Source organism: uncultured Shewanella sp., assembly GCF_947501225.1.
Classification (GTDB): domain Bacteria; phylum Pseudomonadota; class Gammaproteobacteria; order Enterobacterales; family Shewanellaceae; genus Shewanella.
Window position 1 is genome coordinate 1 of sequence record NZ_CANMUW010000011.1, and the last position, 57,671, is coordinate 57,671.

At 50.5% G+C, this 57,671-nt stretch carries 43 protein-coding genes (1 of these 43 running past the window's edge); 24 read left to right on the top strand and 19 right to left on the bottom strand.

The annotated features are described in order from the left end of the window. Nucleotides 1–167: 167 nt before the first annotated feature. The 6 genes from Q1B47_RS15100 to Q1B47_RS15125 all read right to left on the bottom strand — a co-directional run bounded on the left by Q1B47_RS15100 (nt 168) and on the right by Q1B47_RS15125 (nt 6,127). Nucleotides 168–1,001: an FAD:protein FMN transferase gene (locus Q1B47_RS15100; protein ID WP_299795518.1), complete on the bottom strand. Its 834-nt coding sequence runs from the start codon at nt 999–1,001 to the stop codon at nt 168–170. Between the two features lie 98 nt (nt 1,002–1,099). Further along, nucleotides 1,100–2,398 (bottom strand): DUF3570 domain-containing protein, encoded by a 1,299-nt coding sequence (locus Q1B47_RS15105; protein ID WP_299795265.1) that lies wholly within the window; start codon nt 2,396–2,398, stop codon nt 1,100–1,102. Beyond that, nucleotides 2,389–2,601: a DUF4266 domain-containing protein gene (locus tag Q1B47_RS15110; RefSeq protein WP_299795267.1), complete on the bottom strand. Its 213-nt coding sequence runs from the start codon at nt 2,599–2,601 to the stop codon at nt 2,389–2,391. The genes Q1B47_RS15105 and Q1B47_RS15110 overlap by 10 nt, the downstream gene beginning before the upstream one ends. Before the next feature lie 3 nt (nt 2,602–2,604). Next, entirely contained in the window at nt 2,605–3,072 is a 468-nt protein-coding gene (locus Q1B47_RS15115) for a TlpA disulfide reductase family protein (protein ID WP_299795270.1), read from the bottom strand. A gap of 55 nt (nt 3,073–3,127) precedes the next feature. Next, complete coding sequence (gene fliB, locus Q1B47_RS15120) at nt 3,128–4,309, bottom strand: flagellin lysine-N-methylase (protein ID WP_299795271.1); 1,182 nt, start codon at nt 4,307–4,309, stop codon at nt 3,128–3,130. A gap of 93 nt (nt 4,310–4,402) precedes the next feature. Then, nucleotides 4,403–6,127, bottom strand: a complete 1,725-nt coding sequence (locus Q1B47_RS15125) for a potassium/proton antiporter (RefSeq protein ID WP_299795273.1) — start codon at nt 6,125–6,127, stop codon at nt 4,403–4,405. A 575-nt stretch (nt 6,128–6,702) separates the two neighbouring features. Between Q1B47_RS15125 and Q1B47_RS15130 the strand changes: the two genes are divergently transcribed. From Q1B47_RS15130 to Q1B47_RS15155, 6 genes are all read left to right on the top strand, one after another. Beyond that, a complete protein-coding gene (locus tag Q1B47_RS15130) occupies nt 6,703–8,988 on the top strand; it encodes a nitric-oxide reductase large subunit (RefSeq protein ID WP_299795275.1) in 2,286 nt (761 codons plus the stop codon). Between the two features lie 219 nt (nt 8,989–9,207). Next, a complete protein-coding gene (norR, locus tag Q1B47_RS15135) occupies nt 9,208–10,758 on the top strand; it encodes a nitric oxide reductase transcriptional regulator NorR (protein ID WP_299795277.1) in 1,551 nt (516 codons plus the stop codon). Nucleotides 10,759–10,893: 135 nt separating this feature from the next. After that, the gene (locus Q1B47_RS15140; protein ID WP_299795520.1) at nt 10,894–12,330 is read left to right on the top strand and encodes a pitrilysin family protein; all 1,437 of its coding nucleotides are present in this window, start codon (nt 10,894–10,896) and stop codon (nt 12,328–12,330) included. Then, nucleotides 12,327–13,799, top strand: a complete 1,473-nt coding sequence (locus Q1B47_RS15145; RefSeq protein ID WP_299795279.1) for an insulinase family protein — start codon at nt 12,327–12,329, stop codon at nt 13,797–13,799. Before Q1B47_RS15140 ends, Q1B47_RS15145 begins: the two co-directional genes overlap by 4 nt. 154 nt (nt 13,800–13,953) lie before the next feature. Further along, nucleotides 13,954–16,041, top strand: a complete 2,088-nt coding sequence (locus Q1B47_RS15150; RefSeq protein WP_299795281.1) for a methyl-accepting chemotaxis protein — start codon at nt 13,954–13,956, stop codon at nt 16,039–16,041. A gap of 177 nt (nt 16,042–16,218) precedes the next feature. Then, on the top strand, nt 16,219–18,459 hold the full coding sequence (locus Q1B47_RS15155; protein ID WP_299795283.1) for a DUF6351 family protein: 2,241 nt from the start codon (nt 16,219–16,221) through the stop codon (nt 18,457–18,459). Between the two features lie 15 nt (nt 18,460–18,474). On the opposite strand, the gene Q1B47_RS15160 is transcribed toward Q1B47_RS15155, so the two are convergent. Further along, on the bottom strand, nt 18,475–18,621 hold the full coding sequence (locus Q1B47_RS15160; protein ID WP_299795285.1) for a hypothetical protein: 147 nt from the start codon (nt 18,619–18,621) through the stop codon (nt 18,475–18,477). Between the two features lie 40 nt (nt 18,622–18,661). Here Q1B47_RS15160 and Q1B47_RS15165 point away from each other — a divergent pair, with 40 nt between their 5' ends. Next, nucleotides 18,662–19,453 (top strand): ABC transporter permease, encoded by a 792-nt coding sequence (locus Q1B47_RS15165; RefSeq protein WP_299795287.1) that lies wholly within the window; start codon nt 18,662–18,664, stop codon nt 19,451–19,453. A gap of 40 nt (nt 19,454–19,493) precedes the next feature. Here Q1B47_RS15165 and Q1B47_RS15170 read toward each other — a convergent pair whose 3' ends face one another. From Q1B47_RS15170 to glnE, 4 genes are all read right to left on the bottom strand, one after another. Continuing rightward, a complete protein-coding gene (locus Q1B47_RS15170) occupies nt 19,494–20,261 on the bottom strand; it encodes a transporter substrate-binding domain-containing protein (RefSeq protein ID WP_299795289.1) in 768 nt (255 codons plus the stop codon). A 279-nt stretch (nt 20,262–20,540) separates the two neighbouring features. Continuing rightward, nucleotides 20,541–20,852, bottom strand: coding sequence for a hypothetical protein (locus tag Q1B47_RS15175; protein ID WP_299795291.1), 312 nt, complete (start codon nt 20,850–20,852; stop codon nt 20,541–20,543). 99 nt (nt 20,853–20,951) lie between these two features. Then, nucleotides 20,952–21,731 (bottom strand): outer membrane beta-barrel protein, encoded by a 780-nt coding sequence (locus tag Q1B47_RS15180; RefSeq protein WP_299795294.1) that lies wholly within the window; start codon nt 21,729–21,731, stop codon nt 20,952–20,954. A gap of 177 nt (nt 21,732–21,908) precedes the next feature. Then, the gene (gene glnE / locus Q1B47_RS15185; RefSeq protein ID WP_299795522.1) at nt 21,909–24,779 is read right to left on the bottom strand and encodes a bifunctional [glutamate--ammonia ligase]-adenylyl-L-tyrosine phosphorylase/[glutamate--ammonia-ligase] adenylyltransferase; all 2,871 of its coding nucleotides are present in this window, start codon (nt 24,777–24,779) and stop codon (nt 21,909–21,911) included. Between the two features lie 218 nt (nt 24,780–24,997). On the opposite strand from glnE, the gene Q1B47_RS15190 reads away from it, so the two are divergent. From Q1B47_RS15190 to Q1B47_RS15225, 8 genes are all read left to right on the top strand, one after another. Further along, nucleotides 24,998–25,957 (top strand): hypothetical protein, encoded by a 960-nt coding sequence (locus Q1B47_RS15190; RefSeq protein ID WP_299795296.1) that lies wholly within the window; start codon nt 24,998–25,000, stop codon nt 25,955–25,957. Between the two features lie 13 nt (nt 25,958–25,970). After that, on the top strand, nt 25,971–26,870 hold the full coding sequence (locus tag Q1B47_RS15195) for a DUF350 domain-containing protein (RefSeq protein ID WP_299795298.1): 900 nt from the start codon (nt 25,971–25,973) through the stop codon (nt 26,868–26,870). A gap of 94 nt (nt 26,871–26,964) precedes the next feature. Next, nucleotides 26,965–28,746 carry a polyamine aminopropyltransferase gene (locus tag Q1B47_RS15200; RefSeq protein ID WP_299795300.1) on the top strand — a complete coding sequence of 594 codons (1,782 nt, stop codon included), beginning with the start codon at nt 26,965–26,967 and terminating at the stop codon, nt 28,744–28,746. A 311-nt stretch (nt 28,747–29,057) separates the two neighbouring features. Continuing rightward, complete coding sequence (locus Q1B47_RS15205) at nt 29,058–29,471, top strand: DUF2170 family protein (RefSeq protein ID WP_299795302.1); 414 nt, start codon at nt 29,058–29,060, stop codon at nt 29,469–29,471. A 61-nt stretch (nt 29,472–29,532) separates the two neighbouring features. Beyond that, nucleotides 29,533–30,219 carry a PspA/IM30 family protein gene (locus Q1B47_RS15210; protein ID WP_299795304.1) on the top strand — a complete coding sequence of 229 codons (687 nt, stop codon included), beginning with the start codon at nt 29,533–29,535 and terminating at the stop codon, nt 30,217–30,219. Nucleotides 30,220–30,360: 141 nt separating this feature from the next. Continuing rightward, entirely contained in the window at nt 30,361–31,014 is a 654-nt protein-coding gene (locus tag Q1B47_RS15215) for a hypothetical protein (protein WP_299795306.1), read from the top strand. Between the two features lie 77 nt (nt 31,015–31,091). Then, nucleotides 31,092–31,421, top strand: coding sequence for a hypothetical protein (locus Q1B47_RS15220; RefSeq protein WP_299795308.1), 330 nt, complete (start codon nt 31,092–31,094; stop codon nt 31,419–31,421). Between the two features lie 71 nt (nt 31,422–31,492). Continuing rightward, complete coding sequence (locus Q1B47_RS15225) at nt 31,493–32,320, top strand: ion transporter (protein WP_299795310.1); 828 nt, start codon at nt 31,493–31,495, stop codon at nt 32,318–32,320. A 60-nt stretch (nt 32,321–32,380) separates the two neighbouring features. Here the strand turns inward: Q1B47_RS15225 and Q1B47_RS15230 are convergent, their stop codons facing one another. Then, a complete protein-coding gene (locus tag Q1B47_RS15230) occupies nt 32,381–33,883 on the bottom strand; it encodes a CYTH and CHAD domain-containing protein (RefSeq protein WP_299795524.1) in 1,503 nt (500 codons plus the stop codon). Nucleotides 33,884–34,170: 287 nt separating this feature from the next. On the opposite strand from Q1B47_RS15230, the gene Q1B47_RS15235 reads away from it, so the two are divergent. The 5 genes from Q1B47_RS15235 to Q1B47_RS15255 all read left to right on the top strand — a co-directional run bounded on the left by Q1B47_RS15235 (nt 34,171) and on the right by Q1B47_RS15255 (nt 40,990). Next, nucleotides 34,171–34,851 (top strand): TIGR00153 family protein, encoded by a 681-nt coding sequence (locus tag Q1B47_RS15235; protein ID WP_299795311.1) that lies wholly within the window; start codon nt 34,171–34,173, stop codon nt 34,849–34,851. A 24-nt stretch (nt 34,852–34,875) separates the two neighbouring features. Further along, nucleotides 34,876–36,144 (top strand): inorganic phosphate transporter, encoded by a 1,269-nt coding sequence (locus Q1B47_RS15240; RefSeq protein ID WP_299795312.1) that lies wholly within the window; start codon nt 34,876–34,878, stop codon nt 36,142–36,144. Nucleotides 36,145–36,336: 192 nt separating this feature from the next. Next, nucleotides 36,337–36,912, top strand: a complete 576-nt coding sequence (locus Q1B47_RS15245; RefSeq protein ID WP_299795314.1) for a TIGR04211 family SH3 domain-containing protein — start codon at nt 36,337–36,339, stop codon at nt 36,910–36,912. 301 nt (nt 36,913–37,213) lie between these two features. After that, complete coding sequence (gene putA, locus Q1B47_RS15250; protein WP_299795316.1) at nt 37,214–40,408, top strand: bifunctional proline dehydrogenase/L-glutamate gamma-semialdehyde dehydrogenase PutA; 3,195 nt, start codon at nt 37,214–37,216, stop codon at nt 40,406–40,408. Nucleotides 40,409–40,813: 405 nt separating this feature from the next. Further along, complete coding sequence (locus tag Q1B47_RS15255; protein WP_299795318.1) at nt 40,814–40,990, top strand: helix-turn-helix domain-containing protein; 177 nt, start codon at nt 40,814–40,816, stop codon at nt 40,988–40,990. A 351-nt stretch (nt 40,991–41,341) separates the two neighbouring features. Here the strand turns inward: Q1B47_RS15255 and cydC are convergent, their stop codons facing one another. The 3 genes from cydC to Q1B47_RS15270 all read right to left on the bottom strand — a co-directional run bounded on the left by cydC (nt 41,342) and on the right by Q1B47_RS15270 (nt 45,667). Beyond that, entirely contained in the window at nt 41,342–43,156 is a 1,815-nt protein-coding gene (gene cydC, locus Q1B47_RS15260) for a cysteine/glutathione ABC transporter ATP-binding protein/permease CydC (RefSeq protein WP_299795320.1), read from the bottom strand. Further along, entirely contained in the window at nt 43,156–44,982 is a 1,827-nt protein-coding gene (gene cydD / locus Q1B47_RS15265; RefSeq protein WP_299795322.1) for a cysteine/glutathione ABC transporter permease/ATP-binding protein CydD, read from the bottom strand. Before cydD ends, cydC begins: the two co-directional genes overlap by 1 nt. 340 nt (nt 44,983–45,322) lie before the next feature. Beyond that, entirely contained in the window at nt 45,323–45,667 is a 345-nt protein-coding gene (locus tag Q1B47_RS15270; RefSeq protein WP_299795324.1) for a DUF3622 domain-containing protein, read from the bottom strand. A gap of 823 nt (nt 45,668–46,490) precedes the next feature. Between Q1B47_RS15270 and Q1B47_RS15275 the strand changes: the two genes are divergently transcribed. Further along, entirely contained in the window at nt 46,491–47,987 is a 1,497-nt protein-coding gene (locus Q1B47_RS15275) for a DEAD/DEAH box helicase (RefSeq protein WP_299795326.1), read from the top strand. A 404-nt stretch (nt 47,988–48,391) separates the two neighbouring features. Here the strand turns inward: Q1B47_RS15275 and Q1B47_RS15280 are convergent, their stop codons facing one another. Further along, the gene (locus tag Q1B47_RS15280; protein WP_299795328.1) at nt 48,392–49,774 is read right to left on the bottom strand and encodes a Na+/H+ antiporter NhaC family protein; all 1,383 of its coding nucleotides are present in this window, start codon (nt 49,772–49,774) and stop codon (nt 48,392–48,394) included. Between the two features lie 597 nt (nt 49,775–50,371). Here Q1B47_RS15280 and Q1B47_RS15285 point away from each other — a divergent pair. Further along, entirely contained in the window at nt 50,372–50,764 is a 393-nt protein-coding gene (locus Q1B47_RS15285; RefSeq protein ID WP_299795526.1) for a GFA family protein, read from the top strand. Nucleotides 50,765–51,714: 950 nt separating this feature from the next. Here the strand turns inward: Q1B47_RS15285 and dbpA are convergent. The 3 genes from dbpA to Q1B47_RS15300 all read right to left on the bottom strand — a co-directional run bounded on the left by dbpA (nt 51,715) and on the right by Q1B47_RS15300 (nt 55,886). Next, nucleotides 51,715–53,139, bottom strand: coding sequence for an ATP-dependent RNA helicase DbpA (gene dbpA / locus Q1B47_RS15290; protein WP_299795330.1), 1,425 nt, complete (start codon nt 53,137–53,139; stop codon nt 51,715–51,717). Nucleotides 53,140–53,587: 448 nt separating this feature from the next. Beyond that, nucleotides 53,588–54,283 carry a DUF3313 domain-containing protein gene (locus Q1B47_RS15295; RefSeq protein WP_299795332.1) on the bottom strand — a complete coding sequence of 232 codons (696 nt, stop codon included), beginning with the start codon at nt 54,281–54,283 and terminating at the stop codon, nt 53,588–53,590. Nucleotides 54,284–54,476: 193 nt separating this feature from the next. Next, complete coding sequence (locus tag Q1B47_RS15300; protein ID WP_299795334.1) at nt 54,477–55,886, bottom strand: MFS transporter; 1,410 nt, start codon at nt 55,884–55,886, stop codon at nt 54,477–54,479. A gap of 521 nt (nt 55,887–56,407) precedes the next feature. On the opposite strand from Q1B47_RS15300, the gene Q1B47_RS15305 reads away from it, so the two are divergent. Continuing rightward, nucleotides 56,408–56,719, top strand: a complete 312-nt coding sequence (locus Q1B47_RS15305) for a hypothetical protein (RefSeq protein ID WP_299795336.1) — start codon at nt 56,408–56,410, stop codon at nt 56,717–56,719. Between the two features lie 175 nt (nt 56,720–56,894). Beyond that, nucleotides 56,895–57,671, top strand: the 5' end (the start) of a protein-coding gene (locus tag Q1B47_RS15310) for a methyl-accepting chemotaxis protein (RefSeq protein ID WP_299795338.1). Its footprint extends 1,146 nt past the window's final position; the window shows 777 of its 1,923 coding nt (coding positions 1–777); it begins with the start codon at nt 56,895–56,897; the stop codon falls past the right edge of the window.

The following is a 57,671-nucleotide window of genomic DNA, read 5'->3' on the forward strand; positions in this document are numbered from 1 at the left end:
TGCAGCTAAAGCCTGGGTCTCACATTACCCGAAACTGGAAACTATTTGTAAATCAGGTGAGTTTATTATCCATACAATTTGCTTAAGACTGATTCGTAAACGCGTGCCATTCAATCTCGAACTAAATGCCTACAAAATCATAGTGATAGCAAAGTTAGGTCGATTCTCTACCTGAAACACTTAAACGCTACCTCCTGCTGCCTGAGGAAGGCTTCGGCGTGTTCGCCTTCCAGCATGGCCATGGTGGCCAGCATGCCGGCGGTGACGCAGTTGGGTGCCAGGACGGTGACCGAGCGTGGTGCCTTGACTACCGGGTAACCGGTTTGGGGATCTATGATATGGCCGAATCGCTGGCCATCTCTTTCGATGAATCGCCGGGTATCGCCGCTGGTGGCTAATGCCCCCTGGCGGATCTCCAGCAGGGCGGCCGCACTGTCGAGTCGCTGCGGGTTTTCGATACCCACCTGCCAGGGAGGACTATCTTCCCCTTTAGCTACCGGACAGGCGATATCACCGCCGAAGTTTACCAGCACCGAAGTTTCGGGCCATTGCTCTGCAAGCAGATAAGCCACCCTATCGACGGCGTACTCTTTCGCTATTCCGCCAAAATCCAGGGACATTCCTGCTGGAAGCTGCAGTTGATGCTCGTTAAAGTTCACCCTGGAAAAGTCGACTAATGCCATGACCCGTTCGATAGCGCCTGCAGCAGGGACCTCGCCTCCATCGAAACGCCATAGCGCCATCAAGGGGCCGGCGCTGATATCGAATCGACCATCACTGAACTGATAACACTGACGGGCAAACTGCAAAAGATTCGCAGTTTCGCCATCTATGCCTGAGGCCTTCCCCCCGGTGTGATTGAGCCGCCAAAGGAGATTGCCTTCGATGAAGCGACTGAATTTCAGCTCTATGCGCGCCGCCTCGCCGCTCGCCAGCTTCATCATGGAACTGGCCATTTTTTCATCCCGGGTAGCGATCAATAGCTCACAGGGGCTCGCCATCGCGCGAAAGCTGCCAAGATATCCCCAATCACGCTGGCTCAAGACAAAGCCTGATGATTCCCTATCCTCTTGAATACTCACTCAACCTCTTCCTACCTTTAAAAGGAGTAACTCACCTGCGCAATGACCGCCTTCACCTCGGGAAACAGCTCATGCTCCTTAAGCTGCCCGACTAACTCGAAGCCACTGTTTTCAGGGTTTTGTTGGTAATACTCCAGCCGGTAGCTCAGTTCATGACCATCACTCAAACGCTGGCCCAACTTCAGCCCCAAGGTATAGCTTGTCATCTCACCGATTCGATAATCGGCGCTGGCATAGTCGGGAACAGGCTCATCAACCGAGATGAAGGGGCGATAAAAGTTGGCGGCTTGCTGCCGGTAATATCTCAGATGCAGCTGACCATAGAAGCGCCCGCCGAAGTAGTAGCGATAGTGGGTCTCCAGTGTATGTGAGTTCAGATCCCAGTCATCGGTACTGTAACGGTAGGAAAAGTCGACCACGCCGGACTCCAACGCTCCTTTCGTCATCATGTAGAAGCTGTGCTTGAGCCGGGAATCCGGACGCTTCTCATACAGGTAACGCTGAGTCGTCCCTGTGTTGTCGACCTCACTGAGAAGCTTGTAGGGATCTGTCATATAACCCGATACATCTGACAGACCATAATTCGCCTGAAGCAGCCACCTTCGGCTGAGTACCTGGGTGATACTGAGCATCAAATCCAGTGTCTGCTTCTCATCTGTTCCCGCCATACGAGTTCGTTCGAAGGCCGAACGAAACTCCTGTTCACTGTCGTAATCCTCCCTGAGCGCCATGGCAGAAAGCCCCACAGGCCTGCCGCCCACCGGATCGACATTGTCTAAGGTATAGGCCCCCGACAGCGCCAGTGTTGTATTATCCTTATTGAAGCTGCGCTCCACTCCACCATTGAGGCCTAAGGAGAAGTAATCGAACTCTTTAGAGAGGTTTAACCCCAGATCTGTCTTCAGTACCGGTGAGTGTATTTCCGACCAATTAGCGCTTATCTGCGCCCGGGTATCATGAAAGGTATCATCGAGAGGTGTTTCACCGGCCGGAGTCTGGTATTCACCGTCACCGGAGGGACGGGTGAAGGTTTGCCCCTCATTCTGGGCGACGGCACCGGAGGCCGAAGCGCCGGTCAGACTATCTACCACCAGCTTCACATCGAGCAGAGACTCATCACCGAATGCCTTCTGCACATTACCGATAGCTTCAATGGCTCTAACCCTCTCCTGCTCACCGTAATACATGATGGCGGCGTCGACCTTCCAGTCATCCGCTTTATCTTCACTGGCAGCGGCCTGAACGCTATGACCAAGCAGGCTACAGCTGGCGAGCGCCAATGCCTTAGATATATTCGGCCTGTTTTTTAGTTGCATCCGCAGCCTCCGCCGGCTAACGAACGCCCCCCACTACTGCCCTCTTTACTGAAATAGATATGATCATCGAGTGCCAGGTCCAGCTTCTCACTGTCCAGCGCCATATCGGCCCTGGCCAGCTGATCTTTTTCCCACGGCTCGACACCAAGGCTAGAGCAGGCGGATAAACCGAGAACAACGGCAATTGTGATGACTTGCTTCATGGTTCACTCCTTGAGCAGTTCGATGAGCTCATTCTCGTAACCCACAGATCTTTCTTTAAAAAATCCCTGATGTTTATGTACTAACTCACCCTGGCGGTTGAAAATATAACTGCTTGGCATCCCCAACAGGTCAAACTGGCTGGCGACATCAGCCTTAGGATCGAAACGGATATGAAAGTCGGCGGGAAAACTGGAGAGAAACTTATCGGCCGATGCCCTATCGGCATCTAAGTTGATGGCTACAATAGCCAGCCCCTGTTGCTGATACTTTTGATGCATGGCGTTCATCCAGGGAAAGGATTTACGGCAGGGCCCGCACCAGGAGGCCCAAAAATCCAGATAGACAACCCTCCCCTTAAACTCAGTGAGGCTGACCTTCTCACCCTGAAGGTTGATAACCTCATAATTCAGAGAAGGCGCAGCACTTATGCTCAGCGTCATAAAGCTCAGTAACAGCAATAGCTTTTTCATGCTCCCCCCTGAGTAATTGCTACTATCTACTCGTTAACCCGAATCAACAGATAAGCTAACCCTCGGTTTTCAACAGACTGATGATACCGGCAACATTGGAAAAGCTAAACTTCTCCATGATATCTGTGGCTCCCTTAATAAAGGTAGACTGATGCTGGCGAACGACATGGTAGACCTGAAAACAGAGAACAATATCACTTTCAGATAACCCATTATTCTTACTAGCAATAACAGCGAGATAACAGCGCATCATAAAGCAATCCAACGCAATCAACCTGAAAGCCGATTGAGGTTTATCATCAAGTGTCGACGGGAAATACTCGTGATACATGTAATACAGGAGGTAGCGCTTGAAGATATCCCCATGTTCCTCCAGTGCCGGAGCTGCGATATCGTTCCATGCCCGGTTGATTCTATCGATATCGAGGACTCTATCTTCATCTAACACCTCGGTGATGGCATCATCGATTATCCCGAACCTCTCCCCGTCGCGTCTGGGATGCGCATCGATAACCATGCCGTGAATAGAGGCGAATGCCTGCATCTGGTGTTCACACACATAAGGTAAGCTCTGATATTGCTCCTGCAAAACACCTTGCTCCACCAGTAGAGACAGCTGCTCGAAGCGACTATCCAGAGCGCTGGAGGGAGCCTCTTTCAGCCACACCTTGTCGGCAGAGTTAATCAGGAAACCTATCGAGAGCAGCGCTTGTTGCCAATTAAGCTGTTCACTCAATAGTAACTCGATGCTGTAGTCATAGGTCTTAGAGAGCCAATCCGGGCTGCTCTGGGGTGTCAGCCTTAAACCGGACTGCTTACGTTCGAATATAAAGGCATCGGAGCCAAACAGTATCAGTCTGGCCGCCTCAGGACATGAGAGGGAGAGCGTTTCATACTTATCACTCTCTCTGATATGACTCGTTCTGGGAAAGGTTCTGCAGGTTTCACCTAAGGTCTCTTCACCGGCCAGGGAGTGGATCTTACACAGCTTCTTACTGTCTAAAAACAGGCAGGCGCCCTTGGCATCGGTTCGTATCATTGCCCACTGTGCATCACTGCGTTTAATCTTCTTCATGGCCGACTTAGCCAACCCTTTCAGCTTAGGGTGGGCCATCGTCTTCTTGTAGCTTTTTTTATCGATATAGATGTTCCAGCCGATACAGCAGCTGTCTTCGCAATCCGGGCCTATACAGCTAAAATTACTGACATACTTAGGTGTAACAATGGCACTATCCATACAGACTCTCTTAAACATAAGAATGAATTATAAGATAACAAAGTCGGCCAGCGAGTCAAATGGATAAAAGCTTACAACCCCTCAATTAAATTCTTATGAGTCAACGGGTAAACGTATGCCTATCTTAGTGACCTCTCCCTGAGTCAGCTCTGAGACAATCCAATCTATTGATTGCCAGCAGAACTGATCGCCGAGTACCAGTTCATCTCCCAACTCTCTAACCAACAGCTCCCCTACAGAGATAGATTGAAACTCTTCATCGAGTATCAGACCGTATATCGGTGCCAGACTCGACAACTGAATATCGACATCGAGAAAGAAGTCACCGAAAAAGCGTGGTAACCCCTCCTGCATCGGCGCCTCACTGAAAAGGGTACCAAGGGCATCGAGATCATTTTCATGAGCCAATACACAGAGTATATCTCCGGTTTGCAGCTTAGTGCTGCCCGAAGGGTGCAGCATCTCATTGCCACGGTATAGAGCCGCTATGTGAGTCCCGACCGGCATATTAAGTCTGCGAATCGGCTCTCCGACACACCATTTATGTTCGCTGAGATGATAGACGAATAACTCCCAGTCACTCTTGGGATAGATAGCGACACCGGATCTGGAGATGGGGCTGGGCTTTATCGGCAGCTCGACCTTTGCGAGCCTCGCAGCCTTGCCTAAAGAGCATCCCTGAACCAACAGAGAGACCAAGACCACGAAGAAGGCAACATTGAAATAGAGCTGAGCATTAGGCAAGCCCGCCATCATAGGAAATACCGCTAAAATGATCGGTACCGCGCCTCGTAAGCCTACCCAGGAGATAAACCAACGATCCCGGCCAGAGAAACTCCTGAATGGCAACAGACTCAACCAAACGGAGATCGGCCTCGCAAACACTATCATACCAAATGCCAGTAACAGCGCCGGGATAGCGACCTCGGCCAGATCCGATGGGGTCAACAGCAAGCCCAAAACCAGGAACATGCCAATCTGGCTCAGCCAGGTCATACCATCGAGTACACTCAAAATAGTGTGCCTTGCCTGTATGGCACGATTACCCAGCAGTAATCCCAACAGGTAGATAGACAAGATGCCACTACCTCCAAGACTGTTGGATACGGCAAACACGATTAGGCCACCACTGAGTACCAGAACGGGGTATAGGCCGTCGGCTAACTCAATCCGGTTAATCAGTTGCCATAGCAACCAGCCCCCGGCTAAGCCCAGACACGCCCCTAAACCAAACTGTTTGATAAAGCTCATCACCATGAAGCTTGCAGACATCCCCTCTCCCGCACTCGCGAGTATGGCGATTAGGGTCACAGTCAGAAAGACAGCCATAGGGTCGTTACTGCCGGATTCGATCTCCAGGGTGGCACCCACGCGCTCGTTCAGGCGCTTACCTTTAAGCAATGAAAATACGGCTGCGGCATCGGTTGACCCCACAATAGCCCCTACCAATAGTCCCTGCAGCATATTGAGGTCGAAAAGATATGCCGCCATCATCCCGGTCAGACCGGTGGTGATGGCTACACCGAATGTGGCCATAGAGAGCGCCGGCCACAGAGCAACCCGAAAGCTGGCCACGCGGGTACGCATACCACCATCGAGCAGGATAACCGCCAGGGCCAGGTTACTGACCAGATAGGCCACGGAGTAGTCATCGAAGTGAATTCCCCCCGGGCCATCCTCTCCCGCCATAATGCCCACACCGAGAAATACCAACAGGATAGGAATACCGATACGGGAGGAGACCGCACTCAATAGCACGCTAGCTGCAATTAACATCGCACCGATTAGAAAAAAATGATTAATTGTTTCGGCGCTCACCGCAGCCCCCCTTGAAATACCCAAACCATTCTACGATACCGGCTTCTTATGCGAACTTTATCAAATCAGCATTTAATCCTGCGGACCTGAGCAGTCCGGCATAGAGCTGCCTGTAGCATCCAACTGTCAGGCACAGGATTATACAGTACCAAGCCGTATTGAAGAAATTAATTTTCATCAATAACAAGACAAAGCACAGCAAAATCACACACAGCAAATAAAAACACAAAACAAACAACAACAACCCATAAAAACCAAAGACTTAAAAAAAGAAAAAAACAAAACACCATAACAAAAAAACGCCATAACCCGCAGTAAAAGCAAGGTTAAACACATGCAATACAAAAAAAACAATCAAAGGCTTTGTTTTATAACTTAAGAGCAAATCAAGTGCACACACAATTAGTGTCAAATTAACACTGGCAGTCATTTAGACACTAACAAACAATGTCCAAATGACATCACAAGATTAATCAAAGAGCAAGTAAACAGCGCAAATACAACAACTTAAACAGTTGGCACAGCAAGTGCTATATCTCAGATGCCTGATATCAATGACCGCGCTAAGAGGAAATATGAGCAAACTAAAATTAACAGCAATTGCACTGATCGCCGTGCTAATTGCCTCATTCACTGTGCTGCTAAGTTTAGGCAGTGATATTTATCGAGAAAAACCCCCAATCCCTACGGCTTTCGTTGCCACCAGCGGAGAGACCATTTTCAGTAAGGACGATGTCGAACAGGGGCAGCTGGTCTGGCGCTCCATGGGCGGACACCAGCTGGGGTCTATCTGGGGACACGGTTCATACGTCGCGCCCGACTGGACTGCCGATTGGCTGCACCGTGAGGCGAGCAGCTGGCTTAACATCACCGCACAGTTACGTTTTCAGCAAACGTTTGACTCTCTCAGCAGCGACAAACAGGCAGGTTTAGAACAACTACTGCGTGAAGATGTCCGCCATAACACGGTTATCAGCAATGCCGACAATACGACACAGGTAACCCTATCCGCCACACGCATCGAAGCCATAGAGGAGGTAAGCCGGCACTACCTGTCACTCTTTGGTGATGACCCTGAACTGTCATCGCTCAGAGAGCAGTACGCCATGAAAGAGGGAACCGTGCCGAGTCTTGAACGTCGTCAACAGCTAAATGCATTCCTCTTCTGGGGAGCATGGGCAGCGATAACCGAACGCCCCGGCCTGGATTACACCTATACCAATAACTGGCCATTCGATCCTCAATTGGGGAACACACCGACCTCCAGCAACATAGTGTGGTCAATTCTGAGTATCGTCACCCTGATCGCAGGCATCGGTGGACTGGTTTGGTACCATGCAAGTGGTAAGCATGAGCCGCTACCGCAACCAGCCACTCAAGACCCGCTATTCTTCAAGAAGCCCACCCCCTCTCAAAGAGCTGTGGGTAAATACTTTATCACGGCCATCGGCCTCTTCCTGTTACAGATATTCCTTGGTGGGATCACGGCTCACTATGCGGTGGAGGGTCAGGAGTTTTATGGCTTACCACTGGCCGAAATTCTTCCCTATTCTGTCACCCGAACCTGGCACACCCAACTCGCGGTATTCTGGATAGCGACGACCTGGTTAGGCACGGGCCTCTATATCGCCTCGGCACTGTCCGGCCACGAACCTAAGTATCAACGCCTGGGAGTCAATGTACTCTGGGCCGCACTGGTTGTCGTGGTACTGGGCTCCATGGCCGGTGAATGGGTCGGTGTTCAGCAATACTTCGATCTGGAGATGAACTTCCTGTTCGGCCACCAGGGCTATGAATATATCGACCTCGGCCGGGTTTGGCAGGTTCTGCTTCTTGGCGGTCTATTGATATGGCTTGGACTCGTCACCGCGGCTATCCGTCCGGCGCTGAAGAATCAGGGAGAGATGGGTCCGGTTATCTGGGTACTCTACTCCTCCTGTATCGCTATCGGTCTGTTCTACGGTGCCGGTCTGTTCATGGGTAAACATACCAATCTGGCAGTCGCAGAGTACTGGCGCTGGTGGGTGGTTCACCTTTGGGTAGAAGGCTTCTTCGAGACCTTCGCCACCTCGGTTATTGCGCTCATGTTGGTTCGCCTGGGATTAATTCGCAACCGAAGCGCCAACGCAGCAGTACTCTTCACCACCTTGATCTTCCTCACAGGTGGCCTGATAGGTACCCTGCACCACCTCTACTTCACCGGTGCACCCACCTCTGTGGTTGCCTGGGGCGCCATCTTCTCGGCATTAGAGGTTGTACCGCTGGCTCTCATAGGCTACGAGGCGGTTGAGAGTTTTCGTATGCGCCAGGCCGCGCCATGGATGATCCGTTACAGATGGGCCATCATGTTCTTCGTGGCAACCGCATTCTGGAACTTAGTCGGTGCAGGTGTCCTCGGCTTCCTGATCAATCCACCTATCGCGCTGTACTTTATCCAGGGACTGAATACCACAGCCACCCATGCCCATGCCGCCTTCATGGGCGTCTACGGCATGTTAGGCATAGGCTTGATGCTGTTCTGCACCCGAGGCCTGACGGGTCAGATGCAGTGGAATGAGAAACTGCTCAAGGGCGCTTTCTGGAGTCTGAATATCGGCTTAGCCGCCATGGTGTTCATGTCTCTGCTCCCTGTCGGTATCACTCAGTTCTTCGCCGTTATCGAAAATGGCTACTGGTTTGCCCGCTCACCAGAGGTGATCCACAGCCCACTCGTCGAGACCTTGGTCTGGATGCGTGTTCCCGGCGATGTGATATTCGGCATCGGCGGCCTGTTTATGGGTCTGTTCTTCTTCGACATCATAAAGAAGGCGCTAAGCGCTAAAGCTAGTCCCGTTGAGGAGGTGGTCACAGCAGAGGTTTAAGTTGAAACGATTTGCTCACTTTTAAGGGCCGCTCGCGGCCCTCTTTTTTGATGTATTTATGACAACAGACCAAATGTCAAAATGACAACCACGTCCTACTCGGGTATCTTACCCTTTCAGAGCCAATCCAAGGCTGATTGGCCCGATGGAAAGACAAGCATTGAGTGAACGGCGTGATGCCGATTGGTAAAATAGACAATACTCACCGGAGACCTAAAGATGGCCTTGAGTCAAACAGAGCTAACCCGTATCGCACTCGATATCACCTCAGGCCTGTCTAACCGGGATCGCTTCTCTCGTCTGCTCGATATCATACGGCAAAACCTTAATTGCGACGCCGCAGCCCTGCTCGCCTTCCAGGGCCAACAGTTTATCCCTCTGGCGATAGATGGCCTCAACGCCGATGTGCTCGGGCGTCGCTTTCGACTCGATGAACACCCCAGACTCGAGGCGATCGCCCGCGCCGGTGATATCGTCAGGTTCCCCGCCGATAGCGACCTTGCCGATCCCTATGATGGCTTGATCCCAAATCAGGGAGATGAGCTTAAGGTTCACGCCTGTATCGGCCTGCCCCTGTTTGCCAGCGAACGCTTAATCGGGGCCGTCACCATAGATGGCTTCGATCCCGATCAGTTCCGAAACTTCACCAATAACGAATTGAGAAGCCTGAGTGCAATCGCCGCAGTTTCACTTAACAATGCGCTGATGATAGACAGACTCGAAAAAGCGGCGCTGCAATCACAGGATTCGGGCACTGTGATCAGTGTCGACAGCGATGTGGAGATGATCGGCCAATCGCGGACTATGCAGTCGCTCAACAAGGAGATTAAAGTTGTCGCCTCCACCGATCTTAATGTGCTCATCTTAGGTGAAACCGGTACGGGTAAAGAGCTTATCGCCAAGGCGGTGCATCAGGGCTCTAATCGCAACGCCTCCCCCTTGGTGTATCTCAACTGCGCCGCACTCCCCGAGTCGGTAGCCGAAAGCGAACTCTTTGGCCATGTAAAGGGAGCTTTTACCGGCGCTATCAGTAACCGCAGCGGTAAATTTGAGCTCGCCGACAAAGGCACCCTGTTCCTCGATGAGATAGGCGAACTCCCGCTCACGTTGCAGGCCAAACTGCTAAGGGTGCTCCAGTATGGTGATATTCAAAAGATCGGTGATGATCGCAGCCGCAAGGTCGATGTGAGGATCATCGCAGCGACCAATAAGGACCTGAAGCAGGAGATCCTGGCGGGCCGTTTCCGTGCCGATCTTTACCACAGACTCAGCGTCTTTCCGCTCATGGTGCCACCGCTGCGTGAGCGAGACGATGATATCACCCTCCTGTGCGGATATTTTGTCGAGCGATGCAGACAAAAACTGGGCATAAAGAACTTGAGCCTCAGCCCCGCAAGCCTGGGCCTGATGAAGCAGTATGATTGGCCGGGAAACATCCGCGAACTGGAGCATGCCCTGCACCGGGCCGCCGTTTTTGCTAAGGCACAAGCTAATGATGATCTGCCGCAGATCTTACCTCAACACTTTGACATGGCGGGACAAACGAATAGCAAGCAAACATCCCATACTCATGACGCTACACCCAGTTATCGGCTGCCATCCGCCGCCAGCCTTAAAGAGGCCACCGAGCAGTTTCAATCACAATATATCAACCAGATATTGGCGGAAAATAACGGTAAATGGGCGGCAACGGCGCGCCAGCTTAAGGTCGACTCGGGAAATTTACACCGCCTTGCCAAGCGGTTAGGCCTAAAAAAGCAAAACCCTTAGCGATAATTCCATTGCTCAGGTAAAACTGTTATAAAAATAGCTACCAGACCTCTGATTAAGCCACAAATGAAAAAGGAAGTTTTCTCGGTCGCCGAATCGCTCTGCGCTGCGACAGGTCGCAGGTTTTATCGCGTCATCAGAAGCCTGTTAATGCCGAACATAATCGCCTCTGCTGCACTCGCCGCAGCTCTGCCGGCAAGCTGCACGGCCCGGGCCGATGAATCAGAGTTGCGGCAGATGGCTGCGCCTCTCTATGCCACCGAGAAGCAGATAGTATTTCACCGATTAGACAATGGGTTACAACTCAGGTTACTTCCTTTGTCCGGATCGCGACTCGTCTCTGTCGCGAGTCAATTCAGTGTCGGATCCAGAGATGAAACCCAGGGACAGACCGGCTATGCCCACCTGTTCGAACATATGCTGTTTAAGGGTAGTGAAAATGCACCGGGAGACAGCTATGCCCAAACTATGAGTTCCATGAGCGGACAGTTTAACGCCTCCACCTTTTTCGATTTCACCAACTACTACCTCACCATCCCGTCCCAGGCGCTGAGACTGGGGCTCTGGCTGGAGGCCGATAGGTTTATTCGACCGGCTCTGACAGATCAAACCGTCAAAAATCAGCAGGACACAGTACTCGAGGAGATGGCGACCAGCATAGATAATCAACCCTATGTGCGTAAGGCGATGGAGTTTCTGCTGACCCAGGCTCAGGGGACCCCCTATGGTCACGCCGTGATAGGAAGCCGGAAGGACATTCAGAGTGCAACCAAGGCGTCGCTCAAGCAGTTTCATCAGACTCACTACCGTCCCGATGCCATGCAACTCACTATCGTCGGAGACATACCGCAAAACACATTGCAATGGGTAGAAGAGGAGTTTGGCGAGTGGAAAAATCCAGCTCAGGTAACGTCTCCTCCGATGCAGGTACAGTTTGAAAATAAGCCGGTACATGGGGAGGTTGTCGATAAGAGAGGTCCCTGGCCGGCACTGTTACTCGCCTGGCATACGGTAGGACAGACACACGAGGATGCCGCCGCGGTCTCCCTGCTGGAGGCACACCTGTTCCAAAACCGTTCCAGCCTGATCAGGCAGAGCGGCTTAAGCGATCCAGAGCAGCTACTCACCTATTCGGTTCCGTTATCCATGGAGCAGATGGGGGTCACCAACCTGGTTATGGTCCCCAGAGCAAAAACCTCTCTGGACAGACTGGCTGCGAATGTTGAGCAGATGATAGAGAAGATAGCCTCAGATGGGATAAGTGAAGGTGAGCTGTCTCAACTCAAGGCAAACTGGCTTAATAAAAGATTACGGCTCCTCGACAGCCCGTCACTACTTGCAAGAAGCCTCTCAGCAAGCTTAAAACAGGATAGCCTGACACCACTGACCGGCCCCTGGGAGCGCATCTATGCCGTCAGCCCGCCCCAACTACAAGCCGTGGCCCAGTCCTACTTCTCTCAAGGTTATGTCAGGCTGGATCTGCTTCCCCCCTGGTATATCAGATGGACGAAAACAGTGCTCGAGTGGTTTCCGCAGGGGCTGAGTGACACCCTGGAGGATCTCGTTCTATGATAAGGTTGAAATCGATATTGCTTCCTCTCACGCTGTTAATGCCGATGCTCGGCTGCCAGCAGACCAAGTTAGTATTCACCGACACACAAGCGCCTGTCATATCTCAGTTCGAATCCATCGAAGGCGCGCCTGAATTCAGCCCTTTTGCTGAATCATCGACAGAGGATGGAAGCGGCTCTGGCGGAGCTCAAGCCGAAGTCACGCCGCTGGCATCCAATTTCACCCTACATACGTTTCCCGCCAGCCACTCCGGACTGCACTATATCAGCTTAGTGTTAATTAATTCCCAGCGCCCCTTCAAGGATATCGATGTTCTCAACACCGCGCTCTATCACAGGGCAAACTGGTTATCGGCAATACAGCCGCTGTCATGTATCGAAAGCCTGAAGGTAAGAGCCGGGATGCACAGCATAGCGCTGCAGATGGCCTGTCCACCCGATGAACTTGAACCGGCGCTCTCGCTCTTGGCGGCAAGTTGGCAGGATAGCGCCTTCGATGAACTGGATATAGACACGGTACGCAGACAGCTAAAACTGAACAAACATATTAACGCCTATACCGGCTCTGAGATAGAGAAGGTATGGGCCAGACAGATATTAGGCAATAGCCACCCCTACAACTTAGCCCTCAACAACAAGGCGCTACAGCAAGCGCTCACGCAATCCGACTTAAACCAGATACAAGATACGATATTGCCCGGCTCCGGTTGGCACCTGCTAATCTCAGGACAGGCTTCGGAGGGGAGTGGGCGTCTCGAGGCGCTCGCTGTGCGTCTGGCACAGCGGCTCCCACACAGCCGCTCAACGCGAGCACAAACCACTATCGGCAGCGATACTGCCAGCACAGATGCAGTATCGAAGAGGCGGCTCTTTCTCATCGATGCACCGGGTGCCGTCCAGACTCAGGTCAGAGTCGGGTATCGCTTGCCGTTAGCCGATGACCCCCTCAACTGTCACACCTTGGCAAACTGGTTGGGCCGAAGCTTCTCGGGTCGATTGTACTTCGACCTGAGAGAGATGCGTGGTTTAACCTACGGCATTTACGGCCGCTGTTATGATAACCCTCAGGCGCGCACACTGAAATTTTATGGCAGTACTCAGCTTCAACATACCGGTGCCTTCGTCTCCGGCATACTGGATCACCTTAAGCTTGCGATGGATGAACCGGTACAAGAGAGAGAGCTAGGTGCAATTAAGCGCTTCGAAAAGAGTAAATATCTGCTGACCAAGCGTTCCATGGCGGCGATGCAGGCGAATTACATCAAGCGGCTGACGTTAGCGCAGGGCAGTGATGAGGTGATGCGTCAGCAACAGGCAATTGCGACCCTCTCCCCCTCGAAGTTACAGCAGATGGCTCATGGCGTCTTCAATGTCCCCCCCATGATTCTTCTGCGTGGCGATGCCGATCTCATTGTCGAAGATCTTGAAAGCAAACTTCCCGATTGGCAGATAATATTGCTCACCCCCTGACGATAAGCCTGGTCTTCACAGGCTTCTTCTCTGCACCGGCATATCAGGAGCCCCCTCTGAGCGCCGAAGTAAAGCGGTATACTCCCCGTGATCCTGCCCCCAACTGAAGATAGTGAACTAATATTGAAGATGAAGTTTATCTATAGGGGGCACTATGATTCAATTTTCCAGCATAAGGCACCAGATATTACTCTTTGCAACAACAAGCTTGCTTGCTGTCACCTTAGCCATCATCGGCTATGGCTACGTCTCAAACCAGTCTCTGCGCCATGAGGTCCATGACAGCGTATTGAACCAGGTTCAGGAGCAGGTCATAGAGAATATTAATTTAGCCGCACAACAAGAGGCATTAAAAATTAATGCCTCATTCGACCATGCCATGGATATTGCCACCTCTGTTGCCGGTGGATTATCTCCCGAGAGGCCCGGCCTGAGCAGAGATCAGTTCAACAGTATGCTTAAAAATCTGGTCAAAAATAACCACGACATTTTAGGTATATATACAGGTTGGGAAACCGATCGATTCGATGGGCTTGATTTCGAGAATACCGATAACCGCTATTCACTCCCCGAGGGTAATTTCGCCCCTTACTGGACCCGTTCGGCTTCGGGCAAAATTGATCTTCAACCGCTAAGTGGCTTCTATTCAGAAAAGCTTACGGCCACAGGTATCAGGAGCTCAGAATGGTACCTGTGCCCTATGGAGACTCTAACGGCTTGCGTTATCGATCCCGCCTCCTATGAAGTCCAGGGGGTCGATACACTACTAAGCTCTTTTGTTGCCCCCGTTATTCGTGATGGTCAGTATGTCGGTATGGTCGGTGTCGATTACTCACTGAACTTCTTGCAGCAATTAGCGACACAAGCGGCGGGCAATCTGTTTAACGGTGCCGCCAGAGTGATTATTCTCAGCCCCAGAGGACTCATCAGCGCCGATAGCAGCAATAAGAGCAATATCAGTAAGTCTGTCACCAGTACAGACATTAACTCACTCGTCTCCTCCAGACAGAAACAGCAAACCTCAATCACAGACAGCAGCATTATCGCCAGTAAAACCTTTGCCGTTACCGGCACGAACACCCAATGGGAGATTCTTATTCAGGTGCCCAAAGAGCTGGCATTAGCCAAAGCCAATATCATCGTTGAGCAACTTGAGGTCGGTTTTGCCGATAACCTGACCGGACAGCTGCTGGTTGGGTGTATCGCCGCCCTTTTTGGCATGCTACTCATCTGGCTGATGTCGGGCTCGATAAACCGCCCTATTCGCGAATTAGTCGACGTCGTTGCCAACTTAACGCAATCGGGTGGTGACTTAACCCAGGAGATAAAAATATCCCGCAGAGATGAGACAGGGCAGCTCGCGACTCACCTTAATACCTTTATCGCAAATGTACGCTCGATTGTATCAGATGTGGCCAACAGCATGAGTGAACTGACCCATAGCGCCGAACGTAATGCGGCCCTCTCCGAATCCGGAAGAGAGCAGATCAGCACGCAACAGATGGAGATAGAGCAGGTCGTCACCGCCACCAATGAGATGTCATCTACGGCTCACAGCGTCTCCGACAACGCCCAGGTCACCGCCGACTCAGTATCGAGCACACAGAGGTCGGTATCGAAAGGACAGGAGGTGGTTCAGGCAAACGCCGAGGGCTTACAATCTCTCTTTGAACAGGTCAACCACGCCTCTAATGAGATCGTCGAGCTTGAGAAGCAAACAGAGAGTATCGGTTCAATTCTGGATGTCATCCGCAACATCTCAGAGCAGACGAATCTGCTGGCACTCAATGCCGCTATCGAAGCGGCACGAGCCGGCGAACAGGGGCGGGGCTTTGCCGTTGTAGCAGACGAAGTGCGGGTGCTGGCAACCCGAACCGCAGACTCAACAGATGAGATACAGCTGATGATCGACGCACTCAGAAGTAAGAGTAAACAGGCGGTGAGTACCATGAGTGAAAGCACAGAGCTGAGTCAAACCTGCTTAACCCATGCGAACCAGGCCGTAGAGGAGCTCGATGAGGTGAGTACTCAAAGTAGTAAAATTCAGGATATGGCGCATCAGATTGCCAGTGCGGCAGAGGAGCAGGCGGCAGTGACCGAGGAGGTGAACCGCAATATCGTCGCTATCAATGATGCGGCCGAATCTTTAGCTCAGGGGGCCATATCGGCTCAGGAGGAGAGTAGCAGCTCGGCCAGACTCGTCGATGAAGTTAACAAAAAGATTAACCATTTTCGTTACTGAAGCCCCCCAAGCTCAGTATATTTAAGCTCCCGATAAGGCTCGTATTTCGAGCCTTATTAATCTGCTCTACCTGCATTTTTCCCGCCGACTCTATGCTCCCCATTCACAAAATTGTTTGCTTTTTTATCGAACCGAACAAGACTTAAAAGAGGTGTTTTCGAGAAGTAGGGGTTACCGATGAGCCAGAGACTGTTAATCATTTTTTCAGCCCTACTTATTGTTATATCTGGTTGCGAGCAGGACCCTTTGGTAAAACGCCAGGTGAAAGCTGTGGCACCAATGAATCAGGAAAACACGTTATTACAGATAGATAAGCACATTAGTCTGACTCCAAGACCACAAGAGACCTTCTCTTTTCCTATACAGCTGGGAGAAGTGGGCCCCGCCGATAGCCTCTACTCGGGTAAGCGCCAATATCCATTTTTCTGCATGACTGTAGATGCCGGTCTCGGACAACCTCTGGTGGATAATGAACGGGGCTATGGAGTGCCGGTATACGACGATAATGAGCAGCTTATAGGTTACAGCAAGGACTGCCTCATCAGGTCGAGGTTGGACTACTTCTACGCCGTGGCCGGAGACGTAGATGATGACGATTCAATCAGGCCCTATGATCCGGATAATCCACCGGCTAGCTCGAGTATCGCCCATACGGAGATCGCTGGAAAACTCGTTCCTGAGATCTATCGCCTAGAGAGGGGCAGCATCAACCGTTATATCTATCATATCGTCATGTTAGTACCTGAATATGGCATGGGTAACCGCAATATTAAGCAGTACTGGAACCAGAAGTTACTCTATCAATTTAAGGGCGGATCCAGTATCGGTTTCCGTCAGGGACAGATGGGAGCCGAGCGATTCATCGGCAGGCGTCGCTCCCTGCTGTCTCAGGGATATGCCGTCGTCGGCTCCAGCGGTAACGACACCAGCTACTCCTATAACATGTTGCTGGCCGAGGATACTGCAAGAAGGGTCAAGAAACAGTTCACCTCCCTCTATGGTGATCCCATATACACCCTTGGCATAGGCGGCTCAGGTGGAGCATTGGCCCAATACCTGATAGCACAAAACAGCGAAGGGATACTGGATGGGCTGATGCCGCTCTACAGCTATCCGGATATGGTTTCTCAATCAATATTCATCCTGGACTGTGACCTGCTGCAGCATTACTTCAATATTACCGCCAGTGACAATGATAAGTGGCGGGACTGGGAACAGAGAGAGAAGATCGAAGGGATGAATGGCATCAACGATTTTAGTCATCCCTATACCTTTCTCGTGCCTCTCAATCAGATTGTGGCGGGAGTATGGCCATCTATGCCCAGTGGGAGCAGCGAATGTGTCTACTCCTGGTTTATCGCCTCAACCTTCTTCTACAACCCCAAACAGGGATTCATTAAGCCCTTCTTCTCTGACGATGTAAAAGAGCAGGTCAACTGGACCTACTGGCAGGATCTGGCACAGATCTATGGTGTCGATAACAAAGGTTTCGCACGTACGACCTGGGGCAACGAGGGGGTTCAATATGGCCTGATGGCACTTCGCCGGGGTGATATCAGTATCGAAGAGTTTATCCACCTAAACCAGTATATCGGCTCCTGGGTACCCCAGGATAAGATGAGAAAAGAGACCGCCTTCACCCCCTTGGGGATGAAGTTTCCTCTCTGGTTAAGCCTCTGGAGCCGAAACAACATCACCGAGCCCTCGCCGGATATTGCCAAACGAAAACCGGCCGACCCGCAAGCGATCGCGAATGGCTATCGATATGGACAGATATTTATCGGCAAGGCGGAGCTGCCAATACTGGAGATCCGCCACTACCTGGAAGATGAGCTCAATATGCACCACACGGCCGCTTCATTTGAGAGCCGCCTCAGGATACAGAGTTATCAGGGGCATAACGATAATCAGGTGATCTGGATATCTCATAAGGATTACACCCCAATCAAGGAGGGGGTTGAGTATTTAGATCGCTGGTTGATGACGCTAATGAGCTCGGATGATAAAGATCCGATAGCGGCAAAACCAGAGTCCCTTCGCGATGCCTGCATCGGAAGTCAGGGAGAGGTCCTGTTCGAAGGCGAGCGTGTCTGGGACGGAGAATGGAACAACAAGCCTGTCGGCAAGTGCAGTAAAGTCTTCCCCCCCTACAGTAATATCCGGGTTCAGGCCGGCGGTCCCTGGGAGGGGAGTATCTTTAAGTGTGGCCGGATCCCTGTGGCCGATGCCATATCCAACGGCATTTATGGGGGGCTGGCTATGGGGTCATACCGGCAGAAGTTAGAAGCGATATTTCCCGGCGGGGTCTGTGACTATGATCAAGGTGATATCGCCAGGCCTGATCTAGGGTTAACTCCGGTGCTACAGGCAAAACAGAACCCTAAAAACAATCACAGCGATCGGGCTCAAGCCAAATAATCACCGCCTCCCCCTCTATGGCCCCTGAATCACATATTCAGGGGCATAGCATGACGACTTATGACTCTCACCCAATAACTCAGCTCCACGCTCCCCATCGAGTTCACCAGCATTGAGAGCAAGGCGACGCCGGCTATTTTGACCTCCGGCTGAATTAATCATAAGATCCCTTATCCCTGTGATAATTAAGAGCCTAATAACAATGGGATCGACCATAGATATCAGTTGGATCCAGTTAGCCCTGTTTATGTCGGTGCTGCTTATTCCTCTGCTCATCAATCACAGGTTTGAGCTAAGGTTGGGGCGTGAGATCTCGATTGCTGTGGCGCGAATGACGCTGCAACTCATCCTGGTCGGCTTATATCTGGAGTTCCTGTTTAATCTCAACAGCCCACTGTTAAACCTGCTCTGGTTAGCCATTATGCTGCTCATAGGAGCCAGCGCGATCATAGGCGGCGTAAAATTGCCAAAACGCGTACTCTATTTGCCGGTCTTATCGGGATTAATGATTGCAATAACCCCCCTCATGTTTATTCTGCTGTTTATCCTGCTGAAACCAGAGCCCATCTTCAGCGCACAATACACGATTCCGCTCGCCGGCATGCTGCTTGGTAACTGCCTCAGCGGAAATATTGTCGCCCTGCAGCGACTATTTTCAGCCTTTGAAGAGAAGCGGATGGAGTATGAAGGAGTATTAGCCCTCGGTGGCAGGCCTTATCAGGCGGCATACCCTTTCGTTCAATCGGCCCTGAAGCAGTCTTTGGCTCCGATTCTGGCCTCAATGACCACCACAGGACTGGTCACCCTGCCGGGCATGATGACGGGTCAGATCCTGGGAGGCAGCGATCCTATGATCGCAATCAAGTACCAATTGGTCATACTGGTTGCGATATTCGTCATGTTGAGTGTCTCTGTGACCATATCACTCGTGTTATCGGTGAGAGCCAGCATCGAAACAACAGGCTTCATCAAGATTCATATAAACAAGAAGTAGTTATGCTTAAGGGAAGCAGAGGATAGTATCAGGATCGACGCTAACGATACTTGGTGACGATCTGCTCATATAGATTATCGCCATCGCCGATAAACTCTTCCTTTATCTCATCGATAGACAATTGTAACTTTTTGATTAGAGCGGGATCCGTCCCCTTGCTGAACGCATAATAGAGCTCGCTTTCCTGCAGGGTAAAAACAGACTCGAAAAGGCTCTTATCTAAACCGGCATTATGAATATTCCAACTGGCGACATTCTCCTCATAGGCCCATAGCTGAATGCGCCCCTTCTCCAGCATCTTCAACAGAGAGCGGGCACTGTTTGCTCGCTTAATCCCGTCTGGCGAAACACCGAAAGATAACAGAAGTTGCTCTCCTATATCGTCCTTGATAGCGCCTATACTGTAGCTTTCCAGCTCATCTGTCGATTGAATGTCGATCTCACTGCCTGAGAGCGCGAGTAACACGACCCGGGTTTCGATGATGGGCCCGACCCATTGAAAAGAGTCCTCACGAAGCTGAGTGCGTGTCGTTGAAAATAACACCCTGTTCGGCGCCGCTGTGGCCATCTTATAGGCTCTGGGCCAAGGCAACAGCTGGATCTGCTCGCTGGGGAGTCCTTCACCCAGTTTGGCCAGGGCTGCACGAAGCAGATCCACCGCGATCCCCTTTAGCTCCCCCCCCTCCTGATAGTTGTATGGCGGGTAGGACTCGGTTAAATACTCCAGTTCAGACAGGCCGGAAGCGCGCGCATTAATGATAAATACTGCAATACATATACCTATTAACAGGATCAGTTTTATCCGCACTAAGCCCCCATACTCTTTGATCTCCTAGCTTGAGTGTAGCAAGACAATCGAGAAGAGCAATGTCGCAACAGAAAACCTGAATAGTGCTTTAACAAACTAAAAATACTGCACTTCCCCTGACATAGAGCCCCTAACAGCTAAACTTTTTAATGGCCAGGAATATCTGCCTCCGCGATGATATTTGAATCAATTTCAGGCTGTTAAATACCACCGTCGCAGGGGGGAAACTCCGGAGCTCAGCAGGGCTGATTCAGCCATGCAGTGACGTTAGTCTCCCGCTCATACGAAAAGTGCGATCACACTTCCTATGGTTGCGGCGGCTTTGAAATATTGCCCTGCGGTATAGGAGTCATCCTCTTTCTTCTCAACCTCGTCCGGGTGATCCATCCCCAGCGCCCCATAGGCAAAAGACTTCACCCCTCCGGATGGCTCCTCCTTCGCTTTTTCTGCGCTATCTTTTGTGCCAACTGGATCGGGGAGGACATCGGAATCCGACTGAGAAAGATGTTGAAGTTTGCTTTGACTGCTCGTCTGACTAGCTGCCGGAGAGAGGGGCTGAAACGATGGACCGTTATTACCGCTTATTATCATTAACTTAGCCTCAGATTTTCACCACGCATTCGCCAATATAATGTAAAACGACATACAGTAAAACGAGCTGAGGTCAGACTATTGCTACAATTCGTATCATCAGAACCTATACTCCAGCTTTATCCCTACCACATCGAAGCCACGCTCATTCAGCTCAAAGTGATCCCACTGAAATCTAACGTCGGTTTCGGGAGATAGACGGAAGTTGAGGCCAAGGCCCAAATAGGGAGAGACACCATCAAAATCAGACTCAGATGCCTGCTCATAGCCAGTCGCCGGAGCCGACTCCAACTCCCAGCTTAATGCTCCAAGCTTCACCACCGCCGATAGCCCCGGCTCAAGCTCAAAACGATAACCGACTCCGGCTCCCCAGCCGGAATACAGACGGCTATCCTGACTCAAAAGATCGTCATAGCCATAGCCAAAACCTGAACCATGGCCGCTGCCGTTTATCTGGGACAGAACCGCAGAGTCACTGCCAACGCCACCGAGCTCAACTCTATCTAAGGCTAACTGCCAACCCATAGCTTGTAACTGAGGTAGTGGCGCCATCGTTGCCCCCGCCTCTAACCCCGTCATATTAAGCTCATCGATAAGCTGACGCATTGAATCCTTATCGAGACGGCCGCCCATCGCAAGAGTATCCTCCTGTTTTAAAGCTTGGGAGTTTACCCGATACACCTCATCGGCTGAAACCTGATTGCATAGCAACAGCAGGAGCAAAACGGTCAACCAGGCGGAGGGGAAAACGGCTCCCTTAGATTGTATACCTGATCTGTCCTGCTTTAGCTCATACTGGCTCGAACCAGATTGCAGACTCAAGATAGAGAGGGCCGACGGGATATCAATGTCACTTGGGTTATCTATGAGTACTTTCATGGCTCACTCCTCAACTAAAGCTTTGTACAAATAACAAGCAATAGTTAAGCCAACCAGTTCCGGTTACGATAGATATCAACACCTTGAGATGATGTTAAACTCTATACTCAATACTCACGGCACATATTCGCCAGATTTATGCCACAAACTGCACTGCAGTTTGCGACACGGCGGAAGCTAGCTTCCCAATATCCTTTGATAAATTTCGCTCACCCGCTGGGCATAATCCTCGACCTGCTCCACGGCAAGCTGTCCGGCCTTCTGTTGTAACGTCAGCCTGTGATTCTCATCACGCAGAAACAGATAGGTCTGAATGAGCTGCTGCGCATCACCGTGAGGTAACAGGGCCAGCTCTCCGAGAGTCGAAAAGATTCTGAGATTATCAGACCAGATACACAGCTCGCTGTGTTCATGGGCATTAGCCAGCACCAAATATTGGGCGATAAACTCAATATCTGCGATCCCACCGGCACTCTGTTTAAGATCGAACATATCCGGGCTCACCTTAAGCAGATGGTCACGCATCTTCAATCGCATATCCCTCACCTCCCGGGCCAGAGCTGCTTTATCCCGCTCCATCTGCAATACCTGAGAGCGTAGTATGCTGAAACGACTGGATAACGCATTATCTCCAAACATAAATCTGGCTCTGACTAAAGCTTGATGCTCCCAGGTCCATGCCTCTTCACGCTGATACTGGCCGAAATTCTCTATCTCGCTCACCAGCAAACCTGAAGCCCCCGAAGGCCGAAGCCGCATATCGACTTCATAGAGCTCCCCCGAGGAGGTGCGGGTGGAAAACAGGTGCAGGATCCGCTGAGCAAGCTTGAGATAAAAGTGTCCAACCTCTATCGGTCGCTGACCGTTGGTCTCACTATGCCCGGGAAACCGTTCACGGGAGTAACTGTGCAGGAAAACCAGATCGAGATCTGAACCATACCCCAACTCAATACCACCGGCTTTGCCATAACCTATCACCGCAAAGCCCATATCCCCCTCATCCAAGTGGGTCGGCACACCATGGCGAGCACTCACCTGTGACCAGGCTTGAGTCACTACCTGCTCAATAATGGCTTCGGCGAGCAGGGTCAGGTGATCGCTGACCTGACTCACCGGCAATACTCCGGTGACATCTGCGGCAGCAATTTTCAGCTGTTGCGACAGTTTAAACTGCCTCAGCCCCTCCATCTGCTGCTCCATATCCTCTTCGGGTACTCGAAGCAGGTACTGGCGCAATTCACTGCCGTAGTCGTCTAATGAGGTCGTATCGTAGAGTTGAGCGGGATCGATAAGCTCATCGAGCAACATAGGAAACTTTGCCAACTGAGCGGCAATCCAGGGACTGGCACAACAGAGGCTGACCAGCTGTTGCCTGGCACCGGGATTCTCATACAGGAGCTCAAGGTAGGTCGTACGGGTCAAAATCTGATCCAGCACCTTAGATACAGGCTCAAAGGCTTTCGAGGGGGATACCAACAGAACCAACTCACGCAAAAGCCAGGGCATCAGCTTATCCAGAGTGTCTCTGCCACGGGGACCGATGGATCGCTTCGCTACTGTGTCACGCCAGGACTTAAGCATAGGCCAAAGGTCCGGATCTTCTATAGACTGCTCGCCGATAAGCCCCTGAGCATGTTCATCCTCCTGCACACTCCATAGCTGCTGAGTCCATAGCTGTGATGATTCATCCTGCTCATTTCCACCCACGGTATCGTTAAAGTGTCTATGGATCTTGTTCATCGCGGACTCGATATGCGTCCGCAGCTCGGCTTCAGATGCCATCCCCATGCAGTGACATAAACGATACCAATCCAGTCCGTTATCGGGCAGGGTCTGGGTCTGTTGATCGCCTATGGCCTGAAGTAAGTTTTCTACCCGTCGCAGCAGCAGGTAACTCTGCTTGAGCTCATCGACCGCCAGATACTCAAGCTGGCCTAAGGTATACAGGGTATCGATGGCGGCAAACAGGCTCTGTTGACGCAGTGAAGGCTCACGACCTCCCCGAATAAGCTGAAAACTCTGCACCACAAACTCAACTTCACGTATGCCACCGGCCCCCAGCTTAATATTGTCGGTGAGTTTACGACGCCTGACCTCCTGAGTAATCAACTGCTTCATTTTTCTCAGAGATTCGATAGCCGAAAAATCGATATAACGGCGATATACGAAGGGTCTCAGCATGGCATGCAGCTCATCTGAAAAAGAGGTCCATGGACCCAAGGCTCGGGCCTTGACCATGGCATAACGCTCCCAGTCACGTCCCTGCTCCTGATAATAATCTTCAAGCCCACTGAAACTGACCACCAGAGGGCCACTCTCACCGTAGGGACGCAGGCGCATATCCACACGATAGACAAAGCCATCCACGGTCACCTGATGGAGCAAGTTCACCAACCGCTGCCCCATGCGGATAAAGAACTGTTGATTATCCAGGGCACGACGCCCCCCCTGTGTTTCTCCGTGCTCCGGAAAGGTAAAGATAAGATCGATATCCGACGAAAAATTAAGCTCACGTCCACCCAGCTTGCCCATGCCGATGACGAGCAGAGGCTGCGGATTCCCCTCACTGTCACAGGGAGTTCCATATTGCTGACACAGCTCCCGATAGAGCCAGTCTCGCCCGGCAATGATCAATGCCTCTGACAGGGCCGAAAGATCAAGCAGAGAATCCTCAAGGCTGACATAACCGAGAAAGTCCCGCCAGGCCAGCCTCACCATCTGCCTATTACGGTAACGTCTTAAGATTGCCTTAGCCTCATCTTCGTTTCGACATGGCTCTAACAGCTCATGAAGCTCCCGATCGAAGTTGAGTCTCTCAAGTTTGCTCAGTTCACCGTTGAGCAGTGCGGGGATCCACTCCGGATGTCGACATAACTGCTCGCCGATAAAGTCACTCAAGCCCATGACCCGATACAGCTCATCGCGCTGACCGGCATCGGTTAACGTTGAAAGCTCGGGCCAGACGTCACCCAACCTTTGCCAGTAACGATCCGCAACGTCAGTTATAATGGCGGGCAACGACGTGTTACTGTTAATTTCCATGGTAATAATAATCCCTAACAATTATGGCAATCGACTTATTATCAATTAAGACATATTATGTCTTGACTGTGACAAGGGTGTAACAACACAGGTTTAATCTAGTCACCGAACTGAGTTTAAACAAAAAAGATTACTTTTTATTTCAGAGTAAAGGTTACTATAACCTAATGAAATACTAAGCTGATTATATTTATCAGCCTCTACCGGATATAAATGGAGAAAACATGACAGCGATGTTCATACGTGTTCTCACTCTTACATTGCTTATGACCTTAGCGGGCTGCGGCGATGACAGGCCTGAGCGTATTGCGCAATTCCAGCAGTTAGCGGGGCAGAGAATCGATACTCTTGGCCAGATGTTGGATAGCGGCCAGGTCCGCAATGCCACCTTGCTTAAACAATACACCAGTATCTTAGCAAAGCAGCAAACCGAGATGGCCCCTCTGCTCGATGAGCTGGCAAAAGATGCCACGCCTAAAGGCCCCATGTTTACCTCTCTGGTTCGCCGTGCAGCTGAACTCGGTGATCCTAACAACTTTGTCGATCTCGATCAGCAACTGGCGGAGGCCGAAAATATCTATCATGCCGCCGATCCCAGCCTCTTTAACGACATGCTTTCAGATCCGCTCAATGTGGTGGCGGACATGTCAAATGGTGCCTTAGCCCGGGTCAACTCCATCAGCCGGGAGGCCTCCGCCCTGGCCAATGGCGCGGAAGACTTTGGTCCGGGCAGCCAACTGGTAGGTAACCCGAATTACGGTAGCTGGCAAACCGGCTCAAACGGCATGTCCTTCTGGGCCTGGTATGGTATGTATTCCATGTTTTCAAATGTGATGCGCGGACCTATCGGTTATGACCGCTGGTCCAGCCGAAGAAACTATAGCTACTACAATGATGTAGGACGCTATCGTTATACCTCACCAAAACAGGCCAGCGCGCAAAATAAAACCTTCGAACGCACGAAGAAACAGTTCAACTCACAGGGTAAGAGGTTCGATAGCCCCTACGCTAAATCACGTTCAGGCTCAACAAGCCTGTCGCGTCAAAGCACGAGTACTCCTAAGGCAAGCTCGACAGGCACTCGTAGCAAAACCAACAGCAAGTTTCGCTCTAACTACTCAAAGAACAGCAACTTCCGTAACTCTAACAGTCGCACGACTCGCGGTGTACGCCGAGGCAAATAGATAAGGAACTCACATGACATTATTTCAAGACTTCGGTATTACATCAGAACTTGTCATCATTCTGGCCATAGATCTGACGATTGCCATCATTTTATTAACCCTGATGCGTTACCTGCAAGGCTGGACGGCAAAGGTAGACAGCCGCGTCGAGCTGGCAGAGAAAGATAACTTTGCTTTCGGGATCAGCACCGCCGGTGCCATTGCGGGCCTGGGAATTGTGCTCACCGGAGCCATCACAGGTGAAGCCGCCGACTCCTTTATTGTTGAAGCCATAGGCATGAGTGCCTACGGACTATTTGGCTTACTGCTGATAAAACTGGGCAGATACTTTCACGATAAAGTGGCCCTGAATGAGTTCAATAAGGGCGAGCAGATCCTTAAGGGTAATATCTCCATTGCTATTGTCGATGCCAGTGCCGCCATAGCTACCGCGATCATCATACGTGCAGTTTTGGTCTGGGCCGAAGATCTGACCTTAGATACCTTCATCGCCATCTTCAGCGCCTTTGCCATCTCACAACTTATGCTGGTACTGCTTACCCGTTTTCGCGAGTTTCGTTACGCCAAGCGCAATAATGAGGCCTCGATGCAGGAAGCCCTTGTTCAAGGCCACAAGGCGGTCGCCATTCGTCACAGTGGTTATATGCTCGCCATGGCATTGAGCTTCAATGCTGCCAGCCACTTCATCATCTATAGCCCCCAAGCCTATATTGCCAACCTCATGGGCTGGCTAATCTTCTCCATCATTATGTTAATCACCCTATCGGTACTGATTAAGATAGTGAAGAAGCTGGTGTTATCTAACATACATCTGGCCCAGGAAGTTGAACAGCAGCACAATATCGGTATCGCGACCGTGGAGCTGGCTATCAGCGTGGCAGTCGCCCTTATTCTGACGAGCCTGATGTACTAACCCTGCCATCTTTGGCTCAGAGAAGGCGATATACAGATACGGTTAATCATGAGTTGATTAACCGTTTGTTTTTATCCACGACTGTGAGATACGCGTGAGAGAAGTAACCAGTTCTAATCTAACCGGGCCCGAAGAGACAGGCTTAAATGTCGGGCATTTAGCCACTACAGGCAACGCCAAAGCTGCAGGACGTAAGTTAAGCTGGTTCGATGACACCCTGCTGCTGGGCATCATGGCCGTATTAGCCGGCTGTGGTTTAATTTATGAGTACCTGCTCTCTCACTACGCCGGCCGAATTCTCGGGGCCCTGGAAGCCGCCATCTATACCATGATAGGCCTGATGATTGTCTCCATGGGCATAGGGGCATTTGCCGCAAGAAAGATCCGCTGTGCCTTTACCGGCTTCGCCGTTCTCGAACTGAGCGTCGCCCTGTGCGGCTCATTGGCAATACTTATCACCGCCGCCGTTATCGGCTTCGGCCAGCAGCTTCCTCTCATCATCGCCAGCACCTTAGGCCTGCCCCCCGATCTGTTGCCCGAAGGTGGATTCATCGGGTTATTTCAGCACCTGAGTGAGTACCTCCCCTATTTCTGGGGCGTACTTCTCGGACTGATGATTGGGATGGAGATCCCACTCATTGCCCGTGTACGTCAGGCGCTGTGTGATGAACACCTGATGCATAATGCCGGTACCATCTATGGCGCCGATTACATTGGCGCGGGTGTAGGAGCCGCTATATGGGTCAGCTTCATGCTGGCACTGGACATTCAACTGGCCGCCGCCATAACGGCCAGCTTCAACCTGCTTGCCGGATTTATCTTTATCTGGCGATTCTGGAGTAAGATCCGTCATGTTGTTTGGCTGCTTGTGGGTCACTTCATTGCAAGTGGAATCTTGTTGATGCTGGCCTGGCACGGACCCACCTGGGAACAAAACTTTAATAACCTGCTCTATAAAGATGAGGTTATCTATGCCAAGTCGACACGATTTCAGCAGCTGACCTTTACAGAAAGGCTAAGAGGTAACGGCCTCGAACCTGTGTACTCGCTGTATATCAATGGCAGATTACAGTTTTCCAGTCAGGATGAACATATCTATCATACGTTTCTGGTCCATCCGACACTGGAGGCCAGCGCAAGACATAATAAGGTATTGATCATAGGTGGAGGAGACGGCTTAGGCCTGAAACAGGTACTGAAATGGCAACCTGAGCAGGTGACCCTGATGGATCTGGACAGAGACCTGCTGGAGCTATTTACCTCCCATGATGCCAACATGCCTAAACGATTAAGTCAGACCCTGTTAAGACTGAACGGTGACGCCCTCAATGATCCCAGAGTTGAGGTCGTTGTCGATGACGCCTTTAATGGTGTAGATAAGCTACTAAAACGCGGGGACAGATATGATGCAATCATTGTCGATCTGCCCGATCCCAGCCATCCGGATCTCAACAAGCTATACTCAGATCTTTTTTACAAGAAACTTAAGGAACTCTTAAGCGCCGACGGGGCTCTAACGGTACAGTCGACATCGCCTTACCATGCACCTAAGGCCTTTATTTCAGTCGGGAAAACATTGGCCGCTGCTGGTTTTAATGTCAACCAGTATCATCACAATGTACCCAGCTTTGGTGAGTGGGGTTGGAGTATCGCCACCCGATCAGGCAAGAGTGCTAAACAGAGATTGAGTGAGCTTGAGCAGCTCACGGTAGAGGATGAATGGTTAACCCCCGGCCTAATCAAGGGCAGCTTCGAGTTTCCGGGTAACTTTTATCATGACCAAGCGCTGATAAAACCCAATATCATAGGGTCGATGCAGCTATATCAATACCATCAACAAGCCTGGTCTGAAAACCAGAACATCAGTTTGTTTTAAGTCTGATGATTCGAACCTATAAGCGTCAGGTTCGATGTAAATATAGCAATACCACCAACAGGCCTGGTCTGAAAACCAGAATATCAGCCTGTTTTAAGCGTTATGTTGTAAGCTCGGCACCTTGCTTTGAATGTCATTTTCAAAGCAAGGCCAGGCTAAGTGAGAGTCAGTAGTTCGATCTATATTTATCGGTATCACCATGGGCCCGATCTGCGGATCAGGGCGTGACACTTTCTGAGAAAATAGCGCTTGACATATTATGTCGCAGTGCTATCTTTAATCACAGACATAATATGTCAAAGAGGACAAATATGAATATTCACAACATTGCCAACCACCTTAATGATCTTTGCGACCAAAGCCACACAGGCTTCCAATTTGACTGCTATCCCATCGATGGTGAAGTCGAGGTCTTACAGGTCAATATCGTTGGCCGTGAAGAGATCCCGGTATTTGTATCTGTAACGGAGAATCAAGTTCTCTGCATCAGTTACCTCTGGGGCGAAGATGAGGTCAATCAGCAGCGCCGCAGTGAGATGTTTGAGACCATGTTAGAGCTCAACATCCCGATGCCACTGTCATCGTTTGCAAAAGTAGATGATAAATATGTGGTGTATGGCGCACTTTCAGTGCAATCGAGCATGCAGGAGATCGAACAGGAGCTTGCCGTTCTTTCCGATAACTGCCTGGAAGTCATCGACGAGATGAGCAACTTCCTCAAATAGTTCTTATCAATTTTTTTAGTCCCGGCCCGAATCGCCGTGACTGAGTAGAAGGAGCCAGATTATGGGCATACTAAACAAGATTTTAACTGCGTTTCGCGGCGGGGCTACAGAGGTAGGACAAACCATCGTCGATGCAAACTCTACGCGTATCTTCGAGCAGGAGATCCGTGATGCTGAGAAGCACCTGACTAAAGCCAAGCGCGAGCTTACAGACGTGATGGCGAAAGAGATGCAAGCCAGTCGCGAAGTAGACCGTCTGAAACGATCTATCACCGAACATGAAGGTTATGCAACACAGGCACTTGAGAAAGATAACGAAGCCCTCGCTCTCGAGGTTGCCGAAAAGATCTCTCAACTGGATCAGGAGCTGGCAGAGCAACAGACGGCTAACGATAGCTTCACCGCTCACGCCACCCGCTTAAAAGAGCTGGTTCGTAAGACTGAGCGTCAGCTCACCGATTACCAGCGCCAACTGAGCATGGTCAAAACCACCGAGAGTGTTCAAAAGGCGACGGCAACGATCACCGACTCTTTTGCCAGCAGCAACTCAAAGCTATTAAATGCTAAAGATTCGCTGGAGAGGATCAAGGCACGTCAACAGCAGTTCGATGATCGCTTACAGGCTTCTGAAGCACTTGCCGAAGAGAACAGCGATAAGTCACTGCATGCTAAACTTGCTGAAGCCGGCATAGGTGAGCAAAAATCCAATGCCAATGCCGTACTCGACCGCCTCAAAGCGCGCAAGTAACCGCCGACACATATCGATGTGAACCGCAATCGATCCATAGCGCTTTTCTTATCACCCGGGAAGGCGCTATTTTCGTATAATAAGCTGTAAAATACCCTCTGGTTCCCGCCGGAAAACATCACAGATTAACAGGAGTCGTTGATGGGATTTTTAAAAGGCCTTTTCGGTAAAAAGGAGGCGCCGAAACGTCAACTTAATCACCCCTCTCACCTGATGCAGGGGGATATGCTCTCTCTAGATGACAGTTTTGCCCTGCCGCCTCAGCTACGGGGCCAGCAACTCAGGGTCGAATCCGTTAATACCTACGAGTATGAGCGCAGTCAAAAGAGTGAGTGGGTACTCAAGGGTCACGGCAATGACACGATCTTCCTGTCGTTAGATGAAGATGATGAAACCTACCTTGCCTTCTCCATTAAAGTAAATCGTGGCCAAGTTGAACAAATTTTCGATCTGGAGGAGTTCAGCCTTATCTTCGAAGAGGATGAGCAGGCACAGCTGACCCCTCAGGACTCTCCTATACTGCAGTCTGCTGCGCTCGAGCAGTGGCTCGGGAAGCAGTACCATCAGATTAATTTTGCCCAGTTCGGTTACTTCCATCGTGAAGACTACCGTGGCAAGAAACCACCACAGGACGCCGATGGTGCAACCGGAGAACCATTCGAGTCCTACCAGCTACTGGACGACGAAGAGCGGTTTGCCATCGATGTTGAGGTCTATGAAGGCGGTGAAACCGATGTCATGTTAACCTTGTATCGCCCGTTATCAGATATCAGAGACTTCTGGCCGGGGAAATAGTAATAAGCTCGTAGCTCGTAGCTCGTAGCTCGTAGCTCGTAGCTCGTAGCTTAAAGATAATTTTAAGGTAATACCGAATGACGAAGAAGAAAAGCCCACTACCGGAGCAATGGCAACAAAATCAGAAAGCGGCCAAGGCAACACAGGTCGCCTTCGATCTGGATGAAAAATTTCAGTACTCTATCCGTAAGGCGGCCTTAGATTCAGGATTCAGCCCTTCGGATCAAATTCGTACCATCCTGGGACTCTCGGTAACTAAACGCCCCAAACGTCCTCGCCTGACGGTTTCACTCAGCCCCGATGATTATGTGCAACTTGCCGAAAAATATGATCTGTCGCCGGAGCAGCAACTCGAAATAAAAAAACATGTACTGGACGATCTCATCCACTTTGTCGATAAAAGCTAGTACACTCATGTAGATGCTTGCCATAACAAGGCGCAGGCAATCGATAATGTATAGTGATATTGGACGAGTTCATGGCAGATAAAAAACGTTGGTTACTTCACCCGGAGCAGGCCCCAACCCCCTTCCAGCTGGCAATGATGATGCTTTCACTACTATCTGTCATTGTGGTGCTTGTGCTCAGCTTTGCTCAACTCGACTCAGAGACCAACCGACTCCTGCTGTTTGTCGACTTCAGCATCTGCATGATCTTTCTCACCTACTTCTTCGTAAACCTGTTCAGAGCCGATAATAAAATCGATTACATCAAACATAACTGGATAGATTTTGTTGCCAGCATCCCAGCGATAGAGCCCCTTAGACTCGCAAGGCTGTTTCAGATTTTACGGGTGATACGCCTTATCCGTATGACTCAGTCATTAATCATACCTATCATAAAACAGCGCAGACAAGCGACACTGGCCAGCCTGTTAGTTGCTATGGTCACCATCTTGACCTTCGCCTCGGTATTGATGCTGATCGTAGAAGCCGGTGTGCCAGAGGCAAACATACATACCGCCGAAGACGCCATCTGGTGGACCTTAGTCACTATCTCAACCGTAGGTTATGGCGACTACTACCCGGTGACAGCCGCAGGCCACGTTATCGGTGGCGTCGTGATTGTTTGCGGAGTCAGCTTTTTCGGAGTTATTTCCGGTTATATGGCCTCTCTGTTTATCGCGCCCGATGAATCTGAAAAGCTCGAAACCCAGAGTCAACAGATCCGTTGTGAACTCCATGAGGCCCTGGCCAGGATGGAAGCGAATCAAGGTGTATTGATGAAGCAGATTGAACAGCTGAACATGCAGCTGAAGGAGCAACAAGAGGGCCCCGAAGACAGTAGTGAAAACGGAAAGAGATAACAGAGGGCGTATCACCGATATCGGAACGCCCTCACCTTAGCAGAATTGCCAGTAGCAGAATTAACGCCAGTAAGGCTCGTTCTTCAATGCCGAGCGTCTGGAATGCTCCATAGCAAAGAGCAGGCTCTGCTCCTTATTCACAAGCCAATCCGAAATATCTATGTTCTCAGACTCACTCAGCTCTGCCAGTTGCCGATATGCCGCCAGTGTCCTGATCCCCAGAACAAGATCTTGCCACGGTGCTCTGAACAGATCTCTGGCCTTAGTTGGATATAGTGCGCCATATGCGACACCGACGAAGATACTCTCATCCAGGGCACGTGCAAAAGATTGGTACTCCTGGCTGCTGAGATCTTCATCATCGGGCATAAGTTTAACAATTTTCTGCCAGGAAGCCTCCTGCATCTTATCGGCAAAAGCCTGAAGCCCCAGTCCCTTATCCAGATGCCTCTTTCCAGCCTGAAACTCGAGCAGCAGCTCAACGAGCACCAGTTGAAGACCACCATAGCAGGTATCATCGAGCATCTTGCTGACCAGTTGCGGAATAGACAGACCACGCAGCTTCGCCAATGTTGCAGCCGTTAACTGCTTCTCCTGAGGTAGCTTAGTGATCAACAGGCTATTCTGATCGACAATTTCAACCAGGCTCAAACCCGTTTCGATAAAATCTAAATGCCGCTCGATACAATTAAACTTGTACGCCAGCTCGTCATTGAGCAGATTAAACTGCTCCAGCGTGCACCTTAGCAGGCGCACACAAGCCCGCAATCGATAACAGAGTTGAGGGGCCTGCTCATCATCTTTGACACCCGACTCGAGGATCATCGCCTCCAGCATCTGCCAGCGCTCCAGTCCCGTGCTAAGCAGGGCTATAAATGTCTGTTTCAGATCCTGCTCAGGCTCCAATGCAATAAACTCAAGTGCGTCCAGGCTGAGCGGGCTGGCTTGTGCTGCCAAACGGTACCCCCTCTGCGCCTTACTCGCCTTACCCAAACGAACCGGGATCTGCTCGGAAACAATGCGTCCCAGCTTAATCAATGCCGAAGTTTCCCCCGCCATAAGCTCAAACTCGAGCTCACAGATAGGCTCAGATACCGTCTCCCCCTCTCTGTTAACACTGATATTCCCCACATCCAGGGCAAGCTCGACCAGGCTATCGTCGACATAGATATGCCATGTTTGCCTGTTAAAATTGGTATTAAACAAACGGGTCAAATCATTTTGCAGTGCTGAAATATTAGACAGCTCAGGCCAGATTTTTTCAGGAAATTTTATAAGCTCAGGTCTGTCTTGTTCGATGGCGACATTGAATTCCGGCCGTGAATGTATGCCACCTATCACGCTGCCCGCCGTCTTAATCGTCTGCTCCCTTGCGCCGTCACAGTTTCGAACCCTCAACCCCATATCCCACTTTCGTAGCTGCAGATCGGGAGTATCGAAATAGCTATTGATGAGTTTCTTTACCCCTTTTGATTCAGAATGAGGTAAACTGTTTAGCAAGTGAACCAAGGCTTCTTGTTGTTCTAATTGAAAAAATAATTTTAGTTCTATCTCGGCATCCATTAGCCAGCTGCTCGCTCTTTGGTCATTGTTAGGAGAGAGGTTAGCCTTCATCTCCTAATGGTTGTCATTAAAGTTTAATTAAATTTTAATCAAAATATCATCTATCGTGCCGGGTGTAATATTACTGTCACAAACTCACCGTAGGATGCGGTTTGCAGTTAAGATATAACTCGTTAGAATAAAAACTGTCAGTTTTAATGTAAAAACACAGTTTCAATACGCGGACGCTTGGGTTAACATGCGCCCGCTTTTTCCAACAGTGGAATAACCTAAATAGGTACACGGCAATGCCAGTAAACTCTATTTTGGGCGTGTTTGCAAAATCGCCAATTAAGCCTCTACAAGAGCATATAGACAAAGTGCACGATTGTGCATCGATACTTATCCCGTTTTTTGAGGCTACAATAGCCGGAGATTGGGATAAAGCTGTTCAGCTACGTAAGCAGATAAGCTATGCGGAACGAGAAGCGGATTCACTAAAACGTGAAATACGTCTCACTCTTCCCGGCGGACTGTTTATGCCTGTCGAACGTACCGATCTTCTGGAGCTTCTAACCCAGCAAGATAAAATCGCTAACAAGGCAAAAGATATCTCTGGTCGAATCATCGGCCGCCAGCTTCTCGTTCCAGAAGCTATTCAAGACCCCTTCAACGCTTACTTGCAACGCTGCATTGATGCAGTATCCCAGGCTAAACAAGCTATCAACGAACTCGACGACCTGTTAGAAACCGGTTTCCGTGGTCGTGAAGTCGATCTAGTTGCAAAAATGATCGTCGAACTCGATAAAATCGAGGAAGATACGGATGATCTTCAAATCAAGATCCGTCGTCAGCTGTTCGCTATCGAAAACGATATGAACCCTATCGATGTGATGTTCCTCTATAAGATAATTGAGTGGGTTGGCGACTTGGCAGATCTTGCCGAGCGAGTAGGCTCCCGCTTAGAGCTAATGCTAGCTCGCGTCTAAAAACAAAGTTATCAAGGTAACAACATGGTTGATGTATTAGTCACCAACGGCCCTATGCTTATTGCTTTTGCGGCTGCTTTTGGTTTTTTAATGGCATGGGGTATTGGCGCCAATGATGTAGCCAATGCAATGGGAACCTCAGTAGGTTCAAATGCTATTACGATTAAACAAGCGATCATCATCGCGATGATTTTTGAATTTGCCGGAGCTTATCTGGCAGGTGGTGAAGTAACCAGCACAATCCGTAAAGGTATTATCGATTCAGCATATTTCGTTGATTCACCTGAGCTGCTCGTATACGGCATGATCTCGGCACTGCTCGCTGCTGGACTCTGGCTTATTGCCGCGTCCGCTCTGGGCTGGCCTGTGTCTACGACCCACTCTATTATCGGCGCTATCGTTGGTTTCGCAGCTGTTGGTGTTGGCACCGAAGCCGTTGAATGGAGCAAGGTTGCGGGTATTGTAGGCTCCTGGGTCGTCACACCTGCAATATCGGGCTTTATCGCCTTTACCATATTCCAGAGTGTACAGAAGCTTATCTTCGATACTGATAACCCTCTGGAAAATGCGAAGCGTTATGTACCTTTCTATATGGCACTGGCAGGCTTTGTTATGTCTCTGGTTACCATCAAGAAGGGCCTTAAACATATCGGCCTGCACTTCAGCAGTGGTGAAGCCTATGCACTAGCCGTGGCTGTCGCTATCTTGGTTGGTATTGGTGGTATGGTTGCCATCAAACGTCTCAAGATGAGCAAGAGCGCCGATCGTCAGACTCAGTTTGGTAACGTCGAAAAGGTCTTCGCGATCTTAATGGTTGTTACGGCTTGTTGTATGGCTTTCGCCCACGGTTCTAATGATGTTGCTAACGCGATTGGCCCACTGGCCGCCGTAGTATCAGTTGTTAACAGTGGTGGCGACATTGCCGGTAAGTCTCCGCTGGTGTGGTGGATTCTGCCTCTTGGTGCCGTCGGTATCGTGATGGGTCTGGCCATATTCGGTAAGCGGGTAATGAAGACCATAGGTAAGAACATTACTCACCTGACTCCGAGTCGTGGCTTTGCGGCCGAGCTTGCTGCGGCCTCTACCGTAGTGATTGCATCGGGTACCGGTCTGCCGATCTCTACCACTCAAACCTTAGTGGGTGCGGTGTTGGGTGTAGGTATGGCTCGCGGTATCGCCGCTATCAACATCGGCGTAGTGAGAAACATCGTCGTATCCTGGGTGATCACGCTTCCTGCCGGTGCAGCGCTCTCAATCATGTTCTTCTTCATGATTAAAGGTATCTTTAACTAAGATACTCCAGGCTCAGTTCAGCTTAGAAAAAAGGGAAGCTAAATGGCTTCCCTTTTTTGTATCGGAAATTTATTAATCATGCTTATGGCCAAAATGGCTATCACAACTCCCACTTAACTCTTGCATCAAACTCTTGCAAAAAGTCCGGCAAATCCCTAGCATGTGGCTATACTTCTTCGATGAGAATTCATAGTGTTAAGATTCTTTGCTTTAGTGGGATTGATGTTACTCTCTCCCAGCCTCTTGGCTGAAGGCCAGCCCCGTTATATCTCAGACAATGTATACCTCTATCTTCATGGCGGCCCCGGAACGCAATATCGCATTTTAGGTAGCATAGAGTCCGGTCAGGCGATCACACTGCTGGATGAAAAACAGGGAGATTACTCCAAGATCATCGATCATAAGGGTCGTACCGGCTGGGTTGAAACCAAGATGATCAGTGCCAACAAGAGTTTCCGTGAGCAGTTGCCGGAACTTCAGGCCGAGCTGGACAGAACCAAGGCCGAGCTGGCGCAGGTAATCGATGCCAGTGACAGCAGCCTCGAAGAGCTTCGCACACTCAGAAGCCAACTCGCTCAAACCGAAAAGTCTCTCGAACTGGCCAGCACCGAGCGCGATGCAGCCACAAGCAAACTTACCAACATAGAGAAGAACGAGCGCTTCCGCATGTGGCAGGAGGGTGGCATGATAGCCGCAGCGGGCCTGATATTGGGAATCATCCTGGTTTACCTGCCAAAACCAAGACGTAAACAGAGGAATCGCTGGTAATAGCCATAGGTAACAACCATAGGTTCGAACAAGTTTACAGAGAAAAGCCAGCGAAATTTTCCCGCTGGCTTTTTCGTTATCGCCTCGCGGAAGTGACATCCGTTCACAAGCTCCGCCGACCAGATCAAGCTAACATCACATATAAACCGATAATGGTGTTCCCTATCACATTTTGAGAGTATAATTGCGCGCGAAGATGTCAGATTGTATACAAAAAATAACAAGCATCTTAATGCGCTTACCGAGGTGAGTTCTTCGGTAAGACTTTTCCTTCAAGCAAACTGTCCCTTAACCGGCCCAGATGGAAGCGATTACTATGTTCAAAGCGAGTGAAGTTCTGACTGGTCACTATGACCAAGCTAATCTCGATGAGCTATTTACAGCCATCACCAATAACTACATTGTCGATGAAGATGAATATCTATCTGAACTTATCAAGCTCGTTCCTTCGAGTGAAGATGAAATCCAGCGTGTTACCAAACGTGCCCATGATTTAGTAGCCAAAGTTCGCCAATATGATAAGAAAGGCTTAATGGTTGGCATCGACGCCTTCCTGCAGCAGTATAGTCTGGACACTCAGGAGGGAATTATCCTCATGTGTCTGGCCGAAGCCTTATTACGAATTCCTGACGGCGCAACCGCCGATGCTCTCATCCAGGATAAACTGTCCGGAGCTAAATGGGATGAGCATATGAGTAAGAGTGACTCTACGCTCGTCAACGCCTCAACCTGGGGGCTGATGTTGACAGGAAAGATCGTCACACTCGATAAAAATATCGATGGTAAACCCAGTAACCTTCTCAACCGTCTGGTTAACAAGGTCGGTGAGCCCGTTATCCGCCAGGCGATGCTGGCAGCCATGAAGATAATGGGTAAGCAGTTTGTTTTAGGTACCAACATCAAAGATGGCCTGAAAAATAGTGAAGCCAACCGTAAGCTAGGCTATACCCACAGCTACGATATGCTCGGCGAAGCGGCACTCACCATGGTCGATGCTGACAAATATTTCAGCGAGTACTCTGCGGCAATCGCCGCCCTCGGCGAACAAACCTATGACGAGAGCGAGGCGCCACGTCCCACCATCTCCATCAAGCTTTCGGCCCTTCATCCCAGGTATGAAGTTGCCAATGAAGACCGTGTAATGAGCGAGCTTTATGACTCCTTAATCAAGCTGATTAAGAAGGGGCGTGAACTCAATGTCGGAATCTCTATCGATGCCGAAGAGATGGACAGACTGGAACTGCATCTTAAACTGTTCAAGAAACTCTACAACTCCGATGAAGCAAAAGGCTGGGGACTGTTGGGTATCGTGGTGCAGACCTATGCTAAGCGTGGTCTTCCGGTGCTATGCTGGCTGACACGCCTCGCCAAGGAACAGGGCGATGAGATCCCGGTCCGTCTGGTAAAAGGGGCTTATTGGGACAGCGAACTAAAATGGGCTCAACAGGGCGGTGAAGCAGGATACTCACTCTTTACCCGAAAGGCGGGAACCGATGTCTCCTACCTGGCTGCGGCACGATATGTCTTCTCAGATGCGACCCGCGGCGCTATCTACCCTCAGTTTGCCACCCATAATGCGCAATCTGTTGCCGCGATTATGGATATGGCCGGCGACCGCCAATATGAGTTCCAGCGCCTGCACGGCATGGGGCAGGAGCTATACGACACATTACTCGCCGAAAGCCCGGATACCCGCATCCGTATCTACGCCCCGATCGGTGAACACAAGGAGCTTCTACCCTACCTGGTACGTCGCCTGCTTGAAAATGGTGCTAACACCTCGTTTGTTCATAAGCTGGTCGACCCTAAGGTTGCCATCGACTCTCTGGTCGTTCATCCGTTAAAAACACTTCATAACTATAAAACCCTATCTAATAATAAGATCGTTCAACCCGCCGATATTTTTGGCGAAGAGCGTAAGAACTCAAAGGGACTTAACATGAACATCATCTCTGAATCTGAGCCTTTCTTCGCAGCACTGGATAAGTTTAAAGAGACTCAGTGGAACGTCGGGCCTCTGGTCAACGGCGAACTCTTAAGTGGTGAAACGAAAGAGGTCGTCAGCCCCTTCGATACCACTAAGCTCGTGGGCAGAGTCGCCTTCGCTAACAACCAGGCCATTGAGAAAGCCTTAGCGAGCGCCGACAGCGCCTTCCCAGCTTGGTGTAACACTCCGGTTGAAGTGCGTGCTACTGCCCTGCAGAAGCTGGCCGATCTGCTCGAAGAGAATCGCGAAGAGCTTATCGCCCTGTGTACCCGGGAAGCGGGTAAGAGTATTCAGGATGGTATCGATGAGGTCCGTGAAGCGGTCGATTTCTGTCGCTACTATGCCGTACAGGCTAAGAAGATGATGGCCAAGCCTGAACTTCTTCCCGGCCCCACCGGTGAACTGAACGAACTCTTCCTGCAGGGTCGCGGCATCTTCGTCTGTATCAGCCCCTGGAACTTCCCGCTGGCTATCTTCTTAGGTCAGGTGGCAGCCGCCCTTGCCGCCGGTAACACGGTTGTGGCAAAGCCTGCCGAACAGACCTCTATAGTCGGTTATCGCGCCGTTCAACTCGCCCATGAAGCGGGGATCCCGAAAGAGGCACTTCAGTTCCTTCCCGGAACAGGAGCCACTGTCGGCGCGGCTATCACTTCAGATGAACGTATCGGCGGCGTCTGCTTCACAGGCTCTACGGGAACGGCGAAGCTGATTAACCGCACTCTGGCAAACCGTGAAGGTGCGATCATCCCGCTCATCGCCGAGACCGGCGGTCAAAATGCCATGGTCGTAGACTCGACATCTCAGCCTGAGCAAGTTGTGCACGATGTTATCGACTCCTCATTTACCAGTGCCGGCCAACGTTGCTCGGCGCTGCGCGTACTCTTCCTTCAGGAAGATATCGCTGACAAAGTGCTCGATGTGATGAAGGGTGCCATGGAGGAGCTTACCGTTGGCGACCCAAGTTCGGTGAAGACAGATGTCGGCCCGGTTATCGACGCCACGGCGCAGGCTAACCTTAATGCACATATCGATCATATCAAACAGGTGGGTACCCTGCTCAAGCAACTTGAGCTGCCAGCCGGCACCAGGAACGGACACTTCGTTGCCCCGACAGCGGTGGAGATCGACTCCATCAAGGTACTGGAGAAGGAACATTTCGGCCCAATCCTGCATGTGATACGTTACAAGGCCGCCGAGCTGCAGAAGGTGATCGACGAGATCAACAGCACAGGATTCGGCCTGACGCTAGGTATACACAGCCGTAACGAAGGTCATGCCCTTGAGGTGGCCAACAAGGTTAATGTAGGTAATGTTTACATCAACCGTAACCAGATCGGTGCCGTCGTAGGTGTCCAGCCGTTCGGCGGACAAGGCCTGTCGGGTACAGGTCCTAAGGCCGGTGGTCCCCACTACCTGACCCGCTTCATCACAGAAAAGACCCGCACCAACAACATCACCGCCATCGGCGGCAATGCGACCCTGCTTTCACTGGGTGACAGTGAAGAGTAACCACTTTTCATAAACCGGGAACCTAAAAACCAGGCCATAGCGCCTGGTTTTTTTCTTATACCAATCAGTATAAAGGTGTGATCGCTCAGCGAGAGTTTAGCGCTTCTGAGGCAAGGCCACGAGTGAAGAGCATAGTTGTTCTACGTTTAAACTCGTTAACGGAGTATCGGAAGCGCTAAAACTCGCCTTTCAGGAGTATTTTTGGCTGCCTGCTTCATCAAAGAATAGCTTCACAAGGGATCACCATTGCACCATCTATTCGCCTTGAATTCGTTTGTCAAAAATGACTCTGAGTAGATCACTTTCTTATACTGATTAGTATTAAATCTCTCTTGTTTACATGCACAGTAACTATACTCAAGCTATCAACAGCAATATCCCCCTTGTTTACCGATGGAGAGAATAATGAGTGATGACACTTTAGACCTAGAGCAAGTCAGTGAGATCTTGAATAAATCCCCAGCCACCATAAAACGCTATGCCAGAGAAAACCTGCTAACCAACGTAGGCGAGGGTGATGAACTGAAATTTAAAAAAGATGAGGTGATGCGCTACCTGGAGTTCTCCAAGCGACTGGGGTGATACCGAACATCGGGAGTTCTCCAAGCGACTGGGGTGATACCTAACATCGGGAGTTCTTCAAGCGGTTGGGGTGATGCCTAACATCGGGAGTTCTCCAAGCGACTGGGGTGATGCCTAACATCGGGAGTTCTCCAAGCGATTGGGGTGATGCCTAACATCGGGAGTTCTTCAAGCGATTGGGGGGGTGCCTAACATCGGGAATTCTCCAAGCGACTGGGGTGATACCTAACATCGGGAGTTCTCCAAGCGACTGGGGTGATACCTAACATCGGGAGTTCTCCAAGCGACTGGGGTGATGCCTAACATCGGGAGGCATCCTCTCCTCCCGGGCAAGCCAAAACGAGGTTACAGTTAACCTAATTTATGATGCAGGCTCGCATAATACTCATCTGTCGCGAGCAGGCTCTCATGGGTGCCACTGGCCTTAAGCTCTCCCCGCTCCATCAGATGGATGCGATCCATCCGGGACATGGCCGTTAACCTGTGGCTTATCATCAACATGGTCTTATCGGCGGCAAACTCAAACAGCAGGGCTAAGATCTCCCGCTCGGTGCGTTTATCCAGGCCCTCTGTTGGCTCGTCAAGCAGTAACAGAGGCGCATCGCGTAACAGGGCTCTGGCAACACCGATACGTCGCTGCTCGCCTCCGGAAAGCTGTCTCCCCCCCTCACCAATCCAGGTATCGAGCGGCTTCTCCCCCTGAGTCAATGTCGATAACCCCACCTTGTTTAACACCCGGATCAATTTCTCATCATTTATCGCTTGCGCCTCGCGCCTTTCGGCCCGGGTAGATGGTTGCTCAACCGGTTTCTGAGCCAGGGTAAGGTTACTCCTTAAAGTGCCGCTCAGCAGATAGATCCTCTGACTGATAAGGGTTATCCCCTCTCTCAGTGAGGTTTCACTATAATCGCCAATGTCCCGTCCACCGACACTGACACTACCCGACGTCGGCTGCCACTGCCTTGTGATGAGTGATAGCAGGCTGGATTTACCACAGCCCGTCTGCCCCAGTAGCGCAACCTTCTCACCCGCCTTCAGCGACAGGTTTACTCCACGAAGAACACTATGGTCACTGGAGCCATCCTGCTCAAAACCTAGATCCGCAGCACAGGTTTGATAGCTGAAGAAGATATCTTTAAGCTGCAGCTCTCCCCCGGAGACCTTAACGTCACTATCGGGATTAAACACGATATCCGGCTCCTGCTCTACCAGCTCATTGACCCGCTTGGCCGCGGTCACACAAGCCGACAGATGTTGAAACGCTCCGGCAATTGGCATCATCATCTCGATACAGGCCATGGTCATAAATACCATCATGGCAAGCATTGGGCCGGGTGGCACATGCTCCCCCACACCAGAGGCTGCCATGTAAAGCATGACTATCACGGCAAAGCCATGGCAGAAGATCAGGCTGGCCTGGCTCAATCCGGTAACATTCGCCATCGCCGACTGGCTATTTAACATGGCCGTCTCGGCCTTAGAGAGTTCGGCCCTGAACCTCTCGCCGGCGCCAAACAGGGTGATCTCGGCCTGACCCTGAATAAACTCCAGCAGCTGCACCCTGAAGTGTCGCTTACTCTCCAGCTGCGCTATGCCCGGCTTTCTCCCCAGCCGGTAGAAGATAAAGGGCAGCAGTAGCCACACCGCCAATAGGATCCCACACAGAGTCAGGGCCAGACTCGCATCGAACCAGGCCACAAACAGATACAAGACGCCCAACATCAACAGCGATGCCGTCATCGGCGTCAGCAGCCTCAGATAGAGATGATCCAGGGTATCGATATCTGCCACTAACCTGTTAAGCAGATCCCCCTGTCTCAACCCCTGCAGATTCCTGGCACTCAAAGGCAGTAACTTACGCCAGGTCCAGCTTCTGAGCTGAGTCAGCAGCCTGAAGGTCGCCTCATGAGTCGCCAGACGCTCGCCATAGCGGCTCGCCGTACGGGCAATGGAGAGGAAGCGTACCCCGCCTGCCGGCGTGAAGTAGTTAAAGGCCTGAGCGGTAGCGACACTCAATCCGGCGACTGCGGCGGCGGAGAGGAACCAGCCGGACAGAGATAGCAGCCCGATCCCCGCCATCAGGGTGGTAATGCTCAGAACCAGGCCGGTAAACATCATCAGCCACTGATGCTTAAACAACTTTATAAAAGGGAGTAGCGCCTTCATCAATTATGCTCCTCAAGGTTAACCGCTTCATCAGCACTCTCTTCCTGCATCTGCTTAAACAGTCCCTGACTCCGGCTTAACTCATCGAAATTGCCTCGCTCGATGATCTGTCCGCCATCCAGCACTAAGATACTGTCCATCTGATGCAGCTGATCCAGCCTGTGGGTCACCATCAGGCAGGAAGCTCCCGACATCGCCTCTTTAAGCGCAGTCTGTACCGCCTGCTCACTGTGACTATCCAGGCTCGCCGTCGGTTCATCGAGAATATACAGCGGCGCATTCTGGCCCAGGGCTCTGGCCAGTGCGATACGTTGAGCCTGACCCACCGAGACGCCCGCTTCCTGCTCGCCTATCGGGTGATCCAGCCCCAAGGGTTGACGCTCGACGAAGTTCAACACCTTAGCCTTCTCAAGCAGGGCCATAACACTTGCATCATCCATATCCGGCTCCCCCATGGTGACGTTATCGCGAATGGTGCCATGAAACAGCTGGGGATCCTGGCCCAGCCAGGCCAGGTGACGCCGCCAACGAGTCTTATCGAGTTGATTAAGCTCGACTCCATTAATCTTGAGGCTACCGCGATAGGAGAGGAATCCCAGCAGGGCATTGAGCAAACTGGTTTTACCGGCCCCGCTCGGCCCGACCACGGCCATATGCTCACCCGCACTCAGATTGAAATCTATCGGCCCCAACAGCTGAGTACCGTCGGGACTATCGATGCAAAGTGCGCTTGCCCGAATCGATACTCCCCTCCTGAGGCTGTCCTCATCAAGAGATGTAAGCCCTCCTTTACCGGGTGATGAATCACCTTCCAAGCCGGAACCAGGCTCAACCCTGTGATTAAGCAGTTCCATCAGCGCTTCGGCGGCACCAATCGCCTGTGCCTTAGCGTGGTAGTGGGTGCCCATATCTCTCAGAGGCTGATAAAACTCGGGCGCGAGGATCAGCACAAACAGGCCGGTAAACAAACTAAGGCCGGCACCGTAATGGCCGAAGTCCAGATGATCCAGGTAGCTGAAACCAAAGTAAACGGCGAGCACCGCGATAGAGACCGCGGCAAAAAACTCCAACACGGCAGAGCTTAGGAACGCCAGCCTGAGTACCGACATGGTTCGTTCGCGAAACTCCTCGGAGGCACTTTCGATCGCCCTGCTCTCCGCATCTCCGCGATTGAACAGCTTGATGGTATTCAGTCCCTTCATTCTATCCATGAAGTGTCCGCTGAGTTTAGCCAGAGCACTGAAGTTTTTACGATTGGCATCGGCGGCCCCCATGCCAACCAGCGCCATAAACATAGGAATGAGTGGTGCCGTCAACAAGAGGATCAGTCCCGCTGCCCAGTTGATGGGGAAGACAACCACGAGTATGGTGAGCGGGATAAAGGCCGCCAAAACTATCTGCGGCAGGTAACGGGCATAGAAGTCATGCAGATCTTCCACCTGCTCTAACACTATACTGGCCCAGCTACCGGCGGGCTTCCCCTTGATAAAAGATGGGCCAAGCTCGGTCAACTTATCCAGCACAGCACCACGAATATGAAGCCTGAGTCGTCTTCCCGCCTCGAAGCTCACCCTCTCCCTTCCATAGGCCAGTGCCGCCCGAATGAAGATAAGCCCCACCAGACAATAAAACTGGAGGGCAAACTGCTCTTTTGGCAACTCAAGAATGATCAGCCCATGCAAGATGGTGGCAATAAGATAAGCCTGCGCCACTAAAGAGAAGCCGGTCAGGAGACCGAATAACACAGTCAAATTCAGATAGAAACCACAGGCTTGTTTCTGTTGTTTCAACCAGGATGTGAGCACTTTTTCTAAGGGTTTGTCCATGCTTCTCCGGCAAGGTAGCGAATTAGGGCTTGAAAAAAGCCATTGGGAAAGATAGGACGCAGTATCGCAGGCATCGATTGAGGAATAAAACGCCGGCCTCGTAAATGTTAACGGATTCACAAAAATTGAGCTAGATCAATTTTTACGGGAACTAATTTCTTCCCTCCCTCTGTAAGAGGCACGCCAAAGAGCGACCATTTGTCCCTGTTTAAGCACCGCCCCGAATCCACCAAGCCACTCCCGCAGGAGAGTACTCATCCAAACCCAATAAAAAAGGCCGGTGAGCAACCGCCCGACCGACCCTTTAGATAACCCAAAAGCTGAATTCAGCTGTTATCGCTTACTTATCCGATGCGTAGTCGTCGTTATCTTCATCAAAAAAATCATCACTGCCATCGGCAACATCGCGCGCTTCACGCCATGCATCTGCGGCCAACTCTTTTGCTGCATTAGCCTCGGTACGCTCCTCGCGCTGCTTGGCTTTACGCTCGTTACGCTCCATCAGCTTATCGAGGAAAGATTTAAGCTCTTTTTCACCCCAAGCTGTCGCTTCCGCTTCAGAGGCAAAACCTGTTTTTCTTTTCGAGACTATGGTCTTTCTTGCTGTCATACGACGGGTAATTTCAGCGGCCCACACATCTTTGTCTTGTACTATGCGGTAATCGAACTTCTTGGTTTGTGTCATGTCACTTATTTCCTACAGATAGAGTCTTAGCGCTGCCCCTAAAGGCAAGCGATAAGTAAAAATATTTTTAGCTATGCTAATTACGCTTAATAAACCTGCTCCAACTAACGAGCAGAGTAAAACAGTTGTCGATGCCCAAGCCTATGCTTGCCCCTGGAGCCCATCTTCAATCTTTATACTGATTGATATTAGTCGCTTTGCTTTAATTTGATATCCATATAACCAAAAACTCACACAGAGAGAGGCCCGGCACACCACTGATGGCCAGGCTATCGGCTATAGGAATTGATTATAGTAAATATGGTAATGAGAAATTTTAACTCTATACCAATAAAACCTGATACCACTCATCGAGTCACGAAAAGAAAACATAGACTAAAAAGCAAGACCCTGAGCGTTTAGGGCGCGAGAGTAACACGTACAGAGTTTAAACAAAATGATTTAACGACCCAACTTTTAATCTATCGCAAAATTCATCACTGAAACTCTACTCCAGGATGATAAAGAGCGGCGACAAGAGAAGCGTCCCCCAAAAGATGAAACCCGATCCACAGGCTGAATAGATCAACTATGATTAACAGTAATCGGTCGGCCTTTGGCTCATCGAACCGGGGAGCCGCTAAACCAGAGAACCATGCAGCTGTGGACAACGGGAATCGCTTAAAACAGGACGTAGCTTGCTAAATATCAGCCAAACTGCCGAATTAATAGCTGGTTATTGTTTATAAATTAGCGCTTTTGCGGGATATCCTGTAAGCTGCACGCCCGCCAGAATCGCTGGCTTCATAAAACCGCTGCATTATTAGCGTCAAGAGACCAATCTATGAGTTTTACCTCCCTGGGTTTATCCGCTCCCATATTGAAAGCAGTAGCCAACAAGGGCTACGAAACACCTTCGCCGATTCAAGCTCAGGCTATTCCCGCAGTGCTGGAAGGCAAGGACGTTATGGCTGCGGCCCAGACCGGTACAGGTAAAACGGCGGGCTTTACCCTGCCACTGCTGGAGCTTTTAACCAAAGGCAGCCGTGCACCTGCTAAACAGGTTCGCGCCCTGGTGCTTACCCCGACTCGTGAGCTTGCGGCCCAAGTTGCGGAAAGTGTCGAAACTTACGGTAAAAACCTGCCTCTTCGTTCGGCCGTTGTCTTCGGCGGCGTAGGTATCGGCCCCCAAATCTCAAAATTGAGCCGGGGAGTCGATATACTGGTCGCCACTCCGGGACGCCTGCTGGACCTCTATAGCCAAGGTGCCGTTAAATTTAACCAGCTGGAGGTGTTAGTACTTGATGAAGCCGACCGCATGCTGGATATGGGCTTTATTCATGACATCAAACGCATTCTTAAGATATTACCGGCGAAACGTCAGAACCTGATGTTCTCTGCGACCTTCTCAGACGACATCCGTAAACTGGCAAAAGGTTTAGTTAATAACCCGGTAGAGATCTCGGTAACGCCGCGTAACGCAACCGCCAATACGGTGGTGCAGTATGTCTATCCGGTGGATCAAAAACAGAAAACTGCGGTACTTATTAAGCTGGTCAGTGAAAATGAGTGGGATCAGGTATTGGTATTCAGCCGCACCAAGCATGGCGCAAACCGTATCGCCAAGAACCTCGATGCCAAGGGGATCACCGCAGCCGCGATTCACGGTAACAAGAGCCAGGGGGCCAGAACCAAGGCGCTGGCAAACTTTAAGAGTGGCGAAGTTCGCGTCCTCGTAGCCACCGATATTGCCGCCCGCGGCCTGGATATCGACCAGCTGCCAAACGTGGTTAACTTCGATCTGCCTAACGTTCCCGAAGATTACGTTCACCGTATCGGCCGTACCGGTCGCGCCGGAGCCAGTGGCCAGGCCATCTCTCTGGTTAGCAGCGATGAGTCCAAGCAACTCAGGGATATCGAGCGCCTGATTAAGCAAAATATCCCCCGTAAAGAGGTTGAAGGGTATACACCGACTCATGAAGTGCCTCAAACCGATCTGACCGGCAGTAAGCGCGGTCATAACCGCGGACCACGAAATGCCAGCGGCAGAGGTAACCGCCGGGGTAACGAACGCTCAAACAGCGGTTCTCGCAACGACTCTCAAAACAGGCGCAGAAGTGGCGGCGCGAAGCATACTGACAAAGACGATGCCAAAGGCAGAGCTCAGCAGGGCGGTAAGGTCGAACACAAAGACGGGCAACGTAGCGGCGACACCGCCCGCGGTCATAAGCCTAACGATAAGAACAGCAGCCATCGCCGCACGCGCAGACCTAAGGGGCCATCCAGCGCCAATGCTCCGGCCTCTAAGCCTGCATCAAACAGCAGTATTTGGGGGAAATAGGGAGTAGATGCGAGCCACGAGTACGGCACACTTAGCACTTAGCACTTAGCACTTAGCACTTAGCACTTAGCACTTAGCACTTAGCACTTAGCACTTAGCACTTAGCTTAGTCCCTGCGAGAATATTCGCTACAGCCCGATTAATTCAATTCCGTCATGCTGGACTTGTTTCAGCATCCAGATTTAGAAATGAGCGTTAAAGTTTAAGATCAAAAAAGCAGAGCTCACACTCTGCTTTTTTGTATCTGGAACACTTATGTCTGTTTACCATGGATGGCATAAAACAGACGTTGTATCTGGAATAATAGATAAATAGTCAAGAGGTTCGAGGATCCAGGTCCTGGAACCTCACCCTCAAACCTCAAGTCTAGAACCTAAAACCTCGCTCCTAGAACCTTCACTATATTAAGCCAGCAACAGGAAGCCGACAAAGGTCGCTATCGCCGCAATCATTGCATAGGGCAGCTGAGTCACCGCATGACTGACTAAGTTACAGCCTGAGCCCTGAGCCGCCAACACCGTCGAGTCGGAGTAGAAACAGGCTTGACTGCCAAATGATGACGCCGACAACAGAGCCCCTATCACCAGAGGAATATTGGCATCTACCGATTGGGCCAATGGCATCACGATCGGAATCGATACCGCAAAAATCCCCCAGCTGGAGCCGGTTGCAAATGCCAATATCGACATGGTGAGAAACACCACTGCCGGCAGCAACTGAGGCGTCATAAACGGGCTCAAGCTGTCGATCACATATTGAGGCAGCATCAACTTATCGCACACATCCTTAAAGATGAACGCCGCAATCACAGTCCCGATGGCCGGCAACATGCTTTTAAAACCATCGATCATCTGCTCCATCATCTCTGACAGGGGCATCAACCTTTGCAGCCCATAGTAGGGCAGCGTCAATGCCAGCGTAGCTATCAGCCCCTTCAATACGTCGATATCGAAATAGACGGTAAAGCCCACCAATAGCAATATTGGCACGAAGAAGTTACGCAGTTGCCCCCGGTTATCTGCATGCTTAAACTCCTCTTCCAAAGCTTTTACCGCATATTCATCCGAGGTCTGCACCTCATCTAGATCGACCTGTTCGAGCGCAGGCTGTCCCTGGGCAGCCGCAAGCTGAGCCCGTTTCATCGGGCCAAAGGCCGGCACTATGCCTAAGATAACCAGCAGCACCATAGCCACTGCCAACCAGGCATAGAGCATATAGGGGATCGCCTGCATATAGACGGCGATGCCCTGCCCCTCGGCGGCAATACCGTTATCGACCAGTAATCCCCCGAAAAAAACGGCCCAGGTAGACAGAGGCACCAACACACAGATAGGCGCCGCAGTAGAGTCCACCACATAGGCCAACATCTCACGTGAGACCTTAAATTTATCGGTCACCCGCTTCATGGTCGAACCCACGGTCAGCGCATTAAGGTAATCATCGATAAAGATGACGATACCCAGTATAAAACTCATAAACAGCGATGATTTGGGTCCCTTGGCCAGTTTCAGGGCATGACGGCCAAATGCCATCGAGCCGCCGGTCTTCACCAGCAGGGCAATCAAGGCACCGAAACCACCACACACGAGAATGAGCCAGCCGATAGTCTCATCGGCCATGACCGACAGAGAGATATCGGCAAAGTTATTGAGCACGTCGGCGGGCTGGTACATCACCAGCCCCACTAACGCACCAATAATTAACGATAGAATTGGGCGGCGCAGCACCACGGCTAACACCAGAACCACCACAGGTGGAATAAGACTTAAGGCTGTCGGTTCAGACATGCGCGAATGTCCTTCTAAAAAAGTGCCCCTTGGGGCAGATTAATTTAAAAGACTCAAGTTAACCGGAACTACATAGCCCGGAGTTTTCTGAGTTTATTGCTGCTTTATGATGAACTTGCCACCGGTCCGATAGGAAATTGCCGGTGTATGGCTTGCACCTGAGTTAAAACATCGCGCGAAAAATAATCCCGATTCAAACTCCAGTCAATGAAAATATTTATTTCATGACACTTTTTTTCTGCCCGCTAAAACAAGCATGCGTAACACATTGAAATAGCAGTATAATTCACAGCAGCAAAAAACCAGCCACCGCCGCCAACTCTCCACTGTTTATTCACCCTAAATGAGTATACACCCAGGAAGAAGCAGCCATAAATCATACCTATCAAATTGATTATTAATGTTAATAATCTACAGTGCGGCAATAATTACCTGAATTAAACACAAGCAAGGCGGTTAACAGCTTTACTTCTCAGATAAAATAGGTGAGTTTTAGCCATCAAATTCAACAACGCGCCAGGGCCGATTCCTATGGAAACAGAGCTAAAGAGGGACTGCTTGAAAGATAAAGCGAAAGAGAAGGAGGAGACCGTGAAGATGGAGGGGGGCTGCCTGTGCGGTTCACTCAGATATAAGGTAACGGCCATGCCCTTCGACGCCGATCACTGTCACTGCCGCATCTGCCAGAAGAGCACCGGCGCCGTAATGGGCAGCTGGATGGACTTTCTCACCGAGCAGGTTATCTGGTTATCCGGCCAGCCGACGGAGTATGCCTCATCGGATACCACCAGGCGTGGCTTCTGCTCTAGTTGTGGCACCAGTATCAGTTTTCGCGATACCGGCTATCCGAAATACTATTCATTGAGTATTGCGTCACTGGATGACCCGAATCTGGTACCGGTTAAGTATCATATTCATACTGCCAGTCAGGTATCCTGGCTGTGTATCAAGGATGATACCCCCAAGTACAGTGGCACTCGGCAGGGATAATCAGTCGCATCACTGACTTAGGATGTTTGCTAGGGTTTACTTGGTACTTAATAGGTTTATTGAAGGTCGCTCCTTCAAGGGGATTTATAGCCTGCGGCTCGCTTATGTGCAGATACTTCTGTGACACGCTGCAAGTACATCCGTGTAAGCTCGACGATGGCATCCCTGCCATCAACGGCCACAGCCGCATCTGCACCTTTATCTATCTTCTCTTCGATTAAAACTCTATCTAACCCGGCCTAATCACCTTCAAGTACGATGGTTCCCCGTTGGAAGGTTAATATGGCATAGCCATAAGCTCATGAACGAGAAGCATGGTTAAAATTGTTCCCTACACTTTTTAACATTTCCAATGTCCTATCAGTCAGATGCTGAACTGGCTTTGTAAATGGATTTACGTGCAGAAGTACGTAGATAAAAATACCGTAGAGCCATCATGGCCGTTCTCATACATCCTTGTATTTCTCGGCATTCAGGCATCCTGCCTATCAGATGTCAGGTTAGCTTTCGGACTTCTTGTGACAAGAGCGGATTCCCCATCGGAAGCGGTAGCAATTTATCCATAAGAACAGAGGATCAAAACTTCGCCGGGGCGTCATGGTGGATGCAAGGCGAATAATCACCATATAGGTGATTGTGCTTATGAGCGAGAGGCAGGGATGCCGAACTGGCCTTTGTATATGGACATATTTGGAGTTGCTATTGCTCCCCCGCCCCCTCTTGCCCTGCTGTTTATTGCAAGAAGGGAATGGAATTCCACGACTTTCATCCAAACGAAGTTTGGAAAGCCTCTTCCTGTCAAGGCTGAAAAACAATGGTAACAAAAAAGGGAATGAACCAAGTTCACTCCCCTTAAAATTTAGCTGGAAACGACCAGCAACTATGGAGCTAGTTGCCTTAACCAAAATCCTAGGAACTAGAGTCTCGGACCTAGCTCCTTGGATGACAGACTATCTCATCTCCCAGGCACGATAAGTTCGGCCCTTGAGCTTGCCCTTAGTGATCTTATGCAGCGCCTTCTTGGCAGCCTTACGGTCGACGGCCACGTATGAGCGGAACTCGGTGATCTTAATCTTACCTACCTCGGAGCCTTGAATGCCGTTTTCACCGGTCAGGGCTCCTAAGATATCGCCCGGGCGAAGCTTGTTCTTCTTACCGCCGTCGATCTGCAGCGTCACCATCTTAGGCTGGGTCGGATAGGTATCGAGCAGGCTCTCTGGTGGCAGGCCTTCGCTGACGATATCCCGGTCCAGATACTCCTCTAACAGCTTGACCTTGTAATCATCACCGGCGGTGAAGAAGGTGTAGGCGGCGCCCTTGGTTCCCGCACGGCCCGTACGACCGATACGATGAATATGCACCTCAGTGTCATAGGCAAACTCGTAGTTAACCACCATGTCCAGCGCTTCGATATCCAGACCACGCGCCGCAACGTCGGTGGCCACCATGATAGAGGCACTCTTGTTAGCAAACTGCATCAGGGTGATATCTCTGTCTCTCTGTTCAAGGTCACCATGAAGGGCCACCACGCTGAAACCGTCGTTAGCCAGAGTTGCAGCCACATCTTTAGTCTCACGCTTGGTATTACAAAATACGACTGCGCTCTCGGGTCTATGTTGCAATAGCAACAGGCGCAGCGCCTTCTGACGCTCTTTGTTGCTGTCTATCTGGTAGAAGTGCTGCTCGATACTGCTGCTGTCATGAGTCGATGTCACCTTGACCATCACAGGATCTATCATGATCTCTTCGGCGATCTTCTGGATCTGCTTAGGGAAAGTCGCACTGAACAGCAGGGTCTGGCGCTCACGGGGCATCTCGGCCATGATGTAATCCAGATCCGGCAGGAAGCCCATCTCCAGCATGCGGTCGGCTTCATCCAGCACTAAGGTATTGACGTTTTCTAAACTTAAACGCTCACGTGAAAGATGGTCGATAATACGGCCCGGTGTTCCGACTATGATATGGGCGCCATGCTCCAAAGAGCCGATCTGCGGCCCCATAGGTACACCGCCACACAGGGTCAATACCTTGATATTGTGGATGCCACGAGCCAGAGTACGGATCTCCTTGGCAACCTGATCGGCAAGCTCACGGGTAGGACAGAGCACCAGTGATTGAATACGAAAGCGTTTCACGTTCAGCTTATTGAGCAAGCCTAAGCCAAAGGCAGCCGTTTTCCCCGAGCCGGTCTTACCCTGACCGACAACATCTTCACCGTTTAAGATGGCAGGCAGACTCTGGGCCTGAATCGGTGTCATGGAGTCGTATCCCATGGTTTTGAGGTTATCCAGTAGTTCAGGTTTTAGTGGCAGTGTTGAAAACGATACGTTGTTCTCTTGCGATGAAGAGTCTGCATTTGGGGTAACTTGGCTCAAGGTCTGTTCCTGTTTTTTATCATGACGAAACACGCGTCATGAAAGCGACTGTCAATACTAAAACATTGATATATCGCTGATATAAATCGAATTTATTCAGCCGGACAAAACCCTGTGAAATTGATGATGTTCAGGCTTAATAGTAGTGGGCGTGATTATAGCAAGGTTTGATATGAGTTGCTTGTATCCTTGGCCCCGGTTCCATGAGCCGGAAAGCGTACCCGAAGATTACTGAGGTCATTAATTCACAAGCTCGCCACGTAACGTCGAGCCAATTCGCTCAACCCACCGGAATCAACAGAGCGTCTCTGGTATCGGATAGGTGCCCCGACTTACTGAGGTCATTAATTCACAAGCTCGCCACGTAACGTCGAGCCAATTAGCTCGACCCACCGGAATCAACAGAGCGTCTCTGGTATCGGATAGGTGCCCCGAATTACTGAGGTCATTAATTCGCAAGCTCGCCACGTAACGTCGAGCCAATTCGCTCAACCCACCAATCAACGGCGTCTCTGGCATCGTCGGTCGAGTCGACCATTGTACTGAGATCCTTAGCCCCCGCCCTCCTGTCGATAACTGCGACGATAGGATCGCCCGAGTTGGCATCGCTTATCATCATCTCGATGGTGGCGCTACCTACGTTGGTGTGCTCTCCGGTCACGACCTTGGCCACTGTTGAGATCCCAAGTCCTATGGGTAGCAGGCTGCTGGTTACCGCCAGAATAGGGTTCGGCGTCTCGATATTGGTCAGCGCAACACTTATCCTTAAGGTGTTCTCCTTGGGGCTATCGACAAGTTCAAAACGGGTGGCTGCCTTCTGTTTGATTTTTTCGATCAGATACTCAGATACGCCAACAATCTCCTGTTCCGATAGGTTATCGTAGCGGGTCTTATCATCGAGCACCAACCAGACCTGATCGACGATGACACTATCGTACTGCTGCAAGATATCGTTGAGATCTTTGATGCTCTTAATACCCGGTTTTGCCCAGACAAGGTCGCTGCCCCCTTTTGGGCCGGGTCTGAAATCATCGAAGTTTTTAAACATCTGAGATTGACGATAATCCTGTACAACACCACAGCCGCTTAACAACAGCAACACAGCCCCAACACCCAGACTCGCTGCGATTCGATATGATTTCATAATATTTCCAATAGACTAATTTTGCTACATTCAAAGCGCAACTATACACATGTATAGTCACCATAACATAAAAGTATAAATGCTACCCGCTTAAATAACAGCAGCTAAATGATTTACATTCGTTAGAGCAAAAAAAGCCCCGAATCTTCGGGGCTTGTTAACATATCCTATTGAGAGGTTATAAGCAGAAGCGCTACGCGGTAGCCAGCTCAACCTCTTCAGTCTTATTCGCATCCAGGCGCTTAATCACGGCGCCGTAGATAATCAATGAAACGGCTGAAACCGTTGCGATAGCCGCGAAGAAGTACCAGATGTAGTGCGCATGAGACGCTGCTGCCGCCCATTCTGCATGAGTATCAAAGATACGGGGATCCGGGCAGTATGCCTCTAACAGATAACCGGACAGGCCGAAACCTAACAGCGAACTGATGAAGGAGTGCAGGTGTGAGAAGCCAAGGTAGAGCCCCTCCTCTCCCTTAGGTGCCTGCAACGAGAAGTATTCGAGGAAACGTGGTGAGATAAAACACTCGGCCAGCCCCTGGAACACGATACCTATAATCATCATGGCCGCGATGGGGTGCATGCCTAAGATAGTTTCTGTACCGGCAAACATATTACCCGATGCCATCAGCAGCGCAGAGACAGGCATGATAAACATACCGATAGTCATCGAAGAGAGTGCGCTGCGCTTGCTCATCATGGCAGTCACAAGGCTTACAGAGAGAAATACCACTAACGGGTTAACGTTGGCATACCATGATGGCGAGGAGCCCTCACCCGCCATACGCAGCACATACTTAGGCATAGTCGCATACAGCTGATGCTGTACCATCCAGAAACCACTGATGATGATGGTCAAAGAGATTAAGCGACCATTACCCAGTACCTTGATAAGTGCATTCCAGATCTCGCCCAGAGACTTACTTTCACTGTTTGTCTCGGTACTCTTGAAGAAGAGGAAGATACTGAAAAACGCGATAAGCGTCATACTGGCCGCAAAATAGTTAAGGTTAATCAACCCCAGATCGCCCATAGATTCACGCAGAGGTTTCACCACTGTCTTGCCTGAGAAGGCGCCGATATTAACCATCATATAAAAGATGGAGAAGCCTTTCGCGCGGTTAGCGGTAGTCGTACACTTAGCCACGGTACCTGTGATCACCGCCTTGATAAATGAACCACCGATCATGATGACGATAAGGATCGGCACGATCGCCCAGCGAATATCGGCCTCCTTCAGGCCGTGATAGGTCGCCTCTTTACCATATTCAACCAGCCCCTGCCCCTCAAGCAGAGCAGGAAAGACAGCAAGTGCTGCGTAACCAACGGTCAGCAGGCCAAAGGCCAGCAGCAAGGCTCCCCTGAAGCCAATTTTATCGGCCAGGGCACCACTGAAGGTCGGAAGGAAATAGAGACCCGCAGAGAAGGCACCAGCGAGCCAGGCAGCTTCAACATCGGTGAACCCTAAGATACGTGATAGATACAGGGTGATCACAATGAACACGCCATAATAGGCGGCGCGCTCTAAAAGTTCGACACCATTGGCAATCCAAAATGTTTTTGGAAACCCCTGCTGCGTCGAAGAAGACGTACTGTTATTCATTTTATAATTCCAGATCTGAAGTTATTATCTGCATCAACATATTATCCAGCCCATGATGACGCAATTGTGGCTATATCGATTCTATCTCTATTCTGTCTCTATTCTTCTGAGGCCAGAGTTTCACACCGACTGAAGACCGGCCTCAACCGATGACAAGCTCAGATACACCGACTCGAGAGCGATGCACCACGACAGGGGCTGACATATCTCTAATGACTGACACGGCCCCTAATGAAAAGCAACGCCGGATTCTATCACGATTTTGTTAATGATAAGACTGTTAATGCTCAGTTGTGAGCGCTCAACACCTCAAAAGCATTAACAATGAGCGAAGCAAACTAACAAGAGAGTGGGGTTAACATTTGATTGTAGGGGCTATTAACTGTGTAAAAATCCCTATACAGCGGCTGTATATTAATTAGGCTTGTGCCAACATCTCACAATGAAGATGGTACCAAACCTCGATTATCCGGCTAAATAGAGTTACCCTTTGCCCAAAGTAGCCAGATACAGACAAGCCAATGACTAAACCTAACATCAGCAAGCAGCAACTCATCGACCTGCTAACATCCTGGGGCGAGCAGAAGATAGATTCAGATCAGCTTCAGGACTGGATGGTCACTAACTACGATCCCGATGAAACCGACATCGGCAAGGGTGAGCCGGAGTGGACCGTGGAGGCGATGAATATCGTGATGAACGAGTATGAGATAGCCAAACAGGAGAAGTTTCGCCTGGAAAACTACACGCTGGCCATCGAGTTTATTCAGGCCGAGGAGTCACGTTTCAACCAGACACGCCACCTGTTTCTGCGCGAAGGGTTCAACGACTAATTTCATGACTAGTTTCGCTACTGGTCAGCTATCTCCCGGGCTTGATTGAGTTCATTCCCGCGGCAACTATCCCGGTCACTCCTTATAGTTTAATGTCAGGAGTGACTTAAGCCATTATTTAACAACACGATTGCCAGCTGTCTCCTATACTTATTTCAGATTAGGAGACATGCCAATGTTAAAACTGAATATTCGCCGCAAAGTGGTCTTAACGACCTTAGCCTCTGTAGTACTCTCTATATTGATCATCAGTATCTACTCCCTCAGTAGCAGTCGCAGTATTATCCTGGAGAGTACCTTAGAGCGAGAACTACCGGCCGTCTTAGGTGAGGTGGCTAACGACATCCACTCCCAACTCTTGATGCCGATAACCATCAGCAGGGTGATGGCAAATAACATCGACTATCAGGAAGTGATTAGCCGGGGAGATACGCCGGATACCCATGAGGCGATCGACAACTATCTCACCAATATCCAGCAGAAATTTGACACCATCACCGCCTTCCTGGTCTCGGCCAACAGCGGCCGCTACTTCATCCCCGGCGGCATACTGAAAACCATCTCCCAGTCCGATCCCAGTGACCAGTGGTTTTACAACTTCATGAGCAGTGGCAAACAGTACTCCCTCAGTTTAGATGTCGATGAGTCAAATCAGATCCCTACCCTGTTTATCAACTACCTTATGACCATTGACGGCAAACCCAGCGCCGTTGCGGGAGTGGGGCTGTCACTTTCCAGCATGGCCACCAGCATCAAACAGTACCAGATTGGTGCCCATGGCCAGGTCTTCCTGGTCGATGGCAGCGGCGCCATCAAGATCCACCCGGACAGCAGCTACAGCGGCAGGCAGCTGAGTAGCTTAGGTGAGATAGATACCGACTCACTGTTCAAAGAGCAGGAGTTTGCCACCACGGAGTACTCAGATAACGGCAAAGAGATGCTGGTCGCGAGT

What these genes read in the sequence shown, in the direction of transcription:
- Q1B47_RS15280 (WP_299795328.1), bottom strand. Translation starts at nt 49,774, where the DNA reads ATGTCTGAACCGACAGCCTTAAGTCTTATTCCACCTGTGGTGGTTCTG.
- Q1B47_RS15285 (WP_299795526.1), top strand. Translation starts at nt 50,372, where the DNA reads ATGGAGGGGGGCTGCCTGTGCGGTTCACTCAGATATAAGGTAACGGCC.
- putA (WP_299795316.1), top strand. Translation starts at nt 37,214, where the DNA reads ATGGAAGCGATTACTATGTTCAAAGCGAGTGAAGTTCTGACTGGTCAC.
- Q1B47_RS15240 (WP_299795312.1), top strand. Translation starts at nt 34,876, where the DNA reads ATGGTTGATGTATTAGTCACCAACGGCCCTATGCTTATTGCTTTTGCG.
- Q1B47_RS15305 (WP_299795336.1), top strand. Translation starts at nt 56,408, where the DNA reads ATGACTAAACCTAACATCAGCAAGCAGCAACTCATCGACCTGCTAACA.
- Q1B47_RS15165 (WP_299795287.1), top strand. Translation starts at nt 18,662, where the DNA reads ATGGGATCGACCATAGATATCAGTTGGATCCAGTTAGCCCTGTTTATG.
- Q1B47_RS15115 (WP_299795270.1), bottom strand. Translation starts at nt 3,072, where the DNA reads ATGAAAAAGCTATTGCTGTTACTGAGCTTTATGACGCTGAGCATAAGT.
- Q1B47_RS15100 (WP_299795518.1), bottom strand. Translation starts at nt 1,001, where the DNA reads ATGGCGAGCCCCTGTGAGCTATTGATCGCTACCCGGGATGAAAAAATG.
- Q1B47_RS15130 (WP_299795275.1), top strand. Translation starts at nt 6,703, where the DNA reads ATGAGCAAACTAAAATTAACAGCAATTGCACTGATCGCCGTGCTAATT.
- Q1B47_RS15155 (WP_299795283.1), top strand. Translation starts at nt 16,219, where the DNA reads ATGAGCCAGAGACTGTTAATCATTTTTTCAGCCCTACTTATTGTTATA.
- Q1B47_RS15190 (WP_299795296.1), top strand. Translation starts at nt 24,998, where the DNA reads ATGACAGCGATGTTCATACGTGTTCTCACTCTTACATTGCTTATGACC.
- Q1B47_RS15225 (WP_299795310.1), top strand. Translation starts at nt 31,493, where the DNA reads ATGGCAGATAAAAAACGTTGGTTACTTCACCCGGAGCAGGCCCCAACC.
- Q1B47_RS15295 (WP_299795332.1), bottom strand. Translation starts at nt 54,283, where the DNA reads ATGAAATCATATCGAATCGCAGCGAGTCTGGGTGTTGGGGCTGTGTTG.
- Q1B47_RS15195 (WP_299795298.1), top strand. Translation starts at nt 25,971, where the DNA reads ATGACATTATTTCAAGACTTCGGTATTACATCAGAACTTGTCATCATT.
- cydC (WP_299795320.1), bottom strand. Translation starts at nt 43,156, where the DNA reads ATGAAGGCGCTACTCCCTTTTATAAAGTTGTTTAAGCATCAGTGGCTG.
- Q1B47_RS15175 (WP_299795291.1), bottom strand. Translation starts at nt 20,852, where the DNA reads ATGATAATAAGCGGTAATAACGGTCCATCGTTTCAGCCCCTCTCTCCG.
- fliB (WP_299795271.1), bottom strand. Translation starts at nt 4,309, where the DNA reads ATGGATAGTGCCATTGTTACACCTAAGTATGTCAGTAATTTTAGCTGT.
- cydD (WP_299795322.1), bottom strand. Translation starts at nt 44,982, where the DNA reads ATGGACAAACCCTTAGAAAAAGTGCTCACATCCTGGTTGAAACAACAG.
- Q1B47_RS15110 (WP_299795267.1), bottom strand. Translation starts at nt 2,601, where the DNA reads ATGAAGCAAGTCATCACAATTGCCGTTGTTCTCGGTTTATCCGCCTGC.
- Q1B47_RS15105 (WP_299795265.1), bottom strand. Translation starts at nt 2,398, where the DNA reads ATGCAACTAAAAAACAGGCCGAATATATCTAAGGCATTGGCGCTCGCC.
- Q1B47_RS15180 (WP_299795294.1), bottom strand. Translation starts at nt 21,731, where the DNA reads ATGAAAGTACTCATAGATAACCCAAGTGACATTGATATCCCGTCGGCC.
- norR (WP_299795277.1), top strand. Translation starts at nt 9,208, where the DNA reads ATGGCCTTGAGTCAAACAGAGCTAACCCGTATCGCACTCGATATCACC.
- Q1B47_RS15275 (WP_299795326.1), top strand. Translation starts at nt 46,491, where the DNA reads ATGAGTTTTACCTCCCTGGGTTTATCCGCTCCCATATTGAAAGCAGTA.
- Q1B47_RS15210 (WP_299795304.1), top strand. Translation starts at nt 29,533, where the DNA reads ATGGGCATACTAAACAAGATTTTAACTGCGTTTCGCGGCGGGGCTACA.
- Q1B47_RS15215 (WP_299795306.1), top strand. Translation starts at nt 30,361, where the DNA reads ATGGGATTTTTAAAAGGCCTTTTCGGTAAAAAGGAGGCGCCGAAACGT.
- Q1B47_RS15205 (WP_299795302.1), top strand. Translation starts at nt 29,058, where the DNA reads ATGAATATTCACAACATTGCCAACCACCTTAATGATCTTTGCGACCAA.
- Q1B47_RS15270 (WP_299795324.1), bottom strand. Translation starts at nt 45,667, where the DNA reads ATGACACAAACCAAGAAGTTCGATTACCGCATAGTACAAGACAAAGAT.
- Q1B47_RS15235 (WP_299795311.1), top strand. Translation starts at nt 34,171, where the DNA reads ATGCCAGTAAACTCTATTTTGGGCGTGTTTGCAAAATCGCCAATTAAG.
- Q1B47_RS15145 (WP_299795279.1), top strand. Translation starts at nt 12,327, where the DNA reads ATGATAAGGTTGAAATCGATATTGCTTCCTCTCACGCTGTTAATGCCG.
- Q1B47_RS15255 (WP_299795318.1), top strand. Translation starts at nt 40,814, where the DNA reads ATGAGTGATGACACTTTAGACCTAGAGCAAGTCAGTGAGATCTTGAAT.
- Q1B47_RS15230 (WP_299795524.1), bottom strand. Translation starts at nt 33,883, where the DNA reads ATGGATGCCGAGATAGAACTAAAATTATTTTTTCAATTAGAACAACAA.
- Q1B47_RS15220 (WP_299795308.1), top strand. Translation starts at nt 31,092, where the DNA reads ATGACGAAGAAGAAAAGCCCACTACCGGAGCAATGGCAACAAAATCAG.
- Q1B47_RS15160 (WP_299795285.1), bottom strand. Translation starts at nt 18,621, where the DNA reads ATGATTAATTCAGCCGGAGGTCAAAATAGCCGGCGTCGCCTTGCTCTC.
- Q1B47_RS15150 (WP_299795281.1), top strand. Translation starts at nt 13,954, where the DNA reads ATGATTCAATTTTCCAGCATAAGGCACCAGATATTACTCTTTGCAACA.
- Q1B47_RS15300 (WP_299795334.1), bottom strand. Translation starts at nt 55,886, where the DNA reads ATGAATAACAGTACGTCTTCTTCGACGCAGCAGGGGTTTCCAAAAACA.